The sequence below is a fragment of the Pseudomonas sp. NPDC087817 genome, from assembly GCF_044742875.1.
Lineage (GTDB): Bacteria > Pseudomonadota > Gammaproteobacteria > Pseudomonadales > Pseudomonadaceae > Aquipseudomonas.
Genome location: NZ_JBIUVJ010000030.1, coordinates 1 through 42,286 on the forward strand (window position 1 = coordinate 1; position 42,286 = coordinate 42,286).

Annotated in this window: 45 protein-coding genes, 1 tRNA gene and 2 pseudogenes; 18 read left to right on the plus strand and 30 right to left on the minus strand. The window is 58.6% G+C overall.

What is annotated here, in order from left to right; translation table 11 throughout:
• Nucleotides 1-107 precede the first annotated feature (107 nt).
• Both ACIONG_RS18585 and pabB read left to right on the plus strand, forming a co-directional pair.
• A pseudogene (locus ACIONG_RS18585) lies at nucleotides 108-998 on the plus strand (alpha-L-glutamate ligase-like protein); the annotation flags it as partial.
• A 304-nt stretch (nucleotides 999-1,302) separates the two neighbouring features.
• The gene (gene pabB / locus ACIONG_RS18590) at nucleotides 1,303-2,646 is read left to right on the plus strand and encodes an aminodeoxychorismate synthase component I (RefSeq protein ID WP_401301782.1); all 1,344 of its coding nucleotides are present in this window, start codon (nucleotides 1,303-1,305) and stop codon (nucleotides 2,644-2,646) included.
• Between the two features lie 131 nt (nucleotides 2,647-2,777).
• On the opposite strand, the gene thrH is transcribed toward pabB, so the two are convergent.
• Nucleotides 2,778-3,395: a bifunctional phosphoserine phosphatase/homoserine phosphotransferase ThrH gene (gene thrH, locus ACIONG_RS18595; RefSeq protein WP_401301785.1), complete on the minus strand. Its 618-nt coding sequence runs from the start codon at nucleotides 3,393-3,395 to the stop codon at nucleotides 2,778-2,780.
• A 163-nt stretch (nucleotides 3,396-3,558) separates the two neighbouring features.
• Between thrH and ACIONG_RS18600 the strand changes: the two genes are divergently transcribed.
• The 3 genes from ACIONG_RS18600 (at nucleotide 3,559) to ACIONG_RS18610 (ending at nucleotide 7,199) form a co-directional block, all read left to right on the plus strand.
• Nucleotides 3,559-4,293 (plus strand): phosphoadenylyl-sulfate reductase, encoded by a 735-nt coding sequence (locus ACIONG_RS18600; RefSeq protein WP_103303863.1) that lies wholly within the window; start codon nucleotides 3,559-3,561, stop codon nucleotides 4,291-4,293.
• A 578-nt stretch (nucleotides 4,294-4,871) separates the two neighbouring features.
• Complete coding sequence (locus tag ACIONG_RS18605; RefSeq protein ID WP_401301790.1) at nucleotides 4,872-6,416, plus strand: NCS1 family nucleobase:cation symporter-1; 1,545 nt, start codon at nucleotides 4,872-4,874, stop codon at nucleotides 6,414-6,416.
• Nucleotides 6,417-6,470: 54 nt separating this feature from the next.
• Entirely contained in the window at nucleotides 6,471-7,199 is a 729-nt protein-coding gene (locus ACIONG_RS18610; RefSeq protein ID WP_103303861.1) for an aspartate/glutamate racemase family protein, read from the plus strand.
• 119 nt (nucleotides 7,200-7,318) lie between these two features.
• Here the strand turns inward: ACIONG_RS18610 and ACIONG_RS18615 are convergent, their stop codons facing one another.
• Nucleotides 7,319-8,245: a LysR family transcriptional regulator gene (locus tag ACIONG_RS18615; protein ID WP_401301793.1), complete on the minus strand. Its 927-nt coding sequence runs from the start codon at nucleotides 8,243-8,245 to the stop codon at nucleotides 7,319-7,321.
• 126 nt (nucleotides 8,246-8,371) lie between these two features.
• Between ACIONG_RS18615 and ACIONG_RS18620 the strand changes: the two genes are divergently transcribed.
• Complete coding sequence (locus ACIONG_RS18620) at nucleotides 8,372-9,118, plus strand: 3-oxoacyl-ACP reductase family protein (protein WP_103303860.1); 747 nt, start codon at nucleotides 8,372-8,374, stop codon at nucleotides 9,116-9,118.
• A gap of 71 nt (nucleotides 9,119-9,189) precedes the next feature.
• On the opposite strand, the gene ACIONG_RS18625 is transcribed toward ACIONG_RS18620, so the two are convergent.
• The 8 genes from ACIONG_RS18625 to ACIONG_RS18660 all read right to left on the minus strand — a co-directional run bounded on the left by ACIONG_RS18625 (nucleotide 9,190) and on the right by ACIONG_RS18660 (nucleotide 12,813).
• The gene (locus tag ACIONG_RS18625; RefSeq protein ID WP_103303859.1) at nucleotides 9,190-9,885 is read right to left on the minus strand and encodes an HAD-IA family hydrolase; all 696 of its coding nucleotides are present in this window, start codon (nucleotides 9,883-9,885) and stop codon (nucleotides 9,190-9,192) included.
• 201 nt (nucleotides 9,886-10,086) lie between these two features.
• Nucleotides 10,087-10,254: a hypothetical protein gene (locus ACIONG_RS18630; RefSeq protein WP_177431394.1), complete on the minus strand. Its 168-nt coding sequence runs from the start codon at nucleotides 10,252-10,254 to the stop codon at nucleotides 10,087-10,089.
• A gap of 117 nt (nucleotides 10,255-10,371) precedes the next feature.
• Nucleotides 10,372-10,794 (minus strand): YMGG-like glycine zipper-containing protein, encoded by a 423-nt coding sequence (locus tag ACIONG_RS18635; protein WP_103303858.1) that lies wholly within the window; start codon nucleotides 10,792-10,794, stop codon nucleotides 10,372-10,374.
• Nucleotides 10,795-10,931: 137 nt separating this feature from the next.
• Nucleotides 10,932-11,303 carry a glycine zipper domain-containing protein gene (locus ACIONG_RS18640; protein ID WP_103303857.1) on the minus strand — a complete coding sequence of 124 codons (372 nt, stop codon included), beginning with the start codon at nucleotides 11,301-11,303 and terminating at the stop codon, nucleotides 10,932-10,934.
• Between the two features lie 315 nt (nucleotides 11,304-11,618).
• The gene (locus ACIONG_RS18645; protein ID WP_401301798.1) at nucleotides 11,619-11,807 is read right to left on the minus strand and encodes a hypothetical protein; all 189 of its coding nucleotides are present in this window, start codon (nucleotides 11,805-11,807) and stop codon (nucleotides 11,619-11,621) included.
• 213 nt (nucleotides 11,808-12,020) lie between these two features.
• Nucleotides 12,021-12,341: a YbjQ family protein gene (locus ACIONG_RS18650; RefSeq protein ID WP_401301801.1), complete on the minus strand. Its 321-nt coding sequence runs from the start codon at nucleotides 12,339-12,341 to the stop codon at nucleotides 12,021-12,023.
• Nucleotides 12,342-12,491: 150 nt separating this feature from the next.
• A tRNA-Ser gene (locus tag ACIONG_RS18655) sits at nucleotides 12,492-12,581 on the minus strand.
• Complete coding sequence (locus ACIONG_RS18660; RefSeq protein WP_213028048.1) at nucleotides 12,577-12,813, minus strand: hypothetical protein; 237 nt, start codon at nucleotides 12,811-12,813, stop codon at nucleotides 12,577-12,579. The genes ACIONG_RS18655 and ACIONG_RS18660 overlap by 5 nt, the downstream gene beginning before the upstream one ends.
• A gap of 64 nt (nucleotides 12,814-12,877) precedes the next feature.
• On the opposite strand from ACIONG_RS18660, the gene ACIONG_RS18665 reads away from it, so the two are divergent.
• From ACIONG_RS18665 to ACIONG_RS18675, 3 genes are all read left to right on the plus strand, one after another.
• Nucleotides 12,878-13,567 (plus strand): crotonase/enoyl-CoA hydratase family protein, encoded by a 690-nt coding sequence (locus ACIONG_RS18665; RefSeq protein ID WP_401301805.1) that lies wholly within the window; start codon nucleotides 12,878-12,880, stop codon nucleotides 13,565-13,567.
• Between the two features lie 217 nt (nucleotides 13,568-13,784).
• A complete protein-coding gene (locus ACIONG_RS18670; protein WP_213028047.1) occupies nucleotides 13,785-14,507 on the plus strand; it encodes a 1-acyl-sn-glycerol-3-phosphate acyltransferase in 723 nt (240 codons plus the stop codon).
• Nucleotides 14,508-14,640: 133 nt separating this feature from the next.
• Complete coding sequence (locus ACIONG_RS18675; RefSeq protein WP_201239405.1) at nucleotides 14,641-15,612, plus strand: magnesium and cobalt transport protein CorA; 972 nt, start codon at nucleotides 14,641-14,643, stop codon at nucleotides 15,610-15,612.
• A 49-nt stretch (nucleotides 15,613-15,661) separates the two neighbouring features.
• Here the strand turns inward: ACIONG_RS18675 and ACIONG_RS18680 are convergent, their stop codons facing one another.
• The 3 genes from ACIONG_RS18680 to ACIONG_RS18690 all read right to left on the minus strand — a co-directional run bounded on the left by ACIONG_RS18680 (nucleotide 15,662) and on the right by ACIONG_RS18690 (nucleotide 19,860).
• Nucleotides 15,662-16,390: an amidotransferase gene (locus ACIONG_RS18680; RefSeq protein WP_103303816.1), complete on the minus strand. Its 729-nt coding sequence runs from the start codon at nucleotides 16,388-16,390 to the stop codon at nucleotides 15,662-15,664.
• A gap of 95 nt (nucleotides 16,391-16,485) precedes the next feature.
• The gene (locus ACIONG_RS18685; protein WP_401301810.1) at nucleotides 16,486-18,630 is read right to left on the minus strand and encodes a 3-hydroxyacyl-CoA dehydrogenase NAD-binding domain-containing protein; all 2,145 of its coding nucleotides are present in this window, start codon (nucleotides 18,628-18,630) and stop codon (nucleotides 16,486-16,488) included.
• Nucleotides 18,631-18,654: 24 nt separating this feature from the next.
• Nucleotides 18,655-19,860 (minus strand): acetyl-CoA C-acetyltransferase, encoded by a 1,206-nt coding sequence (locus ACIONG_RS18690; protein ID WP_401301813.1) that lies wholly within the window; start codon nucleotides 19,858-19,860, stop codon nucleotides 18,655-18,657.
• Nucleotides 19,861-20,446: 586 nt separating this feature from the next.
• Between ACIONG_RS18690 and ACIONG_RS18695 the strand changes: the two genes are divergently transcribed.
• The gene (locus ACIONG_RS18695) at nucleotides 20,447-21,268 is read left to right on the plus strand and encodes a c-type cytochrome (RefSeq protein WP_401301869.1); all 822 of its coding nucleotides are present in this window, start codon (nucleotides 20,447-20,449) and stop codon (nucleotides 21,266-21,268) included.
• A gap of 106 nt (nucleotides 21,269-21,374) precedes the next feature.
• On the opposite strand, the gene ACIONG_RS18700 is transcribed toward ACIONG_RS18695, so the two are convergent.
• The 10 genes from ACIONG_RS18700 to ACIONG_RS18745 all read right to left on the minus strand — a co-directional run bounded on the left by ACIONG_RS18700 (nucleotide 21,375) and on the right by ACIONG_RS18745 (nucleotide 30,683).
• Nucleotides 21,375-22,184 (minus strand): transglutaminase N-terminal domain-containing protein, encoded by an 810-nt coding sequence (locus ACIONG_RS18700; protein WP_401301816.1) that lies wholly within the window; start codon nucleotides 22,182-22,184, stop codon nucleotides 21,375-21,377.
• Complete coding sequence (locus ACIONG_RS18705) at nucleotides 22,181-23,131, minus strand: alpha-E domain-containing protein (protein ID WP_103303812.1); 951 nt, start codon at nucleotides 23,129-23,131, stop codon at nucleotides 22,181-22,183. The genes ACIONG_RS18700 and ACIONG_RS18705 overlap by 4 nt, the downstream gene beginning before the upstream one ends.
• A gap of 12 nt (nucleotides 23,132-23,143) precedes the next feature.
• Nucleotides 23,144-24,553, minus strand: a complete 1,410-nt coding sequence (locus ACIONG_RS18710; RefSeq protein WP_103303811.1) for a circularly permuted type 2 ATP-grasp protein — start codon at nucleotides 24,551-24,553, stop codon at nucleotides 23,144-23,146.
• 487 nt (nucleotides 24,554-25,040) lie between these two features.
• The gene (locus ACIONG_RS18715) at nucleotides 25,041-25,388 is read right to left on the minus strand and encodes a ribonuclease E inhibitor RraB (protein WP_103303810.1); all 348 of its coding nucleotides are present in this window, start codon (nucleotides 25,386-25,388) and stop codon (nucleotides 25,041-25,043) included.
• A 210-nt stretch (nucleotides 25,389-25,598) separates the two neighbouring features.
• Nucleotides 25,599-25,832 carry a hypothetical protein gene (locus tag ACIONG_RS18720; protein ID WP_103303809.1) on the minus strand — a complete coding sequence of 78 codons (234 nt, stop codon included), beginning with the start codon at nucleotides 25,830-25,832 and terminating at the stop codon, nucleotides 25,599-25,601.
• Nucleotides 25,833-26,138: 306 nt separating this feature from the next.
• On the minus strand, nucleotides 26,139-27,014 hold the full coding sequence (gene speE, locus ACIONG_RS18725) for a polyamine aminopropyltransferase (protein WP_103303808.1): 876 nt from the start codon (nucleotides 27,012-27,014) through the stop codon (nucleotides 26,139-26,141).
• A gap of 238 nt (nucleotides 27,015-27,252) precedes the next feature.
• Nucleotides 27,253-27,444: a PLDc N-terminal domain-containing protein gene (locus ACIONG_RS18730; protein ID WP_007914053.1), complete on the minus strand. Its 192-nt coding sequence runs from the start codon at nucleotides 27,442-27,444 to the stop codon at nucleotides 27,253-27,255.
• Between the two features lie 71 nt (nucleotides 27,445-27,515).
• Nucleotides 27,516-28,046: a hypothetical protein gene (locus ACIONG_RS18735; protein ID WP_401301821.1), complete on the minus strand. Its 531-nt coding sequence runs from the start codon at nucleotides 28,044-28,046 to the stop codon at nucleotides 27,516-27,518.
• Nucleotides 28,047-28,228: 182 nt separating this feature from the next.
• Entirely contained in the window at nucleotides 28,229-28,747 is a 519-nt protein-coding gene (locus ACIONG_RS18740; protein WP_103303806.1) for an ankyrin repeat domain-containing protein, read from the minus strand.
• Nucleotides 28,748-28,844: 97 nt separating this feature from the next.
• Nucleotides 28,845-30,683 carry a long-chain-acyl-CoA synthetase gene (locus ACIONG_RS18745; protein WP_401301824.1) on the minus strand — a complete coding sequence of 613 codons (1,839 nt, stop codon included), beginning with the start codon at nucleotides 30,681-30,683 and terminating at the stop codon, nucleotides 28,845-28,847.
• A gap of 382 nt (nucleotides 30,684-31,065) precedes the next feature.
• Between ACIONG_RS18745 and ACIONG_RS18750 the strand changes: the two genes are divergently transcribed.
• Entirely contained in the window at nucleotides 31,066-31,344 is a 279-nt protein-coding gene (locus tag ACIONG_RS18750; RefSeq protein WP_095191301.1) for a DUF3509 domain-containing protein, read from the plus strand.
• 185 nt (nucleotides 31,345-31,529) lie between these two features.
• On the opposite strand, the gene mtnC is transcribed toward ACIONG_RS18750, so the two are convergent.
• From mtnC to aroC, 5 genes are all read right to left on the minus strand, one after another.
• Nucleotides 31,530-32,213 (minus strand): acireductone synthase, encoded by a 684-nt coding sequence (mtnC, locus tag ACIONG_RS18755; protein ID WP_401301827.1) that lies wholly within the window; start codon nucleotides 32,211-32,213, stop codon nucleotides 31,530-31,532.
• Nucleotides 32,214-32,217: 4 nt separating this feature from the next.
• The gene (locus ACIONG_RS18760; RefSeq protein ID WP_007914042.1) at nucleotides 32,218-32,763 is read right to left on the minus strand and encodes an acireductone dioxygenase; all 546 of its coding nucleotides are present in this window, start codon (nucleotides 32,761-32,763) and stop codon (nucleotides 32,218-32,220) included.
• Nucleotides 32,764-32,857: 94 nt separating this feature from the next.
• A complete protein-coding gene (locus ACIONG_RS18765; protein ID WP_103303802.1) occupies nucleotides 32,858-33,484 on the minus strand; it encodes a methylthioribulose 1-phosphate dehydratase in 627 nt (208 codons plus the stop codon).
• Nucleotides 33,481-34,626, minus strand: a complete 1,146-nt coding sequence (locus tag ACIONG_RS18770) for an MFS transporter (RefSeq protein WP_103303801.1) — start codon at nucleotides 34,624-34,626, stop codon at nucleotides 33,481-33,483. The genes ACIONG_RS18765 and ACIONG_RS18770 overlap by 4 nt, the downstream gene beginning before the upstream one ends.
• Nucleotides 34,627-34,660: 34 nt before the next feature.
• Nucleotides 34,661-35,752 carry a chorismate synthase gene (aroC, locus tag ACIONG_RS18775; RefSeq protein WP_213028039.1) on the minus strand — a complete coding sequence of 364 codons (1,092 nt, stop codon included), beginning with the start codon at nucleotides 35,750-35,752 and terminating at the stop codon, nucleotides 34,661-34,663.
• Between the two features lie 130 nt (nucleotides 35,753-35,882).
• Here aroC and ACIONG_RS18780 point away from each other — a divergent pair, with 130 nt between their 5' ends.
• On the plus strand, nucleotides 35,883-36,836 hold the full coding sequence (locus ACIONG_RS18780) for an alpha/beta hydrolase (RefSeq protein ID WP_401301832.1): 954 nt from the start codon (nucleotides 35,883-35,885) through the stop codon (nucleotides 36,834-36,836).
• 99 nt (nucleotides 36,837-36,935) lie between these two features.
• A complete protein-coding gene (locus ACIONG_RS18785) occupies nucleotides 36,936-37,727 on the plus strand; it encodes a hypothetical protein (protein WP_103303799.1) in 792 nt (263 codons plus the stop codon).
• A gap of 124 nt (nucleotides 37,728-37,851) precedes the next feature.
• Here the strand turns inward: ACIONG_RS18785 and prmB are convergent, their stop codons facing one another.
• Complete coding sequence (prmB, locus tag ACIONG_RS18790; protein WP_103303798.1) at nucleotides 37,852-38,760, minus strand: 50S ribosomal protein L3 N(5)-glutamine methyltransferase; 909 nt, start codon at nucleotides 38,758-38,760, stop codon at nucleotides 37,852-37,854.
• 239 nt (nucleotides 38,761-38,999) lie between these two features.
• Here prmB and ACIONG_RS18795 point away from each other — a divergent pair, with 239 nt between their 5' ends.
• From ACIONG_RS18795 to ACIONG_RS18805, 3 genes are all read left to right on the plus strand, one after another.
• Entirely contained in the window at nucleotides 39,000-39,590 is a 591-nt protein-coding gene (locus ACIONG_RS18795) for a cysteine hydrolase family protein (protein WP_053118675.1), read from the plus strand.
• A 151-nt stretch (nucleotides 39,591-39,741) separates the two neighbouring features.
• On the plus strand, nucleotides 39,742-40,062 hold the full coding sequence (locus ACIONG_RS18800) for a hypothetical protein (protein ID WP_096822944.1): 321 nt from the start codon (nucleotides 39,742-39,744) through the stop codon (nucleotides 40,060-40,062).
• Nucleotides 40,063-40,136: 74 nt separating this feature from the next.
• Complete coding sequence (locus tag ACIONG_RS18805) at nucleotides 40,137-40,694, plus strand: Smr/MutS family protein (protein WP_103303797.1); 558 nt, start codon at nucleotides 40,137-40,139, stop codon at nucleotides 40,692-40,694.
• Between the two features lie 150 nt (nucleotides 40,695-40,844).
• On the opposite strand, the gene ACIONG_RS18810 is transcribed toward ACIONG_RS18805, so the two are convergent.
• Nucleotides 40,845-41,552 (minus strand): hypothetical protein, encoded by a 708-nt coding sequence (locus ACIONG_RS18810; protein WP_401301837.1) that lies wholly within the window; start codon nucleotides 41,550-41,552, stop codon nucleotides 40,845-40,847.
• 328 nt (nucleotides 41,553-41,880) lie between these two features.
• Here ACIONG_RS18810 and ACIONG_RS18815 point away from each other — a divergent pair.
• Nucleotides 41,881-42,117, plus strand: a pseudogene (locus ACIONG_RS18815) (site-specific integrase); the annotation flags it as partial.
• Between the two features lie 22 nt (nucleotides 42,118-42,139).
• Nucleotides 42,140-42,286: GTP cyclohydrolase I (locus tag ACIONG_RS18820; RefSeq protein ID WP_401301872.1), on the plus strand; the 147-nt coding region annotated here is incomplete at its 3' end.

Below are 42,286 nucleotides of genomic sequence, written 5' to 3' on the forward strand. Positions count from 1 at the left end.
TCCACCCCCCCCCGTCCCCCCCCCCCCCCCCTCCCCCCCCCCCCCCCCCCCCCCCCCCCCCCCCCCCCCCCCCCCCCCCCCCCCACTCGGTCAAAAACAAAAACACGCCCACCATCACCCCCATCGTCGATGACAAGATCATCACCAAGGAACGCGCGATCAAGGCCGGCATTCACGTGCCGGAGCTGTATGGCGTGATTTCCACCGAGAAGGAAATCGACAAGCTCGGCGAGATCATCGGCGGGCGCAGCGACTTCGTGATCAAACCGGCGCAAGGCGCCGGCGGTGACGGCATCATCGTCGTCGCCGACCGTTTCGAGGGTCGCTATCGCACGGTGTCGGGCAAGATCATTGCCCACGAAGAACTTGAGCACCACATCTCGAGCATCCTCACTGGCCTGTATTCGCTGGGCGGCCACCGTGATCGGGCGCTGATCGAATACCGCGTGACCCCGGATCAGATCTTCAAGAGCATCAGCTACGAAGGCGTGCCGGACATCCGCATCATCGTGCTCATGGGTTACCCGGTGATGGCGATGTTGCGCTTGCCGACCCGCCAGTCCGGCGGCAAGGCCAACCTGCACCAGGGTGCCATTGGTGTCGGTGTTGATCTGGCGACCGGTTTGACCCTGCGCGGCACCTGGCTTAACAACATCATCACCAAACACCCGGACACCACCAACGCGGTGGACGGCGTGCAACTGCCCTATTGGGACGGTTTCATGAAACTCGCTGCCGGCTGCTATGAGCTGTGTGGGTTGGGGTATATCGGTGTGGACATGGTCCTCGATCAGGAAAAAGGCCCGCTGATTCTGGAGCTGAATGCGCGGCCGGGGCTGAATATCCAGATCGCCAATGACTGCGGGCTGACCTTACGCACCCACGCGGTTGAAGCGCGACTGGAAGAGCTGAAGGCGCGTGGGGTGACCGAGTCGGTTGAAGAGCGGGTGGCGTTTACTCAGGAAATGTTTGGGCATATTCCTGCGGTCGAGGGCTAAAAGTTGAAGAGCCCCTCACCCTAACCCTCTCCCGGAGGGCGAGGGGACTGACCGAGGTGGATGTTGGAGCTACGCCAACTTGAAAGTCTTGAATCGAACTCAGAACTTGAAAAGCCCAGATCTGCTCTCCTCCCCGAAATATCGAGTCGAACCGAGGCTTTGAAAAGCATGAAGATCTGCTCCCTTTCCCCCTCGTCCCCCTTGGGGGAGAGGGCTGGGGTGAGGGGGTAGGCTTTTGACTTTGATCTGGGATCGGAGAGGACTACAATCCCCACCCCGCCTCAATGGCCGATCTGCCCCGCCCATGTTGACCTGCTCCGTACATCCACTGCCCTACCGCGCCAATCCCGCCGACTACTTCGCGGCCATCCGCCACGCGCCCGGCGCCGTGCTGCTCGACAGCGGCCGGCCAAGTGCCGACCGTGGCCGTTATGACTTGCTCAGTGCCTGGCCGCTGGAACAACTGGCGGTGTTGCGGGATGAAAGCGGCAGCCATTTCCTGCAACGCCTGCGTGACAATCTGAACCGTTTGGGCGAGGCACAACTGCCTGCCACTTATGAACTGCCGTTCGCTGGCGGATTGATCGGTTATCTGAGCTATGACTTTGGTCGGCACCTGGAAAACCTGCCGAGTCATGCACGAGATGATCTGCAACTGCCGGATGCCCAGTTTGGGTTGTATGACTGGGCATTGGTCAGCGATCACCAGGCTGGCACCAGTCAACTGGTGTTTCATCCGTCGATTGTCGACAGTGAAAAGCAGCGGCTGATCGGTCTGTTCACTCAACCGGTTGTTGAATCGCTGGCGCCGTTCAAGCTGAACCAACCGATGACCGCCGATCTTTCGGCTGACGACTACCACCAGGCCTTCGAGCGCATTCAGCATTACATTCAGGCCGGTGACTGCTATCAGGTCAACTTTGCCCAGCGTTTCCGAGCCTCATGCCAAGGCGACCCATGGTTGGCTTACTGCGAATTGCGCAAAGCCTGCCCGACACCGTTTTCCGGCTTCCAGAGCCTGCCCGATGGCGGCGCGGTGCTGAGCCTGTCGCCGGAGCGCTTCGTCAAGGTCAGCCAGCGCCAAGTGGAAACCCGCCCGATCAAAGGCACCCGCCCTCGAGGCCTGACCCCCGCCGAAGACGCGGCCAACGCCGCCGAACTGCTGGCCAGCCCGAAGGATCGCGCGGAAAACCTGATGATCGTCGACCTGCTGCGCAACGACCTCGGGCGCACCTGCCGCATTGGCTCGGTGCGCGTGCCGGAGTTATTCAGCCTGGAAAGCTATCCGAACGTACATCACTTGGTCAGCAGCGTGACCGGAGAACTGGCGGATGACCGCGATGCACTGGATCTGATCGCCGGCAGCTTCCCCGGCGGTTCGATCACCGGCGCGCCAAAGATTCGAGCCATGCAGATCATTGACGAACTGGAGCCGACCCGGCGCGGTTTGTATTGCGGGTCGTTGTTGTATCTGGACGTGCGCGGCGAGATGGACAGCTCCATCGCGATTCGCAGTCTGTTGGTCAAGGATGGGCAGGTGTGCTGCTGGGGCGGTGGCGGGATCGTCGCCGACTCGGACTGGCAGGCGGAGTATCAGGAGTCGATTACTAAAGTCAGAATCCTCCTGGAAACCCTGCAAAACCTCTGAGTAAAGATCGTTACCACGCTCTGCGTGGGAATGCAGCCCGGGGCGCTCTGCGTCCCATCCAAAGCCGAACGCGAAGCGTCCGTTGAAGCATTCCCACGCGGAGCGTGGGAACGATCATCAGGGAGCCATGCTTACAGGCTGAGGTCGCGGTTTGAGGCTTTGAGGAATTCCTGCTTCAGCTCGGCAAACGAGTGCACCGCCGGAAACTGCGGGAACTCGCGAATCACATTCTCCGGCGCATGGAACAGAATCCCCGCATCCGCCTCGCCGAGCATCGTGGTGTCGTTGTACGAATCACCCGCCGCAATCACCCGGTAGTACAGGCTCTTGAAGGCCAGCACCGACTGCCGTTTCGGATCTTTCTGACGCAACTGATAGCTGGTCACCCGCCCGCTTTCATCGGTAATCAGGCGATGGCAAAGCAGCGTCGGGAAGCCCAGTTGACGCATCAACGGCTGGGAGAACTCATAGAAGGTGTCCGACAGGATCACCACCTGAAAGCGCTCGCGCAGCCAGTTGACGAACTCCACCGCGCCGTCCAGCGGTTTCAGGGTGGCGATCACTTCTTGAATGTCCGACAGCTTCAAGCCATGTTCATCGAGGATGCGCAGACGCTGTTTCATCAGCACGTCGTAATCGGGAATGTCCCGGGTGGTGGCTTTGAGGGATTCGATTCCGGTTTTTTCGGCGAAGGCGATCCAGATTTCCGGTACCAGTACCCCTTCAAGATCCAGGCAAGCAATTTCCACAAGACACTCCCGTTTGTATTGATTATTGAGTCGAGCGAGCCCGAACTCTAGCGACTCCCCCACGCCCGCGCAACGCACAGCACGCCCCGCCAGACGCAGCTTTTTGTTACCATCGCCGCCATATAGAGCGCCCAGCGCCACCGACCTGTAGGAAGCCGCCCTGATGAGTGCAACGTTCGATGTCGTGGAACTCGCCACGACCTATGCCAACAAATCTGCGCAAGACATCCTCAAACTCGCCTTTGCCGAGTTCGGTGATGAGCTGTGGATATCTTTCAGCGGCGCCGAGGATGTGGTGCTGGTGGACATGGCCTGGAAGCTCAACAAGAACGTCAAGGTGTTCAGTCTCGACACCGGTCGCCTGCACCCGGAAACCTACCGATTCATCGATCAGGTGCGCGAGCACTACAAGATCGACATCGAACTGGTGTCGCCGGACTACACGAAACTGGAACCGTTCGTGAAGGAAAAAGGCCTGTTCAGTTTCTACAAGGACGGCCACGGTGAATGCTGCGGGATCCGCAAGATCGAGCCGCTGCGACGCAAGTTGTCCAGCGTCAAAGCCTGGGCCACGGGCCAGCGCCGCGACCAGAGCCCGGGCACGCGCAGCGCCGTGGCAGTGCTGGAAATCGACACCGCGTTCTCTACGCCTGAACGCACCCTGTACAAATTCAACCCGCTGGCGCAGATGACCAGCGAAGAGATCTGGGGTTACATCCGCATGCTTGAGCTGCCGTACAACAGCCTGCATGAACGCGGCTTTATCAGCATTGGCTGCGAACCGTGCACCCGCCCTGTCCTGCCCAATCAGCACGAGCGCGAAGGCCGTTGGTGGTGGGAAGAAGCCACGCAGAAAGAATGCGGGCTGCATGCGGGAAATATCATCAGCAAGGCGTAACCCCCTGCCACGATGATTTCCCCTTGTAGAAGTGAGCCTGCTCGCGATAGCGGTGTATCAGGCAAAAAATTCATCGACTGATACGCCCCTATCGCGAGCAGGCTCACTCCTACACTGGCTTCTAGCGACTCAAAAAAATGTGTACACAGGAATGTCACCATCGGTGCCATTTATGTGTGCACTTTTTGTTTTCACGCCCTGAAAAGTTACATCCCTTCTGAACGCCCCTCCGATTTGCCACCTCCGCAAAATCCCCCGCAAAAAATAAATACCTGTTCAATCGGTCAATTTATAACCAGCTACTTTCAATCACTTAGCGCTGCCAGATAACTTTTCGAAATGAGGATGGCTGCGCATAGATCGATAACTGGCACAGATCTGGCTTTGGTGCATACATGTTTTGTATACAAAACTGCAAAACATGACTAAACACTTTCGATCCGCAAGCCTGAAGCGCCCTATCCCGTACAGGCTGCAGATGCCCCGTAACCAGTGATGTTTGCTGGCCGCGACGAAGATTTGTCGAGCCCCGGGCTCATGCACAGTCATCGCGGCCCGCCCATCAGGAGCCTGCCGGAATGCGTACAAGTCTCTCCAACAACATCGCGCTGAATCTGCCCTCCTCCGCACTCGATCAGCCCTTGCCGTACGACGGTCTGGTCGAGCCGTTGCAACTGAGCCCCCGTCTGCACAACAGTGATCTGGCGCCGACCAAAGCCGAAGGTCGGCGCTGGGGCAAGTACAGCATTTTCGCCCTGTGGACCAATGACGTGCACAACATCGCCAACTACTCGTTTGCTATCGGCTTGTATGCCTTGGGGCTGGGCGGTTGGCAGATTCTGCTGTCGCTGGGGATAGGCGCGGCACTGGTCTACTTTTTCATGAACCTGTCCGGTTACATGGGGCAGAAAACCGGGGTGCCGTTTCCGGTGATCAGCCGGATCAGTTTCGGTATTCACGGCGCGCAAATTCCTGCGCTGATTCGGGCGGTTATCGCCATCGCCTGGTTCGGGATTCAGACGTATCTGGCGTCAGTGGTTTTCCGGGTGTTGCTCACGGCGGTCCATCCGGGCTTTGCTGAATACGACCACAACTCGATCCTCGGCCTGTCGACGTTGGGCTGGGTGTGTTTCGTGGCGATCTGGTTCGTGCAACTGGCAATCCTCGCCTACGGCATGGAAATGGTCCGCCGTTACGAGGCGTTCGCCGGCCCGGTGATTTTGCTCACCGTCGCCGCTCTCGCCGCATGGATGTACTTCCAGGCCAACGCAACCATCGCCTGGTCGATCCGCGAACCACTGACCGGCGGTGAGATGTGGCGCAATATTTTTGCCGGCAGCGCATTGTGGCTGGCGATTTACGGAACGTTGATCCTCAACTTCTGCGACTTCGCCCGCTCCTCGCCGTGCCGCAAAACCATCAAGGTCGGAAATTTCTGGGGTTTGCCGGTGAACATTCTGGTGTTCGCCGCGATTACTGTTCTGCTGTGTGGCGCGCAATTCCAGATCAACGGCCGGATCATCGAAAGTCCTACAGAAATCATCGCCTCGATTCCCAATACGTTCTTCCTGGTCCTCGGTTGCCTGGCGTTCCTGATTGTCACCGTGGCGGTGAACATCATGGCCAACTTCGTCGCCCCGGCGTTTGTCCTCAGCAATCTGGCGCCGAAATACCTGACCTTCCGCCGTGCCGGGCTGATCAGCGCGACCATCGCCGTGCTGATCCTGCCGTGGAACCTCTACAACAGCCCGCTGGTGATCGTGTACTTCCTGTCCGGTCTCGGCGCCCTGCTAGGCCCGTTGTACGGCGTGATCATGGTCGATTACTGGCTGATCCGCAAAGGTCGGATCAACGTTCCGCAGCTCTACAGCGAAGATCCCGACGGCGCCTATTACTACTACTACAGCCACGGGGTCAATTTCCGTGCGGTGGCGGCGTTTATTCCTGCGGCATTGATCCCCATCGTCCTGGCGCTGGTTCCCGGCTTCCACAGTGTTTCGCCGTTTTCCTGGCTGATCGGTGCGGGAATCGCCGGAATGCTCTACCTGATCATCGCCAAACGTCAGCCGCACTACGCCGACGTCAATGGCGAGTCCATCGCTGTCGACAACGTCTGCCACTAACTTCTTCGCGGCCCGGACTTCGGGCCGCAGAACTGCCCGCTATAAGGACTTCCCATGCGAATTCTCGTGGTCAACGTCAACACCACCGAATCCATCACTCAGGCCATCGCTCGCTCGGCGCAGGCTGTTGCATCACCCGGCACGGAAATCGTCGGTTTGACGCCGTACTTCGGCGCCGATTCGATTGAAGGCAATTTCGAAAGCTATCTGGCCGCCATCGCGGTGATGGATCGAGTGATGTCTTACGATCAGCCGTTCGATGCGGTGATCCAGGCCGGTTATGGCGAACATGGTCGCGAAGGTTTGCAGGAGCTGCTCAACGTACCGGTGGTGGACATCACCGATGCGGCGGCCAGTACAGCGATGTTTCTTGGCCACGCGTACTCGGTGGTCACCACGCTGGATCGCACAGTGCCGCTGATCGAGGATCGTTTGAAGTTGTCCGGTCTGTGGGATCGTTGCGCTTCGGTGCGGGCCAGTGGTCTGGCGGTTCTGGAGCTGGAACACGAGCCGCACCGCGCACTGGAAGCCATCGTGCATCAGGCGGAGTTGGCGGTGACGCAGGACAAGGCCGAAGTGATATGCCTGGGTTGCGGCGGAATGGCCGGGCTGGATGAGCAGATTCGCCGGCGCACCGGGGTACCGGTAGTGGACGGGGTGACGGCCGCGGTGACCATTGCGGAATCGCTGGTGCGCCTGGGGTTGTCGACGTCCAAGGTGCGGACGTACGCGACGCCGCGGCCGAAAAACATCATTGGCTGGCCGGGGCGGTTTGCCCGCTGAGTCATTTACGGAAATCGGGTCGCCCCATTCGCGAGCAGGCTCGCTCCCACAGGGGAGATGCATTCCAAATGTGGGAGCGAGCCTGCTCGCGAATGGGTTGACTCGGTCTCAAGCCTCACTCAGATAGCACTGAACCGCTGAGCCAACCCCTGCTGCGCAAACTGTTCAATCACAAAATCCACAAAAGCCCGAGTCTTGCCCGGCAACAATTTGTGCTCGGCGTAGTAGATCGAAATGTTGCCGTCATCGACAAACCAGTCCGGCAACACCCGCTGCAATGTTCCCGCCTCCAGATACCCCACCGCGAACGGCATGCTCACCAGCGCAATGCCCAACCCTTGTGCCGCCGTTGCACACGCCGCCTCGGAATCGCTCATGGTCATTCGCGACTTGAGGGTCAATGGTCGACAAAGCTGACTGCCGCTACTGATCAACTGCCAAGAGCGTACTCGACCGGTTTGCGGCGAACGAATCAGAATGCCATCGTGATGTTGCAGGTCATCCGGCTCGGCGATCGCCGCGTGCTTTTGCAGATAGTCAGCAGACGCCACCAACACGCGATGCGCGGGGGCCAATTTGCGTGCAACGACACCTTGGGGCAGTTCAAATCCGCCACCAATCGCCGCATCGAAACCCTGGCCAATTAAATCGACCTGACGGTTATCAAAATGCCAGTCAGGGTTGATCGCCGGGAACCGACGTAAAAACTCTTCCAGCAACGGCACGACGTACAAACGTCCGAACACCGTGCCCATACTGACTTTCAATGTCCCCGCTGGCAGGCCTTCGACACTGGCCAAATTGGCCACGGCATTCTGGATGGTCGTGAGACTGGCACTGACCTGACTCAAAAACAGCTGACCAGCCTCGGTCAGGGTCAAGCTGCGTGTACTACGCTGGAACAGCCGTACACCGAGCCGCACTTCAAGCTTCGCCACGCTCTTGCCGACGGCTGCCGGCGTCAGGCTCAAGCGCCGGGCGGCCTCGGCAAAGCTGCCGACTTCGGCGCTACGCACGAAGCATTCGATACTGCTGAAGGTTTCCATGATCGCCACTATAAACTTCTGGTTTACACAGACTATAGCAATCAGGGTCTACACGGTTGTCGATGCGCGGCCGATACTCGGCTCCAACAACAAGGCACCCCGCCTTGAAACATCTGGAGATCGAACATGACCACTCAACACCTCAGCGGCAAAGTCGCTCTGATTCAAGGCGGTTCCCGCGGCATCGGCGCTGCCATCGTCAAACGTCTGGCCGCTGAAGGCGCTGCTGTTGCCTTCACCTACGTCAGCTCAACCGCCAAGGCTGAAGAGTTGCAAAACAGCATCACTGCGAACGGCGGCAAGGCCCTGGCGATCAAGGCTGACAGTGCTGACGCCGCAGCCATTCGCCATGCGGTCAGCGCCACCGTCGAAGCCTTTGGCCGCCTCGACATTCTGGTCAACAACGCCGGGGTGCTGGCCATCGCTCCGCTGGAAGATTTCAAGCTGGAAGATTTTGATCAGACCTTGGCGATCAACGTACGCAGCGTGTTCATCGCTTCGCAGGAAGCCGCCAAACACATGGGCGAAGGCTCGCGCATCGTCAACATTGGCAGCACCAATGCTGACCGCATGCCCTTCGGCGGCGGCGGTGTCTACGCAATGAGCAAATCGGCACTGGTGGGTTTGACCAAAGGTCTGGCGCGGGATCTCGGCCCACGTGGCATCACCATCAACAACGTGCAACCCGGCCCGGTCGACACCGACATGAACCCGGCGCACGGTGACTTCGCCGAAAGCCTTATTCCGCTGATGGCGGTGGGTCGCTACGGTACAGCCGATGAAATCGCCGGTTTCGTCGCTTATCTGGTGGGGCCGGAAGCGGGTTACATCACCGGTGCAAGCCTGACCATTGACGGTGGTTTCGGCGCCTGATCCTCTGATTCGTCTTTACGAAAAACGCCGCCCCTCTTTAAACGGGGGGGCGGCGTTTTTTCATGCTGCGTTCAGGCCCATTCCAGCGCTGGCAAGCCACAGGCGCTCGGGACAAACCCTTTCAACGACCGAAGAATCCCGTCGGCGTGTGCGTATTTTTCATCGGCCATGGCGGCGTCGGGGATAGCGATGGCGGTCATGCCTGCTGCTTTCGCTGCAGTGACGCCAAACGGCGAATCCTCGAACACCAGACAATCCTCGGGCGCGACACCCAGACGGCGGGCGGCGGTCAGGAAAATATCCGGCGCCGGCTTGGCTGCGCCGACTTCCGGATCGTCTGCCGTAACGATGAAATCGAACAGCGCAAACCAGTCACGGTGCAACGTGGTTTTCTGGCCGAACGACTGCCGCGACGAACTGGTGCCCACGGCGATCGGAATGTTGTGCGCCTTGAGGTGGCGAATCAGCTCCTCCGCCCCGGGCATCGCTTGTGCAGTAGGGAAACGCTCGCGCATCAGCGGCTCGCGAATCACCAGAAACTCTTCGGCAGTGATCGGCAAATCCAGCGCCTGCACAACATAGTTCGCCAGATCGTTGGCCCCACGGCCAATGATGTTCTGCTTGATGCTCCAGTCGAAGGTACGCCCGTAACGCCCGGCAATCAGCGAGGTGACCTCGGTGTAAATGCCCTCGGTGTCCAGCAGCAAACCGTCCATATCGAAAATCACGGCCTTGATCGGGCCGAACGCCTTCAGCGGTGCATTCATCATCGGATCCGTTTTCAAAGACATCCCGGGCGACGACTGGCGCCGCTGCTCGGATCTGATTAAAGGGTTCAGCAGCATAACGAGCGCAACGGACATTGAGCAACGGGCAATGTTCTCTGCGGCGATGAGGGCCTGCACAACCACAGGCCCTGAAGATTCAAACTTTACGCCATCGGCATTTAGAAGCCATCGGGAATTCGGTCACTGCTCATCTTCATCCTCTTCGTCTTCCATATCCGCCTCATCAGCATCGTTCAACGGCACCGTCGCGTCATCCATCAGCGACCCCGGATCCTCATTCCCCGGATCATTGATAAATGGCAGCCCACTCGGGCCTTTTTCTTCCTTGCCTTCGGTTTCGGGAGTCATGGCAAACCTCACAATTCGGGGTGTGTATGACGTTCGAAACGCCTTACAGCCAATCGTTCCCCCTACCGGCAAAAACGAAAAACCCGGCTCACGACCGGGTTTTTGTCTAACCATCCATCAACGATGGCGGTTCTTATGTTTGTTCTTATGCTTGTGACCACCACCGGAATGAGACTTCCCGCCATCGTCGCCCAGGTTGTTACCGACCGCACCACCCGCCGCGCCTCCCAATCCTGCACCGACAGCCGATCCGGTTGAGCCGCCAAGACTGTTACCGATCACTGAACCGCCCGCTGCACCGAGGCCGCCACCAATGGCCGCCTCGGTGCGATTGCGTTTATTCGCCCCGACGGCACCGCCAGCCGCGCCACCTACACCGGCGCCGACCGCCGCACCGGTGCTACCACCGAGTTGTCCGCCGACGACATTGCCCAGCACGCCACCCAGCCCTCCACCAACGGCTGCCGAACCATCACCGGCGGCCATCGCGCCCTGAGCCACCAGCAATCCGAAAAACAGTGCAGATAATGACAAACGCATATGAACCTCACAGTTCCCGAATCGGGACAGTTCGCCCACACAAGGGCCTATGTGAGATTGGAGACATCGGCGGGAAAAACGTTCAGCCATGAAAAAGCCCGGCATTGAGCCGGGCTTTTTCTGACAAGCGTTTTGGATCAGTGACGCTTGTGACCTTTCGACAGGTTGCTGCCTACCGCACCGCCCGCCGCGCCGCCCAGGCCGGCACCAATGGTCGCGCCGGTCCTGCCGCCGAGGCTGTTGCCGATTACCGAACCGCCAGCTGCACCGACACCGCCGCCGATGGCTGCTTTGGTGCGACTGCCTTTACGCGCCGCCATCGCACTACCCGCTGCGCCCGCAACGCCAGCGCCAATCGCGGCACCGGTGCTGCCGCCCATTTTCTGGCCGACAACGTTACCCAGCGCGCCACCCAGACCACCGCCCAGCGCCGCGGTGCCGTCACCAGCAGCCATCGCACCTTGAGCAACGAAAAGCCCCAGAACCAAAGCAGGCAGTGTTAAACGCATGACGGAAACCTCAAAAATTGGGATGACAAAAAGGGCCGGGATTTAATGTCTTCGGAGCGCAAAAGTCCAGACGAAATCGGAGCGCTGCGCGCACTCGGCGCCGATTGGACAGCGATTCTGGAAAAGGTTTTATGACAGGAAAAAAAAAGCCCGCTGGGGAGACGGGCTGGAGACTTGCTTTCTAACGGATGGCTTCACCCTACTTTGACGAACGTGAAAAGTTTGTGAAAACCTAAAAAACCACGTAGGACATTTCCCAGCTCGTTTGCCACACGTAAAAAACCCCGTTCGTTGACGGGGTTGTTAGCAGCCGGATTATTTGCGGGCGCGGATCGCGACCTTGGGTAGAAATTTCGCCTTCGGCCCTTTCGGTGCCGTGGACTTGATCTTGCCGGTCTGCACCGGGTCCTCGCCAAAACCAGACTGGTACTCGGTCTGGCCGCACCGTACGCAGTTGTTGAAGGAAAATTCAGCGCCATCGTCTTCGATATACGGATCAGTCATACCTTCGCCCCTTCAAATCGGGTCGACACCGGCAAAGCGCTTTTGCCTGAAAAAATATCGACCTCCCAGACTTTTGAGACTAGCCGGTCATTCCTGGACTTGTTATTCAGATGAACTGATGCCCGACGAATGGCCTACACCGAATCACCCCTCCGATACGCCCCACCTTGTCGCCATCGACCTGGATGGGCTCACATGGCTTGGGATCAAAATTCAGCGCAACTTCACTGCGGTACCGGTTGCGAACACCACAACCATCCCACCCTTACCGCCAGGCATGCTGATCTCAAAGTCCAACCCGACCACCGCATCGGCTTGCAGGGCAAGCGCCCGCTCCTTGATTTCTTCAGTCGCCTGAATCCGCGCCTCCTTCAAAGCCCGTTCCAGCGTCTGCGAACGACCACCAAAAAAATCGCGCATGCCAGCGAACATGTCACGGATCACATTGACGCCCTGCACCGACTCGGCGCTGACAATGTCCAGATATGCAGTGATCTGACGGCCTTCAATGGCGTGAGTGGTGGAAATGATCATGAAATCGTCCTTTTACTGGTAAATAAATGCGCAATTGTAATCCCTGCCAAAGGTGAGGCGGACTTCGGCGGCGCGTCCGAAAAAATCTAGACGCCAGAAACCACAAAACCCCTGACTTCTTTCGAAATCAGGGGTTTTGTGTACTGAATGTGGCGGTGAAGGAGAGATTCGAACTCTCGATACAGTTTCCTGTATACACACTTTCCAGGCGTGCTCCTTAAGCCACTCGGACACTTCACCGTATCTCTTCAAACATGTTCTGTCTGTCGAGGCGCGCTAATGTAGTCGAAAGCTTTTCCGATGGCAAACTTTTTTTCAGAATTTTCATGCGGTTAAGAGAAAAAGTCGTTTTGCCCCGCCGATGAGTCATGGCAAACCGGCCAATCTTCGGTGGGCATGGCCCTTCTATATAGAAGCAGAACGGCGCGGTACGCCGGTTGAGCCGGTAATCGGTGACCGGCGGGTCAGTCACGGCGCTTTACCTGGCCTGCGGTGGTGGGTAACGTCTGCCCATCTTTCTTACAAGGAATAGCGTCATGAGTGAGTTGATTGCCTACCACCTCGAAGACGGTATCGCGACCCTGACCCTGAGTAACGGCAAGGTCAATGCCATTTCCCCGGACGTGATTGCGGCGTTCAACGCGGCGCTGGATCAGGCGGTTGCTGATCGTGCCATCGTGATCATTACCGGCCAGCCAGGGGTTCTGTCCGGCGGGTACGACCTGAAAGTCATGACTGCCGGCCCTAAAGAAGCGGTTTCGCTGGTGACCGCCGGCTCGACGCTGGCTCGTCGCTTACTCTCTCACCCCTTCCCGGTGATCGTTGCCTGCCCAGGTCATGCCGTGGCTAAGGGTGCCTTTATTCTGTTGTCCGCCGATTACCGCATCGGTGTCGATGGCCCGTTCAGCATTGGTCTGAACGAAGTGCAGATCGGTATGACCATGCACCATGCCGGTATCGAGCTGGCCCGTGATCGCCTGCGTCGCTCGGCGTTTCACCGCTCGGTGATCAATGGCGAGATGTTCGATCCGCAAAGTGCTGTGGATGCTGGCTTCCTCGACAAGGTAGTTGCCGCCGAGGAACTGCAAGGCGCCGCCCTCGCTGCTGCGCGTCAGTTGAAAAAGATCAACATGACTGCGCACAAAAACACCAAGCTGAAAGTGCGCAAAGCCCTGCTGGAAACCCTGGATAACGCGATCATCCAGGATCAGGAACATTTGGGTTAATCACCCGGTTACCGCCATAAAGAACAGCCCGACCGTCGTGTCGGGCTTTTTCTTGCATGCACGGTTTACAAAACCTCAATAGCTCTAGGACGCGTCTGACAACCCAGTCGGAAACATGCGCTTAAACATCGGCTATCTCCGGACTCTATAGCGGCAATTGCCGAAAACAGTGCACATCCGTACACTGCGCCACCTTTTGTCCCGGTGGGGCCTGAAAATGCTGTTCGTGTTTCGTATGTTATTGATGGGCCTGCACTTTATGGTGGCGGGTGTACTTGGGGTGATTCTCGGGGTGTGCCGCCCATTCAACCCGGACAACAGCCGTCTGTGCGCGCGCCTCTACGCATTGCCGGCCATGTGCATTCTGCGTCTGCGAGTGAAGACCGATGTCAGCGGCTTGATGAACAAGCCCGACAGTTGCGTAATCATCGCCAACCATCAATCCAACTATGATCTGTTCGTGTTCGGTAACGTCGTTCCGCGCCGGACTGTCTGCATTGGCAAGAAGAGCCTGAAATGGGTGCCGCTGTTCGGGCAACTGTTCTGGCTGGCCGGAAACGTGTTGATCGACCGTGGGAATGCGCACAAAGCGCGCCAATCGATGCTCACCACGACGAATACCTTGCAGAACGAAGACACGTCGATCTGGGTATTTCCGGAAGGCACACGCAACCTCGGCGAAGAGCTGCTGCCATTCAAGAAAGGCGCGTTCCAGATGGCGATTGCCGCCGGGGTGCCGATCGTTCCGGTGTGTGTCAGCAGTTATATCAAGCACATGCGCCTGAATCGCTGGCGCAGCGGGAAAATTCTCATACGCTCGCTGCCGGCCATTCCTACCGCCGGAATGACCATGGACGACATGCCCATGCTCATCCAGCAGTGCCGCGAACAGATGCGCGAGTGCATCGCATCGATGGATCGACAACTGCAAGCCGCGTGAAAAACAAACCCGCCCTGTGCGGGTTTTTCTTTGCCCGCTGAACTGTGCAGATTTCACTGACTCTCAAGCAGCGACACGGCTAAGCTAAAGCCTTGTATTCCCTGCCACTGCCAAGAAGAAGTGAACCACCACCATGGGTCGAGTTGTTGCCGCTGCGGTGTACAGCGCGGGTAAGAAAGTCACCAATATTTCCCTTGATGAAGGCGCCGCCTGGGCCGCGAAAACCGGCCACTTTGTGTGGATCGGTCTTGAGGAGCCGAACGCGCAAGAGCTGGCCAACCTGCAGCGACAGTTCAACCTGCACGAACTGGCCATCGAAGATGCCTTGGAGAAACACAGTCGGCCGAAGCTGGAAACCTTTGGCGACGCTTTGTTTATCGTCACCTACTCGCCCATCCGCGAACACGGGATCCTGCAGTTCATCGAAACCCACATTTTCGCGGGCAAGGGCTACATCATTACCGCGCGCAACGGCCACTCGGCGTCCTACGCCCATGTCCGTCAACGTTGTGAGGCGCGTCCGCTGTTGCTGGAGCATGGGGAAGATTTCGTACTTTATGCGCTGCTCGATTTCGTCATCGAGAACTATCAGCCTGTGGGCGAAGCGATTCATGCCGAGATTGATGAGCTTGAACGTAACGTGTTGTGCAGTGCATTGAACGAACACGACATCCAGAAGCTGCACGGCTTGCGCCGTGATGTTGTTCGCTTGCGCCGATACGCAGCGCCGATGGTGGAAATCAGCGAAGAGCTACAGAAGCTCAGCTTTCCCTTCATCGACAAGAACATGCGCCCCTACTTTCGCGATGTGCAGATCCATGTGACGCGGCAGATGGAAGACCTGACAACGCTGGCCGACATTGCCAGCCAGACCATCGAAATTGGTGTGTTGCTGGAAGCGTCACGGCAGAGCGTGGTGCAGCGCAAGTTTGCCGCGTGGGCGGCGATTCTGGCGTTTCCGACGGCGGTGGCGGGGATTTACGGGATGAACTTCCAGAACATGCCGGAGTTGAGCTGGCATTACGGATACTTCGCCGTGTTGGGCTTTATTACAGTGGGGTGTGTGAGTTTGTGGGCGAGTTTCAAGCGCTCGGGGTGGTTGTAGACCTGTGGCGAGGGAGCAAGCTCCCTCGCCACAGTGTCCGTATCAGGCTTTAAACGGCTTTAGCCTCAGGCTTGTGCGCCACAAAACGCATCATCCACTCAGCCACCGTGGTGCCATGGTGCTCCTGCTCCAGGCTGGCGACGCCTTTGCTGTAAATCTGCGAACCCAGTGCTTCCTGACGCAGGTCCAGTAGCGCACGCGAATAATCGTGAATGAATTCCGGATGCCCCTGGAAACACAGCACCTGATCATTGATGTGATACGCCGCAAACGGGCAGAAATCACTGGAAGCAATGACCGTAGCGTTTTCCGGTAGCGCAGTGACCTGATCCTGGTGGCTGATCAGCAACGTCAGCTCTTCACGCACAGGGTTCATCCACGGCGCCTTGGCCGCGAGTTTGTAGTTGTGGGTACCGACGCCCCAACCCTGGGTTGCGCGTTCGCTCTTGCCACCGAGCAATAGCGCCAGCAGTTGATGGCCGAAACATACGCCAAGCAGTTTGTCGCCACGCTCGTAACGGTTCAGCAGGTATTCCTTGAGGGTCTGAATCCACGGATCAGTGCCAAACGAATCGGCCTTGCTGCCGGTGACCAGGTACGCATCGAAGGTCTGTTCGTCGCTCGGGTATTCGCCCTGCATCACGTTGTAGACCGTGAACTCGGCGGCAATCGGTTGCTGCGAGAACAGGCGCTGAAACATCTGCCCATAACCCTGATATTGATCGACCAGTTCCGGACGCAGGATGTCGGTTTCCAGAATGCAGATGCGTAGCGACATAAAAAATACCTGACACGTGATGGGAATAATGAACACCCCAGAGCCTGCCTTGAAACACCCTGGCAAGGCAAGCCCCGGAATGTATTCCCTATCGCCTAGAACAGCTCTCCTTTCGCCGCTTTTTCCAGCAACAGCGCAGGTGGCGCAAAACGCTCGCCATATTGCTCCGCCAGATACTGCGCGCGCGCAACGAAATCCTTAACGCCGTACTGGTTGATGAACTGCAATGCCCCACCGGTCCATGCCGCAAAACCGATGCCGAAGATCGAACCGACGTTGGCGTCCGCCGTCGAGGTGAGTACGCCCTCCTCCACGCAACGCACGGTCTCGATGGCTTGCACGAACAGCAACCGGTCGCGCACGTCCTTCGGCGAGATTTGCCCGTCGGCCTTCTCAAAACGGGTCTTCAGTTCTGGCCACAAATGTTTCTGGCCACCGACCGGGTATTCGTAGAAACCGCCACCTGCGGCCTTGCCTGGACGCTTGTATTCGTTGAGCAGCAAGTCAATCACGGCGAACGCCGGGTGCTCAATCAGCGGTTTCCCTTCTGCCTGTAGGTCCTTGGCAGTTTGCTTGCGGATATGGCTCATCAGGCTGAGGGAAACTTCGTCGGAGATCGCCAGAGGCCCGACCGGCATCCCGGCCTTGCGCGCTTCGGTCTCGATCATCGGCGCGCTCACTCCTTCGCCGAGCATGGCGATGCCTTCATTGGTGAAGGTGCCGAACACCCGTGAGGTGAAGAAACCGCGACTGTCGTTGACCACGATCGGGGTTTTCTTGATTTGCAGGACGAAATCGAACCCGCGCGCCAGGGTTTCGTCGCTGGTCTGCGCGCCTTTGATGATCTCCACCAGCGGCATTTTCTCCACCGGGCTGAAGAAATGCAGGCCGATGAATTTGCTTTGATCGGGCACGGCGGTCGCCAGACCGGTGATCGGCAAGGTCGAAGTGTTAGAGGCAATGACAGCCTCAGCGCCGACGACTTTCTGCGCGGCTGCCGAGACTTTGCCTTTCAGTTCGCGATCTTCAAACACTGCCTCAATGATCAGATCACACCCGGCCAGATCGCCATCGTTTTCACTGGTCTGGATCCGCGCCAGAACCGCTTCCCGCTGCGCAGCATCCATCTGACCGCGCGCCACTTTCTTGTCCAGCAGCGCTGCCGAATGGGCTTTGCCCTTCTCTGCTGCGGCAAGATTGACGTCCTTGAGCACCACCTCGATACCGGCCGAGGCGCTGACAAAAGCGATTCCGGCGCCCATCATCCCGGCGCCGAGCACACCGACCTTGCGCGTGACGAACGGCGTAAAACCTTGCGGACGCGAGCCACCGGCATTGATCTCGTTGAGTTGAAACCAGAAGGTACCAATCAGGTTTTTCGAGATCTGCCCGGTGGTCAACTCGGTGAAGTAGCGGGTTTCGATCAGGTGTGCAGTGTCGAAATCCACCTGCGCGCCTTCGACGGCCGCGCAGAGAATTTTCTCTGGCGCAGGCAACGTGCCTTGAGTTTTGGTGCGCAGGATCGACGGTGCAATCGCGAGCATTTGCGCGACTTTCGGATTCGACGGTGTGCCGCCGGGAATCTGATAGCCTTTCACGTCCCAACGCTGCACCGCCGTCGGATTGGCAATGATCCACGCGCGCGCCTTGGCCAGTAACTCATCGCGATCCGTCGCCAGCTCGTCGATCAAACCGGCCTGCAACGCCTGTTGCGGACGGACCTTTTTGCCTTCGAGCAGATACGGCAGCGCCTTTTCGATACCGAGCATGCGCACCATACGCACTACCCCGCCGCCGCCCGGCAGCAGGCCCAGAGTGACTTCCGGCAGACCCAGTTGCACTGACGAATCGTCCAGCGCCACGCGGTGATGACACGCGAGACAGATTTCCCAACCCCCGCCCAACGCCGCGCCGTTAATGGCCGCGACCACCGGTTTGCCGAGGGTTTCCAAAGTGCGCAATTGCCCCTTGAGGGTCAGCACCATGTCATAGAAGGCCTTGGCCTCGGGCTTGCCGACCTTGATCAATTCATTCAGGTCGCCGCCGGCAAAGAAGGTTTTCTTCGCTGAGGTAATGATGACCCCGGCGATGCTGTCTCTTTCACTGACAAGCCGGGCAACACAGGCCGCCATCGCCTCGCGGTACACGGCGTTCATGGTATTGGCGCTCTGGCCCGGCATGTCGATAGTCAGGACGACGATGGCGTCCTGGCCTTTTTCGTAACGAATGGCTTCGCTCATAACAAGGTTCCTTGAATTCGGGGCTCAGAGACGTTCGATGATGGTGGCAATGCCCATGCCGCCGCCGACGCACAGCGTCGCCAGGCCATAACGCAGGCGCCGGGTTTCCAGTTCATCGAGCAAGGTGCCGAGGATCGCGCAACCGGTAGCGCCCAGCGGGTGACCCATGGCGATCGAACCGCCGTTGACGTTGACCTTGTCCGGGTCGACCACCATGTCTTTGATGAATTTCAGCACCACTGAAGCAAACGCCTCGTTGACCTCGAACAGGTCGATGTCTTCCACCCGCAGACCGGCCTTCGCCAGCGCTTTGCGGGTAGCCGGCGCCGGACCGGTGAGCATGATCGTCGGATCGGTACTGGTGACTGCCGTGGCAACAATGCGCGCCCGCGGTTGCAGGCCCAATGCTCGCCCCTTGGCCTCAGAGCCGATCAACATCAGCGCCGCACCATCGACGATGCCGGAACTGTTGCCCGGTGTGTGCACATGGTTGATGCGCTCGACATGGCTGTAAACCCGCAACGCCGTCGCATCGAAGCCCATCCGGCCGATCATTTCGAAGCTCGGTTTGAGCTTGCCCAGACCTTCCAGCGTCGACTCGGCACGAATGAACTCATCGTGATCGAGCAGGATGATGCCGTTCTGATCCCGTACCGGCACCAGCGACCTGTTGAACGAGCCATCGGCCCGCGCCCGCGCCGCTTTCTGCTGCGAGTGCAGCGCGTAGGCATCGACATCTTGACGGCTGAAACCTTCGATTGTGGCGATCAGGTCCGCACCGACGCCCTGCGGGGTGAAGTGGCTGTGCAGGTTGGTCTGCGGATCCAGTGCCCAGGCGCCGCCGTCGCTGCCCATCGGCACCCGCGACATCGACTCGACACCGCCGACCACCACAAGATCCTCGAAGCCTGAGCGCACTTTCATCGCGCCGAGGTTCACCGCTTCCAGACCCGAGGCGCAGAACCGGTTGATTTGCACACCCGCGACGCTGACGTCCCAATCGGCGACTTGTACGGCGGTCTTGGCAATGTCCGAGCCTTGATCGCCAATCGGCGTGACGCAGCCGAGCACCACGTCATCGACCTGACTGGTGTCCAGCGAGGTGCGCTGTTGCAGCGCGGTCAACAGGCCGGCAACCAGATTCACCGGTTTGACGCTGTGCAAGGCGCCATCGGCCTTGCCTTTGCCACGGGGCGTGCGCAATGCATCGAAAATCAAAGCTTGGGTCATGACGTCCTCTAACCTGTGCGGTGAGTGATTTCTTGTGACTCCACTCTTCGCCTGAGCGGCCATGGATTCAATGACCACAGTGCTCAATGCTGTTGACGCACACGCTCAGACGGACGGTCATCCGCGGCTGGGTGAACCGGTTCAGGTCGGCGAGTTGTCTAGCAAGCGGGCGGCAAAGAAGCTGGCAATACGCCTCATGCCTTTTTTATCGCGATTGACAACGACTCCATATGAAATGGATCTAAGCCAAGCGTGACGCGGGCCCTAAGGTAGAACATGTACGTCATGGTCGTCGGGTTTTGCCGAGGCAGGCGTTCTTTAACAGGAAGTGCAGCGCTTGCCGTCATGGATATGCAGGCAAGAATCAGGAAATAACAATAAAGGCGGTCAAGCCATGTTCAAACAACCGAAAGTTCGTCAAGCAGGACTCATTCTTTTCGCCACGACGCTGTTGTTGATTTTGCCGAACCTGACCAAGGTCATCGGCTGAGTACAAGCGGCAGGTGCTGTTTATCGCCATTGAAAATGTAACTGGCCCGCTACCCGGGCCAGCATGGCTGTGCCAATCTTTGCGCACTTCCACGACATGGACGGCGATCATTTGAAAGCGCTTATTGTATTCGGGGCCTTGCTGCTGAGCATGCCCCTGTCTGCCGCGCAGCTGGATTTGCAGTTGGGCGCAAAGAGTCGCACCTGGCAGACCGAGGAGCTGCTCAAGCATCCTCAGGTGCAAACCCTCACGATCAAGAACGACGTGTCCTACAAGAAGGACATGACTTATCGCGCCGTGCCGCTGGCGGCGTTACTGGATGGAGTCAATCCCGAAGATCATCTGCAGGCCGTGGCGCTGGATGGTTTCGCCGCCGAATTGAGTGCTGCGCCGCTGCTCAACACCCAAGGCTCGCGTGCGTGGCTGGCGATTGAAGATCCGGCCAGGCCATGGCCGCCGCTGTCGGAAGGCAAACACAGCGCCGGGCCGTTTTATCTGGTGTGGACCGATCCACAGATCGGCAAGATCAGCCCGGAGCAGTGGCCGTTCGAAGTCGCCAGCATCAAGCGCATGGCACCAGTGGCCGAGCGCTTCCCTGCTCTGCTGCCCGATCCGGCGTTAAAGGCTGATGACCCGGTGAATCTGGGATTCGCGTTGTTTCAGAAAAACTGCCTGGCGTGTCATCGATTGAATGGCGCGGGAGATGCGCAATTCGGGCCGGATCTGAATATTCCGTATAACCCGACCGAGTATTTCGGCGCTGATTTCCTCAAGCGTTACATTCGTGACCCGCAGAGTTTGCGGCAGTGGCCGCAGGCGAAAATGCCGGGCTTTTCGGCGCAGGTGTTGCCGGATCGGGATCTGCAGATGTTAGTGGGTTATTTGAAACACATGGCCGGGCGTAAGTTTAATCCCTGATCGTTATCACTGGCCTCATCGCTGGCAAGCCAGCTTCCACAGGGTAAGCGCCGACCTTGAATCAGCGGTGATCTGTGGGAGCTGGCTTGCCAGCGATTGCGGCGTCCTATTGCTGCTGCACGGAGATGACCGGCGCAGGTGTCGGCGAAACGAACACCTTTGCATGCATCTGCTCACACCCGCCGCCCCGGCGCATGCCGCGTACCGGGCAGGCGTCGAGATAATCCAGACCCACCGCCAGTTTCAAATGCCGTTCCGGCCGCGCCAGTTCATTGGTCACGTCAAAGCTGTACCAGGCGTCATCCAGCCACGCTTCCGCCCAGGCATGGCTAGCCAGATGTTCGCAATCTTCGCTGTACAGATACCCCGACACATAACGCGATGGAATCCCCAGACTGCGCGCGCAGGCCAGAAACGCGTGGGCGTGGTCCTGGCAAACACCCGAGCGTCCGGCAAAAGCCTTAGCCGCGCTGGTGTCGACTTCGGTCGAGCCCGGCGTGTAGGTCATGTGTTGATTCAAGCCGTGCATCAAATCGATCAGCGCCGTGCGGTCACGCCGTTGCTTGCAGGATTTCGCCGCAAACGCGCGCAGAGCTTCGTCTGCTTCGGTCAGCCGGGTGAAACGCAGGAACGGCAGCGCCGACTGACTCTCATGCTCGGCCTCGCGCAACTCGTCGATATCGACCTGCCCCCGGGCGCCAATGATGATCTCTTCATGCGGTTCATCCATGGTCAGCACATGCAGGATGTTGCCGAACGGATCGAGTTGCGCACGCACCGGGCGCGGCAGGTCGAGCTGCCAGCTCAGCACATGCTGACGCTCGCTGTCGTGAGGTGTCAGTCGCAGATACTGGATGCTCGCCCGCACCTGATCTTCATAGTGATAGGTGGTCTCGTGGCTTATGGAAAGTCTCATGCAGCCTCCAGGTATGAACTGTGAATGGCGTTGCCCAACTGGCGCACCAGCGGGATGAATTCGGTGAGCCAGGCGTGCAGGCCTTCTTCGAGAATTTCGTGAATGCCGGTGTAGCGCAGGCGTGCGTCCATTTCTGCCGCCAGTCGCTGTGCCGGCCGACCGTTGGCCCCCGGCAGCTGCGCTAGGATCTGGTCGATCTCCTCGGTGCAGGCGCGCAAGGAGCGCGGCACATCGGCGCGCAATAGCAGCAGCTCCGCCACATGTCGGGCGCCGGGCGCATCGCGATAAATCTCGGTGTAGGCCTCGAATGATGACAAGGCCCGCAGCAAGGCACTCCACTGGTAATACGCATGAGCGGTGCCGTCGCTGACCGCTTCGGCCTGATCGCCCGCCATCTCGTAACGGGCATCGAGCAACCGCAGCGTGTTGTCCGCACGTTCGATAAAGGTGCCGAGGCGAATGAAGCGAAACGCATCGTTGCGCATGATCGTGCCGTAAGAGGCACCACGGAACAGGTGTGAGCGTTCCTTGATCCATTCACAGAAACGACTCATGCCATAGCGACTCAGCCCCTGTTCGGCGATGCCGCGAATCTCCAGCCACGTGGCGTTGATGTTTTCCCACATGTCCGCGGTGATCCGACCGCGCACCGCGTGAGCACTGGCCCGCGCCGCGCCGAGGCAGCTGTAGATGCTCGCCGGATTGGCCGCATCCAGAGCGAAGAAATGCAGCAGACGTTCGGCGTGCAAATCGCCGTGGCGCTCCAGGTAATCGTCGAGGGTGCCGGTGATCAACAACGGCATGGCCAACTCGTGCAGACCATCGCCGCGACCGTCCTGCGGCATCAGCGACAGCGAATAACTGACGTCGAGCATCCGTGCGAGGTTTTCCGCCCGCTCCAGGTAACGCGACATCCAATACAGATCCGAGGCAGTTCTACTTAACATGGCAAGCTTCCTTCAATCCTCGACCACCCAGGTGTCCTTGGTTCCGCCGCCCTGAGAGGAATTCACCACCAGGGAGCCTTCGCGCAGGGCGACACGGGTCAAACCGCCGGGCACCACCCGGGTTTCGCGACCGGACAATACGAACGGGCGCAAGTCGATGTGGCGCGGCGCAATGCCGTTTTCGACAAAGGTCGGACAGGTCGACAGCGACAGCGTCGGTTGCGCGATGTAGGCATGCGGCTTGGCTTTGATCCGCTCGCGGAACGCATCAATTTCCGCCGTCGTTGCCGCCGGCCCGACAAGCATCCCGTAACCGCCGGAGCCCTGGGTTTCCTTGACCACCAGATCTGGAAGATTGGCCAGCACATGGGAAAGTTCAGACGGGTTGCGGCATTGCCAGGTCGGCACGTTCTTCAGGATCGGCTCTTCGTCGAGGTAGAAGCGGATCATGTCGGTGACAAACGGATACACCGACTTATCGTCCGCCACGCCGGTACCGATAGCGTTAGCCAACACCACATTGCCGGAGCGGTAGGACGATAGCAGCCCCGGTACGCCGAGCATCGAGTCGGGGTTGAAGGCCAGCGGATCGAGAAACGCATCGTCGAGACGGCGATAGATGACGTCCACCGCTTTCGGGCCGTCAGTGGTGCGCATGAACACTTTGTCGTCTCGCACGAACAGATCGGCGCCCTCCACCAACTCAACACCCATCTCTCGCGCCAGAAACGCGTGTTCGAAGAACGCGCTGTTGAAACGTCCCGGCGTCAGTACCACCACGCTCGGATCGTCGATAGGGCTGGAGCTTTTCAGTGTGTCGAGCAACAGGTTCGGGTAATGGTCGATGGGCGCGATACGCTGGGCGGCGAACAGCTCAGGGAACAGGCGCATCATCATTTTGCGGTCTTCGAGCATGTAGCTGACGCCGCTCGGGGTGCGCAGGTTGTCTTCGAGCACGTAATAGGTGCCGTCACCATCGCGCACCAGATCGACGCCGGAAATGTGCGAATAGATGTCGCGGTGCAGATCCAGGCCTTGCATCGCCAACTGGTATTGCTCGTTGGCCAACACTTGTTCGGCGGGAATGATCCCGGCCTTGATGATGCGTTGCTCGTGATAAAGGTCGGCGAGAAACATGTTCAGCGCCTTGACCCGCTGGATGCAGCCGCGTTCGACGATCCGCCACTCACTGGCGGGAATGCTCCGCGGAATGGTGTCGAAAGGAATCAGGCGCTCTGTGCCCTGCTCATCGCCGTAGAGCGTGAACGTGATGCCGGCGCGATGGAACAGCAAATCGGCCTCGCGCCGCCGTTGAGCCAGCAGCTCGTCAGGCGTGTCGGCCAGCCATCGGGCGAACTCCCGGTAATGCGGGCGAACCTGGCCGCCGGCATCGTACATCTCATCAAAATAGGTGCGGATCATGCCGTACTCCTTGTCACCCGGACCTACAGGCCTTCGCAAGGCCCGTGCCATCGGCATAAACGCTTTGATTTCAATCGGTTGGATATTCACGTCGCAGGCACCGCACCATTCCTGTGCGGCAAATGCCCCAACCTGATTGCCCCCGCTTCATTGCGACGCACTGCATCGCCTATCACCAGCATAGTCAGAGTTGATTTCACTGCTCGGCGACGGCTGCGGATAATCCGCGCATTCGCTGCAAAACTTCATCGGCCACCGCGCCGGGAAGTGCCCGGCTCAACTGCTCTGGACTGCCGTCGCAGCCCGCCCCGCTGTAACCCTGATCGGTTTCCTCTCCTTATCGGTCTTCCCTTTTAGCCACCCTCTCCGGTGGCTTTTTTTTGCCTCGGATTCTTGTTTCAGGGTTTTGCCGCAGCGGTTTTCGAACGCCGGAAACGACAACGGCCAACCCAAAGGTCAGCCGTTGCTTAATAGTTACTGCAAGAGATCAGTTCAGACGGTAGCGATTGCGCACCTCCTGCTTGACGCCCCAACCCTCGATAATGCCGCCCAGCGGTTCGACCACGGCAGAAAACCCCTGCTCGAAATCGCCGATATCGTCATATGTCGCGTACATCACTTTGCTCAACTCCAGAGACCACGCGCCGTCGTCGCGCACGCTGATCTGGGCATTGATGGATTCACCGCGAAACTTGCCTGCCGCCCTGCGCGCCCGCTCCTCGTCCGGGAAAATGGCGTAGAACTCGATGGGATGGAATCGGGAAAAATCGAAACCGCCTTCTTTCATGCGGCGCAGAACATTGCTGCTGATGTCTTCTTGATAGGCTGTGCTCATGAATCGTCCCCCTCGGATAGATGGATAGACTTTCCGTATTCCCGCCCCGGGCCTTTGGCCAAAGTACTACGGCAACGTGGTTGCGCGCGGGAAACAAGCATGTAGCTGACAAGACCAGACCTTAGCGATCCGTTCGCTGATCTCGCTTGCAGAGTAGCCCCAAGATAGAGCCGCTGCCAAGGCCTGGTGCTTCAAGTGCCAGGAAGAATTTCAGATTGGAGTGATGCTGCGGATTTCGATGCTGTTCTGGGTTTTCAGGTTTTTCACGCCGGCATCGGCGGTGCGCCCTTCCAGATCGTTCAGATCCAGTTCGGCGGCCACAGGCAGGAGCCGCTCCTTGATCAGTCGCGCGGCCTCATCGTCGCTCGGGCACTCGGCTCGCTCGAAGACCTCATCGACAATTTCACCGTGATCATCCACGAAAGTGACTTTCCACTTTTGCATCGGTGCCTCCTCGATCAAACCCGCAAATGGGCTTACACCTAAATCGACTGGTACGCCGAAAGTTGGTTCAAAAGGATTACAGCGGGCAAAGATGAAAAAAACATCATCCTGGAGATGCGCCGCGAATTTTGCACACAACCATTGTGGCGAGGGGATTTATCCCCGATGGGATGCGAAGCGTCCCCCAAAACCAGCCAACGCGGTGATCAGGCAGACCGCGCTTGCTGGATTTACGACTGCTGCGCAGCCGGTCGGGAATAAATCCCCTCACCACAGGGGATCCATACACAAATGAAAATGGTGTGATCAGTCGTTGCTTGGTTTGTTGATCGCTTGCAGCACGTACTGCGGCAACGCGAACGCGCCGATATGGATTTCCGGGTTGTAGTAGCGAGTGACGATGCCGCTGCCAATGAAGCGCTGTTGCAGGACTTCACGGCTCAGTTTGCGGTAGGCCGGATTGGTCGAACCCCAGGCAAACGTCATCGAACCACCAATGTAGGTCGGTACGGCGGCCTGGTAGAAGTGCCAGTCCGGGAACAGGCTGCGCAGACGACCGGCCGTGGTTTTGACTTCGTCGATCTGCATGAACGGCGTGCCGTTCTGCGTCACGAGGATGCCGCCTTCGTTCAGGCAACGGTGGCAGGCCTGGTAGAAGTTTTCCGAGAACAGCACCTCACCCGGGCCGATCGGGTCGGTGGAGTCGGAGATGATCACGTCGAATTTTTCCGTGGTGGTGGCGACGAAACGCATGCCGTCGTCGATTACCAGGTTCAGACGCGGGTCGTCGTAGGCGCCCTTGGAGTGGTTCGGCAGGAATTCCTTGCACATGTCGACCACAGTGCCGTCAATCTCGACCATGGTGATGTGTTCGACGCCCGCGTGCTTGGTCACTTCGCGCAACATGCCGCCGTCGCCGCCACCGATGATCAGCACGCGCTTGGCGGTGCCGTGAGCGAGGATCGGTACGTGGGTGAGCATTTCGTGGTAGATGAATTCGTCGGCTTCAGTGGTCTGGATCACGCCGTCCAGCGCCATCACACGGCCCATGCGCGGGTTCTGGAAAATCACCAGGTGCTGGTGTTCGGTGCGCACTTCGTGCAGCAGTTTTTCCATGCGAAAACGCTGGCCGTAGCCTTCGTAGAGGGTTTCCAGGTACTCGCTGGTCTTGGTGACGGTCATGGTCAAGTGCTCCGATGAATGCGCGGGCGTCGATCGTGACGACGATTGCCCGGGAAAGGCGCGCATTCTACGTTGCCGAAGATGACAGGTCGAACCTCACTTCATCGGCATACCACATAACCTTGTGCAAGCTGGCTTGCCAGCGATGCAGTCGCCCCGGTCTCTCAGTGACACCGCGGTGATGCTATCGCTGGCAAGCCAGCTCCCACAGGTTTTGTGGTCAGTCTCGAAATCGCGATCAGATTCGGACGTTGCCCCGCGGTCCGGCAATCGCCCAGATGATCAGACCCAGCACTGGCAGGAGGATGATCAGCAGCACCCAGACGATTTTCATCCCGGTGGTCGCGCCGCTTTTCAGCACATTGATGATGGCCCAGATGTCGAGGGCGAGGATGATCAGGCCGATCAAACCGTTGAACGTGGAACCCATGGTGTCGCTCCAGAATAGTGGCATGCACTTTTAGGATAGACGGTCGCGCGCAGGGTTCCCTTTTATTGCGCTCAGACGTGAACGGCAATTTTCAAAGCTTCCAGCGATGGCGCAGCGGCGATGCCGACTTCGGCGCAGAGTTCCAGCACCCGGGGCACGTCGTTGCCATAGACCAGCACCACTTGCAGTTCATCGTCGAGCAACTCACTGAAGTTCATCAGCGTGTAGCCGCCGTTTTCCTTGTTCAGGCTGCTCATCTGCACCTGGATGCGGTTGAGCGCCGTCAGGGCTTCGGTCTTGGCCAGTTGCTTGGGCTTGAGGTTGAAGTCGACGGTCGGGCCGAACGAGGCGACGATCTGCGCGAACAGGTCGACGTAGGTGTCAGCCTGGAACAGCACGGTTTCCGGCAGGCTACCGACCACTACCCACTCGCCCAACGGGATCGGGAAGGTGTCGTCGTAGTTGATATCCGGGTTAGCTGTCAGAAAAGCGTCGGCATCGGCGTAAGCTTGTGCGGCTTCGTCGGCCACGTTCAGGATCTCGTCCTCGCCCATGCAGCCGGAGCTGATTTTGCTGATGAGTTCAACGAGTGCGGCTTTCATGAGGGCGGATCCTGTGGCGAAGGTGAATTTCGAGGGCGCGAAGGATAGCGCATTCTTCAGCACACCCGACACCTGTGGCGAGGGAGCTTGCTCCCGCTGGGGCGCGAAGCGGCCGCAAAAAAGCTTGCCAGCGCTGCGCACTGGAGCGGGCGCAAGCTCCCTCGCCACAGGGGATCACAATTTCAGGCGAGGAGTTTTTCCAGTTGCGCAGTAGTGTCGACTGCGCCCATGGTCCGTGCCGCATCCAATGCCGTCACGCCATTGGCGTCCTTGGCCTTTGGATCTGCACCTTTGCTGATCAGGTAATCAACGATTGCCACTCGGTTGAACATCGCCGCCATCATCAGCGCGGTTCGACCATCAAACGACGAACCTTCGATCTCGGCACCCGCCTCGACCAGCGCCTTGACCACTGCCAGGTCGCCCTTGAACGCCGCACCGGCAATCGGGCTCTGGCCGTTGCCGTTGCGCATTTCCGGATCGGCCTTGTGTTTAAGCAGCACCTGGACCGCATCCACATGGCCGTAATAGCTGGCCAACATCAGCAACGTGTCGCCCTTGCTGTTCTTCAAGTTCACTGGCAAACCGGCCGTGACCAGGCGATCAAGCATCTCGGCATCACCGTCACGCGCCTTGTTGAAAACCTGCTCGGTGAATTCGGCAGCTTCTTCAGGGGTCATCTGGCGGCTTTGGTCGGACATGGGGCAACTCCACTTTCGGTCAATCGGAAAGCCGACAGTTTCCCGAGCGAAACTAAAGCTGTCACCCCCTTTTTCTCAAGAACGCCTATAGCCAGAATCAATAACGATGTTTGCCTTGATCGATTTCCGCCAATACTTCATCAGTTACACGTACGTAGGTGTGAGTGCCGGGCAGCCATGCGTAGATCGGATCATCGCCTGTCTGGCCGGGGTCGAAGCCTTCGTTTTTCAGGCGCGTTTTCTGGTATTTGAAGGTGCCGGTGGTTTCCATTTTCACCTTCACCCGCAGGAACAACGGCACGGCATACGCCGGCATACGTTCACGAATAAACGTCAGCAACTCGGCAAAATCCAGCGTCGCGAGAGACTCCGCCGGTGTGATCGCCGCCATCCCCGCCCGGCCATTGGTATTGCGAATTTCGACTCCATAGGCCACCGCCTCGGAGATGTGCGGGTGTTGCAACAAGAGGTTTTCGACTTCAGTGGTCGAGACGTTTTCACCCTTCCAGCGGTAGGTGTCGCCGAGTCGATCAACAAATTGCGCGTGGCCGAAACCGATGTTGCGCAACAAGTCGCCAGTGTTGAAAAAGCGATCACCCTTGGTAAACACGTCGTGCAACACGACTTTGGCGGTTTTCTGCGGATCGGTGTAGCCATCCAGTGGCGCTTTTTCATCGATTCGCGCCAGCAACAGGCCCTGCTCACCCTTGCCGACCTTGCGCATGAAACCGTCGTCGCTGCGCAGCGGCTCGCCACTGTCATGGTCGTAGGCCACCAACTCCCAGGCCATCAATGAGAAACCGATGGTGTTGTCGAAATTGAGTATGTTGGTGAAACCGATGTTGCCATCGCTCGCCGCGTACAGCTCACAAATGTGGTCAACGGCGAAACGGGTCTTAAACTGGGCCCAGGCACCGGGGCGCAGACCGTTGCCAATCATCTTGCGCACGTCGTGACGGCTGTCATCGGCGCTGGCAGGTTGATCGACCAGGTAACGGCATAGCTCGCCGACGTAACCGACGGTGGTGGCGCGGTAGCGGCGCACGTCGTTCCAGAACTGGCTGGCGCTGAATTTACGGCGGATCGCGAAACCTGACGCGCCGTTGATCGCCGAGCCCCAGCACACGCAAAGACCGGTGGCGTGGTACAGCGGCAAAGTGCAATAGACGACGTCGTCGGGGCCCATGTTGAGCGCGATCATGCCGAAGCTGGCGGAACTGCGCATCCAGCGGCCGTGCTTGAACACGCCGGCCTTCGGCAGGCCCGTGGTGCCCGAGGTGTAAATGTAGAAACACGGGTCGTCGAAGAACACTTGCTGGCTGCTCGGCGGGTTGTCGCTGGAGGCGTCGGCACTGGCACTGATCAGATTGACGTAGCCGTCGGGCGCAATGCCCGGATGGCTGTAAGTGTCCTGATCGGCCACGAACCAGGTACGTTGCGCGGCAATCGACACTTGCTCGCGTACTGCGGCAAACACGGGCAACAATTCTTCGCCAACGACAATCGCTACCGGCGCCACCAGATTCACACTGTGGATCAGCGTGTCGCGCGTCTGCGAGGTGTTGAGCAAGGCGCTGACCGCTCCGACCTTGGCCAGCGCCAGAATCGTCACCAGCAACTCCGGCCGGTTCTCGATAAACACCGCCACCACGTCGCCCTTGCCGATGCCCTGCCCGTTCAGATAATGGGCGATACGGTTGGCCCACTGATTGACCTGCGAATAGGTCAGCAGCACATCGCCCTGCAATAACGCCGGGCCTTGGGGATTGCGCAGGGTCGCTTGTTCGAACGTCCAGCCAAGGCCACAGCTTTGGGTCGGATCCGTGACGTTAGCCACCTTCATGCCTTTGACCACCCGCGGGATGGCTTTGGCAATCATCGGCAGTTTGCGGAGCATCATGCCCCAGGTAATCGTGTCGCTTGGCGCGTGACTCATGGAAGCTCCCCGTTCGACCTTGACGTGTGGCCGGTTTTTTTATTGTCGGGCTGAAACTACCGACGCTCGATGAGCGAGGGTCGAGTCCGAAAATACGTCAGCGCTTCTCGGGCTGTACACGCGGTTTTTGCAATGTTTTGTATCCGCAGGCTGAGCGGCGACGGCGAGGATCCTGGCTTTATCAATTGGTTCCGTTTATTCGTCGACGATCCCGCAAAATGCAGGATGCACGATGGCCATTCATGCAGATTGCACGACCCCATGAATTCCAATGATTTTTAAATTGTTGATTTATAACGATTTTATTTTTTTCAAATGCTGGCACAATCGCTGCAACCTCCTCTGCATGCTTGCCATTCAAGTGCATACGGAGCTGAAAAACATGAGCCTGATCCAAGAAAAATTTACCTCCCTGTTCTCCAACTTCGACGTCACCACCGCGCCACGTCCCGATGGCGGGATTCTGCTGACCCTGCGCAGCGCCGACGGCAAAGTGTTCAAACGCGCACTCACGTATCAGCAACTGCATGCCGGCGACCAACTGTCGTGGGCGATCAGCGCGATTCGTCGTGACCTGGCCGAACAGGCCAGTGAATTGCCGCAAATTGCCATGCTGCAAAGCCAGCAGCGTTTTGCCCTGCCGACGTATCACTCGCTGTAAGCTTTTAACGCTTTAAACAGAACAGGCCGTGGAGCATGCGCTTCACGGCCTGTTTATATTTTGCGGTTAACAAAAAACCCTGTGGGAGCGAGCCTGCTCGCGAAGGAGGTGTGTCAGCCACTGATAAGGTTGGCTGAACGGACGCTTTCGCGAGCAGGTTCGCTCCCACATTTGATCGAGTGAAGCTAGAAGGCTTCCGGTTCGATCCCGGTGAAGCTGTCGACGGTGACATGCGCACCCAGTTCCCCGCCTTCACGGGCCAGACCGCAGGTTTGCAAGCCTGCCGATTGCGCGGCATCGAGTTCTTCGACGATGTCCGACAGGAACAGGATCTCCCCCGCTTCAACACCGATCGCCTGTTGAATATTCGTGTAGGACTGCGCCTCACGCTTGGCTCCCGACGTAGTGTCGAAGTAACCGCTGAACAAAGGCGTCAGATCACCTGCCTCGGAACAGCCGAAAATCAGCTTCTGCGCCTGGATCGAGCCGGACGAGTACACAAACAGTTGATAACCCGCCTGATGCCAGCGTTTTAGCGCTTCAACAGCATCCGGGTAAACATGCCCCTTCAACTGCCCGGCGTGATAACCCTGCGCCCAGACCATGCCCTGCAAGGCCTTGAGCGGCGTGGCTTTGCGGTCTTCGGCAATCCAGCTCAACAGAATCTCGACGACGCGTTCAACATCGGCCTGCGGCGCATTGCTGTCGCGGCGCACGGCTTCGAGTTGCTCGGCAACATCGGCGCGTTCGGCGTTCTGCCGGACGAAATCCGGCAGGTGTTTGGCCGCGTAGGGAAACAGCACGTCGAAGACAAAACTCACCGCGCTGGTAGTGCCTTCGATGTCAGTAACAATGGCTTTGATCGACATCGAATCAGTCCTCCAGACGCGGGAAACGACCGGCGATGTCTTCGCCGGTGAAGTTGGCAACCCAGCCTTCCGGGTTGTTGAACAGACGGATCGCAACGAAATGCGGATGCTCGCCCATGTCGAACCAGTGCTTGGTGCCGGCAGGTACCGAGATCAGGTCGTTCTTTTCGCAGAGCACGGCGTAGACGTAATCGTCGATGTGCAGGGTAAACAGCCCACGGCCGGCGACGAAAAAGCGTACTTCGTCTTCGCCATGCCGGTGTTCCTCAAGGAACTTGGCGCGCAATTCGGCTTTTTGCGGGTGGTCGCTGTTGAGGCTGATGACGTCGACGGTGATGTAACCGCGCTCGGTCATCAATTTGTCGATCTGCTCTTTATAGGCGCTGATCACTTCTTCCTGGGTTGCGCCGGGCTGGATTTTCGCAGCGGCTTGCCAGCGGTCGAAGCGCACGCCCTGCTCGGCCAGGGTCGAGGCGATGTCTTCGAAATGGGTCAGCACCTTGTTCGGAATGTCAGGGCTGGAAACGTGATAGACGGACAGGCTGCTCATTGGGGCAATTCCTCGGTATCGGCCTTGCCGTCCGGTTCTTGCAGACCGGTCGGGCACAGCATTTCATCAGGCAAATGGGCTACTTCTTGTGAAGTCAGCCTTGGCGGTTCATGACGCTGCGGGTTTTCAACTCGCACTCAAACAAAAATTCGAAAGCCTCGATCTGGCGCAGGGCGTCGTTCATCTGCGCGCCCCAGGTATAGAGGCCGTGGCCGCGAATCAGGTAACCGACGCAATCGGGATGGGCGTCGAGCCAAGGCTGCACCTTGGCGGCAAGGCGCGCAATGTCCTGATCGTTGTCGAAAATCGGCACGCGCACCCGCGATTCATGGGTCGAAATACCGCTGAAGGCTTTTTGCAGTTCGTAGTCTTCGAACTCTATAAAGTCTTCTGGGGTGAGGCGCGACAGCACCGTGGCATTCACCGAATGGGTGTGCAGCACCGCACCAATCTCTGGGCGCCAGCTGTACAGTTGGGTGTGCAGCAGGGTTTCGGCGGACGGTTTTTTGCCCGGCTCCAGGCTGTTACCCGACAGATCGGTAGCGAGCACATCGTCCAGACCCAACTGGCCCTTGTGCTTGCCGGACACGGTCAGCAACGCTTCGCTGGCCGACAGGCGCGTCGAGTAGTTGCTGCTGGTGGCCGGCGACCAGCCGCGACCGTAGAGAAAACGCCCGGCGTCGACGATTTGCTGGGCGAGTTGTTCACGCGTAAGGCTCATGGCCTGTCCTCTTGCATACGTGTGGCAATGATAACGGCAGCAGCGAGCGCCGCGAGACTGGCAATACTAAAGGTCAATGTCGCACCGAGGGCATTCCAGCTGTAGCCGGAATACAACGCCCCGAGCGCGCCGCCGGTGCCGGCCAAGGCTGCGTACAGCGCCTGGCCCTGACCTTGCTGGCGTGCGCCGAAACTACGTTGCACGAAGGCGATGGCAGCGGCGTGAAAACTGCCGAAGGTCGCCGCGTGCAGAACCTGCGCGAACAACAGTACCCACAGGAACTCGGCGAACGAACCTAGCAGCAACCAGCGCAGCGCCGCCAGCAGAAAACTCGCCATCAACACCCGGCGCAGGGAAAACCGCGCAAGAATCCGGCTCATTGCCATGAACATCAACACCTCGGCGACGACACCCACGGCCCAGAGCATGCCGATGGTGCCGCGCGTGTAGCCGAGTCGCTCAAGGTGCAAGGTCAGAAAGGTGTAATACGGGCCGTGGCTCATTTGCATCAACGCAACGCAGCCGTAAAACGCCAGCACGCCGGAGCTGCGCAGTTGTTTGAGAAAGCCCTCGCCGCTCGGCCGATTGCCTTGCGCAGGTTGGGCGTTCGGCACCCACAGACTGCTGAGAACGATACCGGCCATGATCAGCACCAGCGCCGCAGGGTAGATGTCGAGGCTGAGCCATTCGAACAGCCGGCCCAGCGCGACCACGGTGATGATGAAGCCGATCGAACCCCACAGACGAATTTGACTGTAGCGCGAGGTCTGCCCCTGCAAATGCGCCAGGGTAATGACTTCGAACTGTGGCAGCACTGCGTGCCAGAAGAACGCGTGCAGCGCCATGACCATGGCCAGCCAGGCGTAGGTCTTGCTGACGAAAATCAGCGAGAAGGTCAGCAACGTACACACTGCGCCGAAGCGCACGATGGCCAGGCGTTTGCCGGTGTAGTCGCCGAGCCAGCCCCAGATGTTCGGCGCCACGCAGCGCATCAACATCGGGATTGCGACCAGTTCACCAATGCGCGCGGCGCTGAATCCGAGGTGATCGAAGTACAGCGCCAGAAACGGCGCTGTCGAACCGAGCAAGGCGAAATAGAACAAATAGAAACTGGACAGTCGCCAGTAAGGGAGCGCCGCCACGCCGGTTACGCCGTGACGGCTTTGAGGCCCGCCATCAAAGCTGACCCAGCACCGGCGTGCTCACGCGCACATCGGCGTTCTGGCCACGGTGACGCAGCAGATGATCCATCAGCACGATGGCCATCATCGCTTCGGCAATCGGCGTGGCGCGGATACCGACGCATGGGTCGTGACGACCCTTGGTGATCACGTCGACCGGGTTGCCTTCAACATCAATCGAGCGGCCCGGGGTGGTGATGCTCGACGTTGGCTTCAACGCCAGATGGGCAACGATCGGCTGGCCGGACGAGATGCCACCGAGGATGCCGCCGGCGTTGTTGCTGAGGAAACCTTGCGGGGTCAGCTCATCGCGATGCTCGGTGCCGCGCTGAGCAACGCAGGCGAAACCGGCGCCGATTTCCACGCCTTTGACCGCATTGATGCTCATCAGCGCATGGGCCAGTTCGGCATCGAGACGGTCGAAAATCGGCTCGCCAAGGCCTGGCATCACGCCTTCGGCGACCACGGTGATCTTCGCTCCGACCGAGTCCTGATCACGACGCAACTGATCCATGTAGGCTTCCAGCTCCGGAACCTTGTCCGGATCAGGGCTGAAGAAAGCGTTTTCTTCGACCGAATCCCAGGTCTTGAACGGGATTTCGATCGGGCCAAGCTGGCTCATGTAACCGCGAATGACGATGCCTTGGCTCGCCAGATATTTCTTGGCAATCGCACCGGCCGCCACACGCATCGCAGTTTCGCGCGCCGAGCTACGGCCGCCGCCACGGTAGTCACGCTCGCCATATTTGTGGTGATAGGTGTAGTCGGCGTGGGCCGGGCGGAACAGATCCTTGATTGCCGAGTAGTCCTTGGACTTCTGGTCGGTGTTGCGGATCAACAGCCCGATCGAGCAACCGGTGGTGCGCCCCTCGAACACGCCGGAGAGAATTTCGACTTCGTCGGCTTCCTGGCGCTGGGTGGTATGGCGGCTGGTGCCCGGCTTGCGGCGATCAAGGTCGCGCTGCAGGTCTTCGAGGGAAATCTCCAGGCCCGGCGGGCAGCCGTCGACAATGGCGACCAACGCCGGACCATGGCTCTCGCCAGCGGTGGTGACAGTGAACAACTTGCCGTAGGTATTGCCGGACATGCAGGACGCTCCGTGAAATCAAACCCAAATTCGTGATGCGCGCCAGTATACGCAGGCTAACCGAGTAGTTCATCCTCGAACCTTAGTGGTGCTGGCGAGTCCAACCGGCACCTTGGCGAATGATGGCGTGATGATGCTGCGAGTTTTGATCTTGAGTCTTACCCTCTTTACTGGCTTTGCCCAGGCGACAGTCCTACAGCGGCCGGTATCTCTGGATACCGGCACGGGCGAACTTTTCGGTTCGCTGTTGCTGCCAAAATCCGACAACCCGGTGCCGGTTGTCCTGATTATTTCTGGCTCCGGTCCTACGGATCGTGACGGAAACAACCCCGACGGCGGGCGCAATGACAGCCTGAAACGGCTGGCGTGGGTGCTGGCCAAACACAACATCGCCAGCGTGCGTTACGACAAGCGCGGCGTGGCCGCCAGTCTGGCGGCGACACCGGATGAGCGCAATTTGTCGGTCGAAGCCTATGCGGCCGACGCGGTGGCCTGGGGGCAAAAGCTCAAGGCTGATCCGCGTTTCGGCAAACTGATTCTGCTTGGCCACAGTGAAGGCGCACTGCTCGCCAGCCTCGCCGCGCCGAAAGTCGATGCGGCGGCAGTGATTTCCTTATCGGGCAGCGCCCGGCCGGTCGATCAGGTAATCCGCGAGCAACTGGCGCGCAGCCTGCCGCCACCGTTGATGCTGCGCAGTAATGAATTGCTCGATAGCCTCAAGGCCGGCCACACCGATGACAATGTCCCGCAAACGCTGCAAGTGATTTTCCGCCCGAGCGTCCAGCCGTATCTGATTTCACTATTCCGTCAGGACCCGGCAAGGGCTTTCGCACAACTGAAGATGCCGGCGCTGGTCGTTCAAGGCAGTAACGACATTCAGGTCGGCACCGAAGACGCGAGACTGCTCAAGGCTGCCAAACCGGACGCCGAACTGGTGGTGATCGAAGGCATGAACCATGTGATGCGCATCGTGCACAACGACATGAAGCGGCAATTGGCCTCCTACAAGGACCCGAATTTGCCGTTGGCTGCAGAGCTGGGTTCGAAAATCATCGAGTTTATTGACGGACTTCGCACCCGTTAAACGCTGTTTACCCTCTAGTCCTGAAAGAAGCGGCCGATAAGCCTTTGTCGCCAGCGTATCGGCTGGCGACAAGCAGGGCTTGGACAGGATCTCGCCGTTATGACTGATACCCAGACTTCACCCGACACCACCGCTGAAAAAGACGCACCGCCAGCGGTCGAGCTGCCGTGGGCGGATGTCCACGTCGAGCACCACAAAATGCTCCGCCTGGCTCCGCTGCAGACCGATCGCCACACCGGTGGCCGGCCGCTGCGTTTTGTCGAATTCGGTTACGCCGAGCGCCACAGCAAAGAACACAGCCTGATGCGCATGGCGATCAAATTGCCGAGCCAGCGGGTGCGCAAAGAACAGAACCATCTCGATGTGTGGGCCGATCACACCACCAAACGTGTGCATTTCGGCCCGGACAGCGGCTTGCAGATCGAACCGTTGAACCGTGGCATCGGCCGTTTCGTCGCCGCGCAAGGTATCAACTGGGCGAAGAAGCGCTGGCCGACCTACACCGTCGACGGCATGGACTTGAACAACAAGGACGCGCTGAACGAAGACACCCGTCTGCGCCGCGATCATTTTTTGCGCGTGCATGGGTTTGATGTGGTGTACGCCGATGCCCAGCATTTGAAGGGCAGCATCAAGGACGTGCAGGTCGGTGATCTGCTCGGTGACTGGAACAGCGAGAAGCTGCAGATCGTCGAGATTCTTGAAGCGGCGCAGATGCTCCAGCAGGCTGAACAGAATCTGGCTGAACAGGAAGTGAAGCTGAAGAAGCAGGATGAGAAAGTCAGCAAGTTCAAGCGTGAAGACGCTGGGCTGCGCTTTACCATTACTTGTCTGGTGGCGTTTGCGGTGTTTCAGGCTGGTTTGCTGATCTGGATTGCTACGCACCGGTAACACATTGAGACCTAGGCGTCCCCATCGCGGGCAAGCCACGCTCCCACAGGTTTTGTGTCGTACCCAGATATTGCGGTAGGCATGGAACCTGTGGGAGCGGGCTTGCCCGCGATGCTTTTAAGGGTCAGACGCGGGAAGCGAACAGCGCTTGATGATTGCGGCACTGTTCCGCCGTCAGCATGAACACGCCATGCCCGCCACGCTCGAATTCGAGCCAGGCGAAGTCGACCTCAGGGTACAACGCGTCAACGTGCACCTGGCTGTTGCCCACCTCAACAATCAACAAACCCTTCTCGGTCAGGTGATCCGCCGCTTCAGCGAGCATCCGCCGCACCAGGTTCAGACCATCGTCTCCGCAGGCCAGACCAAGCTCCGGTTCGTGTTGATATTCGTCCGGCATGTCGGCGAAATCTTCCGCATCGACGTAGGGCGGGTTCGACACGATCAGATCGAAACGCTGACCCGGCAGACCATCAAAGCCATCGCCCTGCACGGTGTACACGCGCTCATCGACACCGTGGCGCTCGATGTTCTGATTGGCCACTTCCAGAGCTTCGAATGACAGATCGGCCAGCACCACTTCGGCGTTCTGAAACTCGTAGGCGCAGGCGATACCGATACAGCCTGAGCCGGTGCACAGATCAAGAATTCGCGCAGGCTCGTTGCCAATCCACGGCGCAAAGCGGTTTTCGATCAGCTCGCCAATCGGCGAACGCGGAATCAACACGCGCTCGTCGACGATGAACGACATGCCGCAGAACCACGCTTCGCCCAACAGGTAAGCGGTTGGAATGCGCTCTTCGATGCGGCGCTTGAGCAGGCGTTGCAGGTTGACCAGTTCGTCGTCTTCCAGCGCGCAGTCGAGATAGCTGTCGGCGATTTCCCACGGCAGGTGCAAGGCACCGAGCACCAACTGCCGGGCTTCGTCCCAGGCATTGTCGGTGCCATGGCCGAAAAACAGATCCTCCCCATGGAAGCGGCTGACGGCCCAACGGATGTGGTCGCGCAGGGTACGAAGTCGGGAAGTGATCACGGGGCAAAACTCCAGAAAAAACGACTGGCGATTCTACCAGCCAAAACGCGCCACGACGACGAAGGAAAAATACCGGCGCGACGGTAGGAGTTTTCTGTTTTATGCGACAGCTATTGAACAGAACGTGTAACTTGACAAGGCTGCAGGCCAGTAACGACGGTGCCTACGATGGTAGCGATTCACAGAAGCGCTCAGCCAGAGGACAATGTCGCAAAAGCCCCACCCCAAGGAGCCCCAGAATGTCCGTTCCAAAAACGATGTTTCAACTCAGCGGTCGCGGTTACGCAGCGGCCACGTTGAGCCATGCCACCGTGGTCATCATCGATGCCCAGAAAGAATATCTCAGCGGCCCGCTGGCCCTGAGCGGTATGGACGCGGCTGTCGCGAACATCAAACAAGTGGTTGCCGCCGCCCGTGCAGCCGGTCGGCCGATCGTGCATGTGCGTCACCTCGGCACCGTCGGTGGCCTGTTCGACCCGCAGGGTGAACGCGGCGAGTTCATCCCTGGCCTCGAACCGCAGGGCGATGAAACCATCATCGGCAAATTGCTGCCGAGCGCTTTTCATGGCACCGAGCTGCTCGATCGTCTGCAGAACCTTGGCTCGCTGGACCTGATCGTCTGCGGCTTCATGAGCCACTCCAGCGTCAGCACCACCGTACGCGCAGCGAAGAACCTCGGTTTCCGTTGCACCCTGGTTGAAGACGCCTGTGCCACCCGCGACCTGCCGTTCAAGGGCCGCGTGCTCAGCGCCGAACTCGTGCAGGAAGCCGAAATGGCGATCATGGCCGATAACTTCGCCACCCTCGCACTGACTCAAGATCTGATCTGATCTGATCTGATCCGCTCAGATCACGCTCTGATGAGCGGCTCACAGCGCCGCTCATCCGCAAAGTCCTCTCATTTGCCGCAAATGCCATAGCCTCAGGAACAACCCGGTCAACTCCCGGTCGAAGGGCCGATACCCATTGAGGAAGGTCGGAATGAAGTTATCCGATGGATTTGACGCACGCCGCTTGCGGCCCAAAGGCCAAAGCAACTGGCGTTTTCGTTTCGGCGCGGCGATAGCTGCCATTCTGGCAACGTTCGGCGTGCTGCTGGCACTGGCCGGAGCCGCCAGCCTGCTCGGGCACCCGCCGGCACTCGGCGACTTGAATGCCACGCCAATGGGCTCGGCAATCATCCTGGCAGTCGGTTTGCTGTTTCTGTATTTCGGTGTCGCCCTGTGGCGTCGCTGCCGCCGTCGCGCACGGCAATCGCGGGAACTGAACATGTCCCCGCATCTGATGAAAAAACACGACTGAATCACCGGCCTGGCTTTTTGCCGGGCCGTTTCGTTTCGACTTGGGTAAACTGGCCGCCCTTCGCGGAGGCTGACATGCAAGACGACGATTTTTCCCTGTTCAAAAGTGCGATCCAAGGCGTCAAGCCGATCAAGCACGACCGCGCCGACACCGGCAAACCCAAGGCTGACCGCGCACAGATCGCCAAGCTGCGTCAATCCGCCACCGTGCGCACCGATGCCACCACCGTTGACGGTCTGTCCGATCAGTTTGTGATCGACGTCGGCCCGGAAGACGAGTTGATGTGGGCCCGCGACGGGGTGCAGGAAAGTCAGATGCGCAAGCTCAAGATCGGGCAGATCCCGTTCGAAGGCAGCCTCGATTTGCACGGCATGAGTGTCGAAAAGGCCCGGGAAACGCTTTGGGCTTTTCTCGCTGAAGCGACCAAGTTCGAAATTCGCTGCGTACGCGTCACCCACGGCAAGGCTGTGCGGCTGGACGGCAAGCGGCCGATGATCAAAAGCCACGTCAACACCTGGTTGCGCCAGCACGCGCAGGTACTCGGTTTCTGCTCGTGCCAGGCGAAACATGGTGGTGCGGGGGCGGTTTACGTGATGCTTAAACGCACCATGATGGAAGGTCGCGACGAATAATCGCGTTACACCGAACTTGCAGGGTCGTCGTTCCTGCTACCACTGCCCAGCGGTTTGACGGCTGGGCTATGGCGATCCTGCGATCTTTTCCCTCAATTTTCGGCAGTCGGCTTTGCACCCACTGCCAGCGCTAGACGCGATAACCAGGATTCAATGAGTGACAGGCGACAGCGCATCGTTTGCTGACGATGAGGGCACATAAACTTGATTGCTCTGCTCATGTTCCTCTTGGTAAGCCTTTTCGATACGGTAGGTAAGTTCTTCTTCGAGGTTGTCATAGTCGACATTTTTGCCGTCCTCATCGCGCAGACCACCATAGTTGAACACTACAAGGTGCTTACGAAAGCCTTTACCCTTACGCGCACTTGGCATTTTGAAAAAGATCTTCCACCGGCTGTCATTAAAGTTCGGCAGGGTGTCAGCCTTTTCGGCAATGATATGAAGTACCGTATTGAGTTGCATCTGAGCTATCCCGCTGTACGATTCGACCTCTGTGGCTTCAATCGATGTGTAGGGAACTAACCCATCAGCATTGAAAAACCAGATGCCCTTGTCCTTGAGGATCATCAAAGTTTGCGAACCAGCGTTGCGATTCAGCCACGCCATGCCCAAGTACCATAACGAACACACTAGCAGCAGCGCAGCGATTCCATTGGACTCCATACGGAACCCCTGGATGGCCATCGCCAAGAATACAATTCCACCTAGTAAAGCTCTCACAGGCACGCGGCGACGCTCTGTGAACGCCATATCATTGATTGAACTTTCCATGATTTTCCTTTGGCTAATAGGTGCGAAAATCGCATCCCGGTAATGCAAAAGGCCCTTTCGGGCCGTCGTTTTAATTGAATCTTTCACCCAACTTTTCTTGTCTGCGAATGCCTAGGCTCAGCCTCGACACACAGCACCTCTGCGGGTTCTTTACAGGGTAAAGGCGAACGTGGCCTTCGTGTCAGTAGCACCTTTGCAGGTTATTAGAGGTCGTGAGAATGGCCAGTGCCGCCATAGCAAGGTTGACGTTTTTCGCGATTTTACTCGATAAAATCGCTGACGTGAGAGATCTACTCTGGCGCTCTGGATGTCGGTGAGCGTTTTGGGGGCGGGTTATTTTTCTGCCATTTAAACACCTGTCGCGGGCTGAGCGCGCATTCGAACTGACCGACAAACACTTCCAGGCCGCGCTGACCGAATTGGGATTCGCGCCCGCCGGCAATACAACTGCCGACACACTTACGCTACCATGTGCCTCATGGCGGGTATGAACCCTGCGTTTATTGCCACTCAGCTCGGTCATAGCGTTCAGATGTTGCTATCGACTTACTCCCGATGGATCAATTCCAGCACCGACTGGGGTGAACTCGGTAAGCTCGAAAACAGCTTGATTGGTACAAAATTGGTACAGACAGAAACAGTACCCCTCTGAAACCCTTATGGAATCAGCCCCTGTGACACTGGAACAGAACTACACCGCGATTCTCGGCCAACTGGGCGAGGACGTCTCCCGCGAGGGCCTGCTCGACACGCCAAAGCGTGCCGCCAAAGCCATGCAGTACCTCTGCCGCGGTTATGAACAGACGCTCGAAGAGGTCACC

Excerpts from the sequence above, each read along its gene's own strand:
- pabB (WP_401301782.1), top strand. The coding sequence starts at position 1,303 with ATGTTGACCTGCTCCGTACATCCACTGCCCTACCGCGCCAATCCCGCC.
- ACIONG_RS18600 (WP_103303863.1), top strand. The coding sequence starts at position 3,559 with ATGAGTGCAACGTTCGATGTCGTGGAACTCGCCACGACCTATGCCAAC.
- ACIONG_RS18605 (WP_401301790.1), top strand. The coding sequence starts at position 4,872 with ATGCGTACAAGTCTCTCCAACAACATCGCGCTGAATCTGCCCTCCTCC.
- ACIONG_RS18610 (WP_103303861.1), top strand. The coding sequence starts at position 6,471 with ATGCGAATTCTCGTGGTCAACGTCAACACCACCGAATCCATCACTCAG.
- ACIONG_RS18615 (WP_401301793.1), bottom strand. The coding sequence starts at position 8,245 with ATGGAAACCTTCAGCAGTATCGAATGCTTCGTGCGTAGCGCCGAAGTC.
- ACIONG_RS18620 (WP_103303860.1), top strand. The coding sequence starts at position 8,372 with ATGACCACTCAACACCTCAGCGGCAAAGTCGCTCTGATTCAAGGCGGT.
- ACIONG_RS18625 (WP_103303859.1), bottom strand. The coding sequence starts at position 9,885 with ATGAATGCACCGCTGAAGGCGTTCGGCCCGATCAAGGCCGTGATTTTC.
- ACIONG_RS18630 (WP_177431394.1), bottom strand. The coding sequence starts at position 10,254 with ATGACTCCCGAAACCGAAGGCAAGGAAGAAAAAGGCCCGAGTGGGCTG.
- ACIONG_RS18635 (WP_103303858.1), bottom strand. The coding sequence starts at position 10,794 with ATGCGTTTGTCATTATCTGCACTGTTTTTCGGATTGCTGGTGGCTCAG.
- ACIONG_RS18640 (WP_103303857.1), bottom strand. The coding sequence starts at position 11,303 with ATGCGTTTAACACTGCCTGCTTTGGTTCTGGGGCTTTTCGTTGCTCAA.
- ACIONG_RS18645 (WP_401301798.1), bottom strand. The coding sequence starts at position 11,807 with ATGACTGATCCGTATATCGAAGACGATGGCGCTGAATTTTCCTTCAAC.
- ACIONG_RS18650 (WP_401301801.1), bottom strand. The coding sequence starts at position 12,341 with ATGATCATTTCCACCACTCACGCCATTGAAGGCCGTCAGATCACTGCA.
- ACIONG_RS18665 (WP_401301805.1), top strand. The coding sequence starts at position 12,878 with ATGAGTGAGTTGATTGCCTACCACCTCGAAGACGGTATCGCGACCCTG.
- ACIONG_RS18670 (WP_213028047.1), top strand. The coding sequence starts at position 13,785 with ATGCTGTTCGTGTTTCGTATGTTATTGATGGGCCTGCACTTTATGGTG.
- ACIONG_RS18675 (WP_201239405.1), top strand. The coding sequence starts at position 14,641 with ATGGGTCGAGTTGTTGCCGCTGCGGTGTACAGCGCGGGTAAGAAAGTC.
- ACIONG_RS18680 (WP_103303816.1), bottom strand. The coding sequence starts at position 16,390 with ATGTCGCTACGCATCTGCATTCTGGAAACCGACATCCTGCGTCCGGAA.
- ACIONG_RS18685 (WP_401301810.1), bottom strand. The coding sequence starts at position 18,630 with ATGAGCGAAGCCATTCGTTACGAAAAAGGCCAGGACGCCATCGTCGTC.
- ACIONG_RS18690 (WP_401301813.1), bottom strand. The coding sequence starts at position 19,860 with ATGACCCAAGCTTTGATTTTCGATGCATTGCGCACGCCCCGTGGCAAA.
- ACIONG_RS18695 (WP_401301869.1), top strand. The coding sequence starts at position 20,447 with ATGGACGGCGATCATTTGAAAGCGCTTATTGTATTCGGGGCCTTGCTG.
- ACIONG_RS18700 (WP_401301816.1), bottom strand. The coding sequence starts at position 22,184 with ATGAGACTTTCCATAAGCCACGAGACCACCTATCACTATGAAGATCAG.
- ACIONG_RS18705 (WP_103303812.1), bottom strand. The coding sequence starts at position 23,131 with ATGTTAAGTAGAACTGCCTCGGATCTGTATTGGATGTCGCGTTACCTG.
- ACIONG_RS18710 (WP_103303811.1), bottom strand. The coding sequence starts at position 24,553 with ATGATCCGCACCTATTTTGATGAGATGTACGATGCCGGCGGCCAGGTT.
- ACIONG_RS18715 (WP_103303810.1), bottom strand. The coding sequence starts at position 25,388 with ATGAGCACAGCCTATCAAGAAGACATCAGCAGCAATGTTCTGCGCCGC.
- ACIONG_RS18720 (WP_103303809.1), bottom strand. The coding sequence starts at position 25,832 with ATGCAAAAGTGGAAAGTCACTTTCGTGGATGATCACGGTGAAATTGTC.
- speE (WP_103303808.1), bottom strand. The coding sequence starts at position 27,014 with ATGACCGTCACCAAGACCAGCGAGTACCTGGAAACCCTCTACGAAGGC.
- ACIONG_RS18730 (WP_007914053.1), bottom strand. The coding sequence starts at position 27,444 with ATGGGTTCCACGTTCAACGGTTTGATCGGCCTGATCATCCTCGCCCTC.
- ACIONG_RS18735 (WP_401301821.1), bottom strand. The coding sequence starts at position 28,046 with ATGAAAGCCGCACTCGTTGAACTCATCAGCAAAATCAGCTCCGGCTGC.
- ACIONG_RS18740 (WP_103303806.1), bottom strand. The coding sequence starts at position 28,747 with ATGTCCGACCAAAGCCGCCAGATGACCCCTGAAGAAGCTGCCGAATTC.
- ACIONG_RS18745 (WP_401301824.1), bottom strand. The coding sequence starts at position 30,683 with ATGAGTCACGCGCCAAGCGACACGATTACCTGGGGCATGATGCTCCGC.
- ACIONG_RS18750 (WP_095191301.1), top strand. The coding sequence starts at position 31,066 with ATGAGCCTGATCCAAGAAAAATTTACCTCCCTGTTCTCCAACTTCGAC.
- mtnC (WP_401301827.1), bottom strand. The coding sequence starts at position 32,213 with ATGTCGATCAAAGCCATTGTTACTGACATCGAAGGCACTACCAGCGCG.
- ACIONG_RS18760 (WP_007914042.1), bottom strand. The coding sequence starts at position 32,763 with ATGAGCAGCCTGTCCGTCTATCACGTTTCCAGCCCTGACATTCCGAAC.
- ACIONG_RS18765 (WP_103303802.1), bottom strand. The coding sequence starts at position 33,484 with ATGAGCCTTACGCGTGAACAACTCGCCCAGCAAATCGTCGACGCCGGG.
- aroC (WP_213028039.1), bottom strand. The coding sequence starts at position 35,752 with ATGTCCGGCAATACCTACGGCAAGTTGTTCACTGTCACCACCGCTGGC.
- ACIONG_RS18780 (WP_401301832.1), top strand. The coding sequence starts at position 35,883 with ATGATGCTGCGAGTTTTGATCTTGAGTCTTACCCTCTTTACTGGCTTT.
- ACIONG_RS18785 (WP_103303799.1), top strand. The coding sequence starts at position 36,936 with ATGACTGATACCCAGACTTCACCCGACACCACCGCTGAAAAAGACGCA.
- ACIONG_RS18795 (WP_053118675.1), top strand. The coding sequence starts at position 39,000 with ATGTCCGTTCCAAAAACGATGTTTCAACTCAGCGGTCGCGGTTACGCA.
- ACIONG_RS18800 (WP_096822944.1), top strand. The coding sequence starts at position 39,742 with ATGAAGTTATCCGATGGATTTGACGCACGCCGCTTGCGGCCCAAAGGC.
- ACIONG_RS18805 (WP_103303797.1), top strand. The coding sequence starts at position 40,137 with ATGCAAGACGACGATTTTTCCCTGTTCAAAAGTGCGATCCAAGGCGTC.